The organism is Streptomyces sp. CB01881 (genome assembly GCF_002953255.1).
Lineage (GTDB): Bacteria > Actinomycetota > Actinomycetes > Streptomycetales > Streptomycetaceae > Kitasatospora.
Window position 1 is genome coordinate 1,295,645 of the sequence record NZ_CP026498.1, and the last position, 57,025, is coordinate 1,352,669.

At 74.6% G+C, this 57,025-nt stretch carries 50 protein-coding genes, 2 pseudogenes and 1 riboswitch; of the genes and pseudogenes, 30 read left to right on the forward strand and 22 right to left on the reverse strand.

Annotated features, from left to right (window positions below; all coding sequences use genetic code 11):
• A partial coding sequence (locus tag C2142_RS05665; RefSeq protein WP_148642209.1) for an IS1634 family transposase occupies window positions 1-1,372 on the forward strand: 1,372 nt, incomplete at its 5' end.
• A 202-nt stretch (window positions 1,373-1,574) separates the two neighbouring features.
• Complete coding sequence (locus tag C2142_RS05670) at window positions 1,575-2,501, forward strand: serine/threonine dehydratase (protein WP_241002396.1); 927 nt, start codon at window positions 1,575-1,577, stop codon at window positions 2,499-2,501.
• A gap of 123 nt (window positions 2,502-2,624) precedes the next feature.
• Here the strand turns inward: C2142_RS05670 and C2142_RS05675 are convergent, their stop codons facing one another.
• From C2142_RS05675 to C2142_RS05700, 6 genes and pseudogenes are all read right to left on the reverse strand, one after another.
• Window positions 2,625-3,365 (reverse strand): urease accessory protein UreD, encoded by a 741-nt coding sequence (locus C2142_RS05675; protein WP_148641370.1) that lies wholly within the window; start codon window positions 3,363-3,365, stop codon window positions 2,625-2,627.
• Window positions 3,366-3,451: 86 nt separating this feature from the next.
• Window positions 3,452-4,087, reverse strand: a pseudogene (gene ureG, locus C2142_RS05680) (urease accessory protein UreG); the annotation flags it as partial.
• A gap of 82 nt (window positions 4,088-4,169) precedes the next feature.
• Window positions 4,170-4,835, reverse strand: a complete 666-nt coding sequence (locus C2142_RS05685; protein WP_148641371.1) for an urease accessory UreF family protein — start codon at window positions 4,833-4,835, stop codon at window positions 4,170-4,172.
• The gene (locus C2142_RS05690) at window positions 4,835-6,571 is read right to left on the reverse strand and encodes an urease subunit alpha (protein WP_148641372.1); all 1,737 of its coding nucleotides are present in this window, start codon (window positions 6,569-6,571) and stop codon (window positions 4,835-4,837) included. Before C2142_RS05690 ends, C2142_RS05685 begins: the two co-directional genes overlap by 1 nt.
• Window positions 6,564-6,875, reverse strand: coding sequence for an urease subunit beta (locus C2142_RS05695; RefSeq protein WP_148641373.1), 312 nt, complete (start codon window positions 6,873-6,875; stop codon window positions 6,564-6,566). Before C2142_RS05695 ends, C2142_RS05690 begins: the two co-directional genes overlap by 8 nt.
• 14 nt (window positions 6,876-6,889) lie before the next feature.
• Window positions 6,890-7,192: an urease subunit gamma gene (locus C2142_RS05700; RefSeq protein WP_148641374.1), complete on the reverse strand. Its 303-nt coding sequence runs from the start codon at window positions 7,190-7,192 to the stop codon at window positions 6,890-6,892.
• A 389-nt stretch (window positions 7,193-7,581) separates the two neighbouring features.
• Between C2142_RS05700 and C2142_RS05705 the strand changes: the two genes are divergently transcribed.
• Window positions 7,582-9,240, forward strand: a complete 1,659-nt coding sequence (locus C2142_RS05705; protein WP_148641375.1) for an APC family permease — start codon at window positions 7,582-7,584, stop codon at window positions 9,238-9,240.
• Window positions 9,241-9,352: 112 nt separating this feature from the next.
• Here the strand turns inward: C2142_RS05705 and C2142_RS05710 are convergent, their stop codons facing one another.
• Entirely contained in the window at window positions 9,353-10,978 is a 1,626-nt protein-coding gene (locus C2142_RS05710; RefSeq protein ID WP_148641376.1) for an FAD-dependent monooxygenase, read from the reverse strand.
• Window positions 10,979-11,279: 301 nt separating this feature from the next.
• Between C2142_RS05710 and C2142_RS05715 the strand changes: the two genes are divergently transcribed.
• The 7 genes from C2142_RS05715 to C2142_RS05745 all read left to right on the forward strand — a co-directional run bounded on the left by C2142_RS05715 (window position 11,280) and on the right by C2142_RS05745 (window position 16,551).
• Window positions 11,280-12,446 (forward strand): SchA/CurD-like domain-containing protein, encoded by a 1,167-nt coding sequence (locus C2142_RS05715; RefSeq protein ID WP_148641377.1) that lies wholly within the window; start codon window positions 11,280-11,282, stop codon window positions 12,444-12,446.
• Window positions 12,447-12,521: 75 nt separating this feature from the next.
• Window positions 12,522-12,956 (forward strand): cupin domain-containing protein, encoded by a 435-nt coding sequence (locus C2142_RS05720; RefSeq protein WP_148641378.1) that lies wholly within the window; start codon window positions 12,522-12,524, stop codon window positions 12,954-12,956.
• Complete coding sequence (locus C2142_RS05725) at window positions 12,953-14,209, forward strand: beta-ketoacyl-[acyl-carrier-protein] synthase family protein (protein ID WP_148641379.1); 1,257 nt, start codon at window positions 12,953-12,955, stop codon at window positions 14,207-14,209. The genes C2142_RS05720 and C2142_RS05725 overlap by 4 nt, the downstream gene beginning before the upstream one ends.
• Before the next feature lie 5 nt (window positions 14,210-14,214).
• The gene (locus C2142_RS05730; protein WP_148641380.1) at window positions 14,215-15,456 is read left to right on the forward strand and encodes a beta-ketoacyl synthase N-terminal-like domain-containing protein; all 1,242 of its coding nucleotides are present in this window, start codon (window positions 14,215-14,217) and stop codon (window positions 15,454-15,456) included.
• A gap of 39 nt (window positions 15,457-15,495) precedes the next feature.
• Window positions 15,496-15,756 carry an acyl carrier protein gene (locus C2142_RS05735; RefSeq protein WP_148641381.1) on the forward strand — a complete coding sequence of 87 codons (261 nt, stop codon included), beginning with the start codon at window positions 15,496-15,498 and terminating at the stop codon, window positions 15,754-15,756.
• Between the two features lies 1 nt (window position 15,757).
• Window positions 15,758-16,213 (forward strand): SRPBCC family protein, encoded by a 456-nt coding sequence (locus C2142_RS05740; protein ID WP_148641382.1) that lies wholly within the window; start codon window positions 15,758-15,760, stop codon window positions 16,211-16,213.
• A gap of 5 nt (window positions 16,214-16,218) precedes the next feature.
• On the forward strand, window positions 16,219-16,551 hold the full coding sequence (locus tag C2142_RS05745; protein ID WP_148641383.1) for a TcmI family type II polyketide cyclase: 333 nt from the start codon (window positions 16,219-16,221) through the stop codon (window positions 16,549-16,551).
• Window positions 16,552-16,716: 165 nt separating this feature from the next.
• On the opposite strand, the gene C2142_RS05750 is transcribed toward C2142_RS05745, so the two are convergent.
• On the reverse strand, window positions 16,717-17,577 hold the full coding sequence (locus C2142_RS05750; RefSeq protein ID WP_148641384.1) for a hypothetical protein: 861 nt from the start codon (window positions 17,575-17,577) through the stop codon (window positions 16,717-16,719).
• A gap of 84 nt (window positions 17,578-17,661) precedes the next feature.
• Window positions 17,662-18,102 carry a PPOX class F420-dependent oxidoreductase gene (locus C2142_RS05755; RefSeq protein WP_148641385.1) on the reverse strand — a complete coding sequence of 147 codons (441 nt, stop codon included), beginning with the start codon at window positions 18,100-18,102 and terminating at the stop codon, window positions 17,662-17,664.
• A 269-nt stretch (window positions 18,103-18,371) separates the two neighbouring features.
• On the opposite strand from C2142_RS05755, the gene C2142_RS05760 reads away from it, so the two are divergent.
• Window positions 18,372-18,764 carry a hypothetical protein gene (locus C2142_RS05760; protein WP_148641386.1) on the forward strand — a complete coding sequence of 131 codons (393 nt, stop codon included), beginning with the start codon at window positions 18,372-18,374 and terminating at the stop codon, window positions 18,762-18,764.
• A gap of 242 nt (window positions 18,765-19,006) precedes the next feature.
• Window positions 19,007-19,657, forward strand: coding sequence for a class F sortase (locus C2142_RS05765; protein WP_241003117.1), 651 nt, complete (start codon window positions 19,007-19,009; stop codon window positions 19,655-19,657).
• Window positions 19,658-19,723: 66 nt separating this feature from the next.
• Here C2142_RS05765 and C2142_RS05770 read toward each other — a convergent pair whose 3' ends face one another.
• The 3 genes from C2142_RS05770 to C2142_RS05780 all read right to left on the reverse strand — a co-directional run bounded on the left by C2142_RS05770 (window position 19,724) and on the right by C2142_RS05780 (window position 22,465).
• Complete coding sequence (locus C2142_RS05770) at window positions 19,724-20,755, reverse strand: methyltransferase (protein WP_148641388.1); 1,032 nt, start codon at window positions 20,753-20,755, stop codon at window positions 19,724-19,726.
• A gap of 115 nt (window positions 20,756-20,870) precedes the next feature.
• Window positions 20,871-21,965 (reverse strand): right-handed parallel beta-helix repeat-containing protein, encoded by a 1,095-nt coding sequence (locus C2142_RS05775; protein ID WP_148641389.1) that lies wholly within the window; start codon window positions 21,963-21,965, stop codon window positions 20,871-20,873.
• 98 nt (window positions 21,966-22,063) lie between these two features.
• A complete protein-coding gene (locus C2142_RS05780; RefSeq protein WP_148641390.1) occupies window positions 22,064-22,465 on the reverse strand; it encodes a hypothetical protein in 402 nt (133 codons plus the stop codon).
• 191 nt (window positions 22,466-22,656) lie between these two features.
• Between C2142_RS05780 and C2142_RS05785 the strand changes: the two genes are divergently transcribed.
• Window positions 22,657-23,619 carry a deoxyribonuclease IV gene (locus C2142_RS05785; protein ID WP_148641391.1) on the forward strand — a complete coding sequence of 321 codons (963 nt, stop codon included), beginning with the start codon at window positions 22,657-22,659 and terminating at the stop codon, window positions 23,617-23,619.
• A gap of 22 nt (window positions 23,620-23,641) precedes the next feature.
• Here the strand turns inward: C2142_RS05785 and C2142_RS05790 are convergent.
• Window positions 23,642-24,504 (reverse strand): annotated as a pseudogene (locus C2142_RS05790) (chitosanase).
• Window positions 24,505-24,727: 223 nt separating this feature from the next.
• On the opposite strand from C2142_RS05790, the gene C2142_RS05800 reads away from it, so the two are divergent.
• Together C2142_RS05800 and sph are read left to right on the forward strand one after the other, a co-directional pair.
• Window positions 24,728-26,824 carry an MMPL family transporter gene (locus tag C2142_RS05800; RefSeq protein WP_148641394.1) on the forward strand — a complete coding sequence of 699 codons (2,097 nt, stop codon included), beginning with the start codon at window positions 24,728-24,730 and terminating at the stop codon, window positions 26,822-26,824.
• A 72-nt stretch (window positions 26,825-26,896) separates the two neighbouring features.
• The gene (sph, locus tag C2142_RS05805; RefSeq protein WP_148641395.1) at window positions 26,897-27,943 is read left to right on the forward strand and encodes a sphingomyelin phosphodiesterase; all 1,047 of its coding nucleotides are present in this window, start codon (window positions 26,897-26,899) and stop codon (window positions 27,941-27,943) included.
• 81 nt (window positions 27,944-28,024) lie between these two features.
• Here sph and C2142_RS05810 read toward each other — a convergent pair whose 3' ends face one another.
• The 3 genes from C2142_RS05810 to C2142_RS05820 all read right to left on the reverse strand — a co-directional run bounded on the left by C2142_RS05810 (window position 28,025) and on the right by C2142_RS05820 (window position 32,972).
• Entirely contained in the window at window positions 28,025-28,195 is a 171-nt protein-coding gene (locus C2142_RS05810) for a hypothetical protein (protein WP_153882757.1), read from the reverse strand.
• Between the two features lie 103 nt (window positions 28,196-28,298).
• Complete coding sequence (locus tag C2142_RS05815) at window positions 28,299-31,439, reverse strand: DEAD/DEAH box helicase (protein ID WP_148641396.1); 3,141 nt, start codon at window positions 31,437-31,439, stop codon at window positions 28,299-28,301.
• 645 nt (window positions 31,440-32,084) lie between these two features.
• Complete coding sequence (locus tag C2142_RS05820; RefSeq protein ID WP_148641397.1) at window positions 32,085-32,972, reverse strand: LysR family transcriptional regulator; 888 nt, start codon at window positions 32,970-32,972, stop codon at window positions 32,085-32,087.
• Window positions 32,973-33,115: 143 nt separating this feature from the next.
• Here C2142_RS05820 and C2142_RS05825 point away from each other — a divergent pair, with 143 nt between their 5' ends.
• From C2142_RS05825 to C2142_RS05835, 3 genes are all read left to right on the forward strand, one after another.
• Window positions 33,116-34,729, forward strand: coding sequence for an AMP-binding protein (locus tag C2142_RS05825; RefSeq protein ID WP_148641398.1), 1,614 nt, complete (start codon window positions 33,116-33,118; stop codon window positions 34,727-34,729).
• Window positions 34,730-34,892: 163 nt separating this feature from the next.
• On the forward strand, window positions 34,893-36,320 hold the full coding sequence (locus tag C2142_RS05830; RefSeq protein WP_148641399.1) for an MFS transporter: 1,428 nt from the start codon (window positions 34,893-34,895) through the stop codon (window positions 36,318-36,320).
• Between the two features lie 199 nt (window positions 36,321-36,519).
• Window positions 36,520-36,726 (forward strand): hypothetical protein, encoded by a 207-nt coding sequence (locus C2142_RS05835; protein WP_148641400.1) that lies wholly within the window; start codon window positions 36,520-36,522, stop codon window positions 36,724-36,726.
• 78 nt (window positions 36,727-36,804) lie between these two features.
• Here C2142_RS05835 and C2142_RS39365 read toward each other — a convergent pair whose 3' ends face one another.
• Window positions 36,805-38,721, reverse strand: a complete 1,917-nt coding sequence (locus C2142_RS39365) for a serine/threonine-protein kinase (protein ID WP_148641401.1) — start codon at window positions 38,719-38,721, stop codon at window positions 36,805-36,807.
• 730 nt (window positions 38,722-39,451) lie between these two features.
• Here C2142_RS39365 and C2142_RS05845 point away from each other — a divergent pair.
• Window positions 39,452-40,402, forward strand: a complete 951-nt coding sequence (locus C2142_RS05845) for a hypothetical protein (RefSeq protein ID WP_346766361.1) — start codon at window positions 39,452-39,454, stop codon at window positions 40,400-40,402.
• Window positions 40,403-40,949: 547 nt separating this feature from the next.
• On the opposite strand, the gene C2142_RS05850 is transcribed toward C2142_RS05845, so the two are convergent.
• A complete protein-coding gene (locus C2142_RS05850; RefSeq protein ID WP_148641403.1) occupies window positions 40,950-41,687 on the reverse strand; it encodes a VOC family protein in 738 nt (245 codons plus the stop codon).
• Between C2142_RS05850 and C2142_RS05855 the strand changes: the two genes are divergently transcribed.
• The 8 genes from C2142_RS05855 (at window position 41,686) to C2142_RS05890 (ending at window position 48,712) form a co-directional block, all read left to right on the forward strand.
• Entirely contained in the window at window positions 41,686-41,910 is a 225-nt protein-coding gene (locus C2142_RS05855; RefSeq protein ID WP_148641404.1) for a hypothetical protein, read from the forward strand. The genes C2142_RS05850 and C2142_RS05855 overlap by 2 nt on opposite strands.
• Before the next feature lie 254 nt (window positions 41,911-42,164).
• Window positions 42,165-42,356 (forward strand): DUF1508 domain-containing protein, encoded by a 192-nt coding sequence (locus C2142_RS05860; RefSeq protein WP_148641405.1) that lies wholly within the window; start codon window positions 42,165-42,167, stop codon window positions 42,354-42,356.
• A gap of 133 nt (window positions 42,357-42,489) precedes the next feature.
• Window positions 42,490-43,809 (forward strand): glycosyltransferase family 1 protein, encoded by a 1,320-nt coding sequence (locus C2142_RS05865; protein ID WP_148641406.1) that lies wholly within the window; start codon window positions 42,490-42,492, stop codon window positions 43,807-43,809.
• Complete coding sequence (locus C2142_RS05870; protein ID WP_148641407.1) at window positions 43,806-45,080, forward strand: glycosyltransferase; 1,275 nt, start codon at window positions 43,806-43,808, stop codon at window positions 45,078-45,080. The genes C2142_RS05865 and C2142_RS05870 overlap by 4 nt, the downstream gene beginning before the upstream one ends.
• 236 nt (window positions 45,081-45,316) lie before the next feature.
• Complete coding sequence (locus tag C2142_RS05875) at window positions 45,317-46,198, forward strand: SGNH/GDSL hydrolase family protein (RefSeq protein ID WP_148641408.1); 882 nt, start codon at window positions 45,317-45,319, stop codon at window positions 46,196-46,198.
• A gap of 59 nt (window positions 46,199-46,257) precedes the next feature.
• Entirely contained in the window at window positions 46,258-46,800 is a 543-nt protein-coding gene (locus C2142_RS05880; RefSeq protein WP_148641409.1) for an MOSC domain-containing protein, read from the forward strand.
• 110 nt (window positions 46,801-46,910) lie between these two features.
• Window positions 46,911-48,035, forward strand: a complete 1,125-nt coding sequence (locus C2142_RS05885; protein ID WP_162002415.1) for an NUDIX hydrolase — start codon at window positions 46,911-46,913, stop codon at window positions 48,033-48,035.
• A gap of 281 nt (window positions 48,036-48,316) precedes the next feature.
• Window positions 48,317-48,712, forward strand: a complete 396-nt coding sequence (locus tag C2142_RS05890) for a DUF6188 family protein (protein WP_148641411.1) — start codon at window positions 48,317-48,319, stop codon at window positions 48,710-48,712.
• A 189-nt stretch (window positions 48,713-48,901) separates the two neighbouring features.
• Here the strand turns inward: C2142_RS05890 and C2142_RS05895 are convergent, their stop codons facing one another.
• The 4 genes from C2142_RS05895 to C2142_RS05910 form a co-directional block, all read right to left on the reverse strand.
• Window positions 48,902-49,276: a hypothetical protein gene (locus tag C2142_RS05895; RefSeq protein WP_148641412.1), complete on the reverse strand. Its 375-nt coding sequence runs from the start codon at window positions 49,274-49,276 to the stop codon at window positions 48,902-48,904.
• A 93-nt stretch (window positions 49,277-49,369) separates the two neighbouring features.
• The gene (locus C2142_RS05900) at window positions 49,370-49,756 is read right to left on the reverse strand and encodes a roadblock/LC7 domain-containing protein (protein WP_346766362.1); all 387 of its coding nucleotides are present in this window, start codon (window positions 49,754-49,756) and stop codon (window positions 49,370-49,372) included.
• Window positions 49,757-49,838: 82 nt separating this feature from the next.
• On the reverse strand, window positions 49,839-51,062 hold the full coding sequence (locus tag C2142_RS41435; protein ID WP_148641414.1) for a hypothetical protein: 1,224 nt from the start codon (window positions 51,060-51,062) through the stop codon (window positions 49,839-49,841).
• Between the two features lie 118 nt (window positions 51,063-51,180).
• Window positions 51,181-51,564 carry a hypothetical protein gene (locus tag C2142_RS05910; RefSeq protein WP_148641415.1) on the reverse strand — a complete coding sequence of 128 codons (384 nt, stop codon included), beginning with the start codon at window positions 51,562-51,564 and terminating at the stop codon, window positions 51,181-51,183.
• 401 nt (window positions 51,565-51,965) lie between these two features.
• Window positions 51,966-52,120: riboswitch (cobalamin riboswitch) on the forward strand.
• A 276-nt stretch (window positions 52,121-52,396) separates the two neighbouring features.
• Between C2142_RS05910 and metE the strand changes: the two genes are divergently transcribed.
• From metE to C2142_RS05925, 3 genes are all read left to right on the forward strand, one after another.
• Entirely contained in the window at window positions 52,397-54,694 is a 2,298-nt protein-coding gene (gene metE, locus C2142_RS05915; protein ID WP_148642212.1) for a 5-methyltetrahydropteroyltriglutamate--homocysteine S-methyltransferase, read from the forward strand.
• Between the two features lie 551 nt (window positions 54,695-55,245).
• Window positions 55,246-56,661: a hypothetical protein gene (locus C2142_RS05920; protein WP_148641416.1), complete on the forward strand. Its 1,416-nt coding sequence runs from the start codon at window positions 55,246-55,248 to the stop codon at window positions 56,659-56,661.
• Window positions 56,662-56,670: 9 nt separating this feature from the next.
• Window positions 56,671-57,012 (forward strand): deoxyxylulose-5-phosphate synthase, encoded by a 342-nt coding sequence (locus tag C2142_RS05925; RefSeq protein ID WP_148641417.1) that lies wholly within the window; start codon window positions 56,671-56,673, stop codon window positions 57,010-57,012.
• The last annotated feature ends 13 nt before the right edge of the window (window positions 57,013-57,025 follow it).

A 57,025-nucleotide genomic window follows, 5' to 3' on the forward strand; every position in this document is an offset into this window, starting at 1 on the left:
GCCGGACCTGCTCAACGACGACAGGCTCGCCCGCGCTCTCGACGCGATCGCCCCGCATCTGGAGGAGATCACCGGCTCCGTCGGCGCGCAGGCCATCGCGGAATTCGGCATCGACACCGCCCAAATTCACTGGGACATGACGTCGATGTCCCTGTTCGGCGCCTACGAGGACCAGGAAGAGGGCTTTCCGCAGGTCAGGTACGGTCACCCCAAGGACCGGCGGGTGGATCTGAAGCAGATCCAGGCCGGCCTGGCCGTCACCCGCGACGGCGGGATCCCCCTCTTCCACCGGGTCTACGACGGCGGCGCGGGCGAGGTCGCGCAGGTCGTCGGCGCGATGAACGCCCTGCGGAAGACCGCCGAGCGCAAGGACTTCCTGCTCGTCGCGGACTCCAAACTCGTCTCCCACCCGAACATCACCGCACTGCTGGACGCGAAGGTCGACTTCATCGCCCCGCTCCCGGCCGCCCAGGTCAAGGCGGATGTCTACGCCGCCCTCGACCTTCACTCCGCCCGGCCGGTCGACTACGTCAACGACCGCGACCGCGAGCGGAACACCCCCGCCGACCAACGGGAGTCCTACCGGGTCCTGGAGGACGTCCACGTCATGACCGGGCCACGCAAGAGCGACCCGCAGCACCGGCTGCGCAGGATCCTGGTCCACTCCACCGGCAACGCCAAAGGCCAGCAGGCCGCCCGCGCCAAGCGCCTGGCCCGGGCCGCGGAAGACCTGGAGAAACTGCAGCGCTCGGCCGGCGGCCGCTTCTACAACACCGCGGCCAAGGTCGAGGCCCGCATCGGCGTGATCGCCAAAACCCGCCGGGTCGCGAGCTGCCTGCGCACCGGGGTCACCGTCGATTCCGACGGGCGCCCGTCCCTGGCCTGGCACTTCGATCAGGACATCCTGGACACCGAGGCCGCCGCCGACGGCTGGTACGCCCTGGTCACCCGGCTCACTCCCGAGCAGGCCGACGCCGCCGAGGTCCTCAAGCGCTACAAGGGCCAAGGCGTCGTCGAGCGTCGCTACAACGACTTCAAGGGCCCGCTCGCCGTCGCCCCGATCTTCCTGGAACACAACCGGCGCATCGCCGCCCTGATCACCGTCATCTGCCTGGCCCTACTCGTGTTCTGCCTGATCGAACGCCAGGTCCGCCAGGCCCTGGGCCCCGACCGGACCATGGGCGGCCTCTACCCCGACAACCGCAAGGTCCGCCCCACCGGCCGCATGATCCTCTACCACCTCGACAGCCTCATGCTCCGACCCGGCACCGCGACCAGCCCACCCGTCATCCTCATCAACCGAGGAGTCCAAGCACACCTGCTCGAACTCCTCGGCATCGACGAAACCCGACCCCGCTGGCTGGAAACCTAAGACCCCACCTGCGAAGTCACCGGCTAGCGGACGGGCGGCGGCAGGATCACGAGACGCATGGGGATCACGGTACCCGGTCCGGTCCACGCCGGTCCCGGGCCGGCCCGGTCGTGATCTTCACCTCCGCACCGCGAGCGCGTACCGTCGGCGGTGACGTGGCGGAGGCCGGCCTCCGCCCCCCGGCGCGGAGGAGACCAACGGCGTGGACCACCTGATGTACGACGACGTGAAGGCGGCCGGGGAACGGATCGCGGGGCGGGTGCGGCCGGTGGTGGTGGCGCCGGGGGACGAGCGCGGGCGGGTCTGGCTGGCACTGGAGCACCTCCAGCACACCGGCAGCTTCAAGGCGCGTGGCGCACAGAACTTCCTGCTCGCGCACGCTGCGGCGGGCACCCTGCCCGCCGCCGGGGTGACCATCGCCTCGGGCGGCAACGCGGGTCTGGCCTGCGCCTGGGCGGCCCGTGAACTCGGCGTGCGGGCCACGGTGTTCCTGCCGGAGACGGCCCCGCCGGTGAAGGTGGCGCGGCTGCGCTCGTACGGCGCCGAGGTGCGGCTGGCGGGCGGCGAGTACGCGGAGGCGCTGGCCGCCTGCGAGGAGTTCGCCGCGACGGGTGGCGCACTGGCCTCGCACGCCTACGACCACCCGCTGATCGCCGCCGGGGCCGGGACGGTCCTGGAGGAGATCCGGGAGCGTGTCCCCGGCCTGGACACGGTGGTGGTCTCGGTGGGCGGCGGCGGGCTGTTCGCGGGGGTGGCGGCCGCGGCACGCGAGCACGGCGTCCGGGTGGTGGCGGTGGAGCCGACCGGCAGCCGGGCGCTGAACGCGGCGGTGGCGGCGGGCCGCCCGGTGGACGTCCCGGTCGATTCGGTGGCATCGGACTCGCTGGGAGCCAGGCGGGCCACGGCACTTGCCCTGCACGCCGCCCAACAGGACGGCGTGCGGTCGGTGTTGGTGCCGGACACCGCTATCGTCCGTGCCCGGCAGGAGCTTTGGGACGACCGCCGGATCGCCGTCGAGCACGCCGCGGCCACCGCCCTCGCCGCGCTGGAGCAGACGGACGGCGAGCGGATCGCCGTCCTGCTCTGCGGCGCCAACACCGACCCGTCCGACCTGGTCGCGGGCCGGTAGCGGCTCAGCCGACCCCCTGCCGGTCCGGCACCAGGGCGAAGGAGCGGACCTCCGGGTCGGGCAGGTGCTCGGCCACGGCCCGGCCGGGTGATCACGGCACCGCCGGTACGCCACGCCCGCGCCCTACCCCAGCAGCCTGCGCAGGGCCAGCCCGTCCGGGGCGGCGGCGGTGAGCAGCAGGGCGTCCGGGCCGGGCAGGGTGAGCAGGGCGGCGTCGCCCGCGCCGGGCTGCCGCGGCGGCGGCTCCGGCGGCGGGTGGCCGACGGTGAGTCGCTGGCCGGTGGCGCGGTGGCCGCCGAGGACGGCGGGGCCGTCCCAGCCGGGGGCGCCGGGGCCGAGGTCGGTCTGCTGGTCGAGCAGGAGCCGGCCGGCCCGGCGGACGGTGAGCCGGGAGGTGAGCCGGCCGGGGGCGGCGCCGCGGGTCCAGTCGTGGTGGCGGCCGAGGATCTGCTCCTCCCGGTAGCGCAGCCGGGCGCCGGCGGCGAGGGTGATCCGGGTGTGCAGGACGAGGTGGCTGCCGCTCGCGGCGACGACCGGTTCGGGCCGCCAGTCGAGCCGGGCGCCCTTCCCCACTGTCAGGTCGATGTCGTAGCGGGCGGGCCCGGGGCCCGGGAGGCTGATGGTGGCGGCGGCGCTGGTGAGGGTGAGCGCGGCGCCGTCCGCGAGCTCGACGTCGAGCGCGAGGTGGTCGCCGCCGAGCGGTGCGGCCATCGAGCCGACGAGGACCACGTGGGCGGCGCCGTCGTCGTCCCGGGTGCGGCGGGGTGCGAGCGGGCCGGCCCCGGAGAGAACGGGCAGGACGGTGGTGCCCCGCCCGTCCGGCTCGGCGAGGATCCGGGCCCGCGAGACGAGCGCGGCCGTCACCGGGCCCCGTGCCGGCCGGCCCCGTCCGGGCCGGCCTCGCGCAGAGCCGTCCCGTGCAGGCCGGCCTCGCGCAGACCCGTCCCGCGCCAGGCCGTGAGCTTCTCCCGGACCCAGGCCGCGACCGGTGCCACGCCCTCGGCGGAGGTCAGCGAGCAGAAGACGGTGGGCAGTCCGCCGCGCTGGGCGGCGGCGTCGCGGGCCATCACCCCGAGGTCGGCGCCGACCAGCGGGGCCAGGTCGGTCTTGTTGATCACCAGCAGGTCGGAGGTGGAGACGCCCGGGCCGCCCTTGCGCGGGATCTTGTCGCCGCCGGACACGTCGATGACGAAGATCTGGTGGTCGACCAGTCCGCGGCTGAAGGTGGCGGTGAGATTGTCGCCGCCGGACTCCACCAGGACGAGGTCGAGCGGGCCGACGGCGTCCTCCAGGTCCTCGACGGCCTCCAGGTTGGCGGAGATGTCGTCGCGGATGGCGGTGTGCGGGCAGCAGCCGGTCTCGACCGCGGTGATCCGCTCGGGCGGCAGGACGGCGTTGCGGAGCAGGAACTCGGCGTCCTCGGTGGTGTAGATGTCGTTGGTGACGACGGCCAGCGACAGCTCCTCGCGCAGCAGGCGGCAGAGGGCGGCGACGGTGGCGGTCTTGCCGGAGCCGACCGGCCCGCCGAGGCCGATCCGCAGGGCGCGGCGGCGGCCGCCGGCGGCGTCGGTGCCGGTGGCGGCCATGGCGTCGGCGGCGGCCGTGGCCGTGGCCGTGGCCGCAGCGCCGTACGTGTGGCGGACGGGGGCGTCGACGGGGTCGACGTGGTCACGATGCAAAGAGGCGGACCTTCCAGGAGTGGTGCTCCTCGGCGTAGACGTCGAGCAGCGGGGCGGAGGCGGCGGGCAGCGCGTCCGGGTCGCCGCGCAGGGCCGCTTCGAGGGCGGCGGAGGCGACGGCGTCGAGCTGCGGCGCGAGGCGGGCGAGCGCGGCGGCGACCTCGTACGGGTCGAGGCCGAGCAGCCGGACGCAGGCCGTGGCCGGCCCGTTGACGCTCTCGTAGGCGGCGGCGGAGGCGGCCTGGGCGGGGGTGACCCCGGCGGCCAGGGCGGCGGTTCCGAGCACCACCGGCTGGTGCGCACCGCGCGGGAACGCCTCGGCGATCCGGTCGAGCCGGTGGTGCGGCCAGGCGGCGCGGGCGGCCCGGAGCAGCTGGCGGCCGAGCCGGCGGCTGGTGGCGCGCAGGGCGGGTGAGGGGGTGCGGGCCTCGGCGGCCGCGTCCAGGACGGCGGTGTCCTGTCCGGCGGCGGCCGAGGCGGCCAGGGCGGCGGCGACCAGGCCGGTGGTGTGCAGCCGTCCGGTGAGGAAGGCCGTCATGCTCGCAGTGTCGTGCACCCGCCCGGCCTTGACCGCCGCCTCGGCGCCGCCGGAGTGCGCGTGCCCGCCGGCGGGGAACCGCCCGTCAGCGAGCAGCAGCAGCGCGGCGAGGGTCATCAGAAGAGGAAGTACCGCTGGGCGAGCGGCAGTTCGACGGCCGGCTGGGAGGTGACGACCTCACCGTCGACGGTGACGGTGAAGGTGTCGGGGTCGACCCGGACGTCGGGGCGGGCGCTGTTGTTGACCATCTGCTCCTTGGTGACCCCGCGGGTGTTCCGGATCGCGGTGAACTCCTTGGCCACGCCGAGCCGTTCGGCCAGCCGCCCGGGCAGGCCGTCGTCGATCGCCGCCTGCGAGGTGAAGTTGAGCGAGTTGGCCGCCGCCGATCGCCCGATGGCGCCGAACATCGGCCGGGGCAGCACCGGTTGGGGCGTGGGGATGGACGCGTTGGCGTCGCCCACCTGCGCCCAGGCGATCTGGCCGCCCTTGACGACCAGGTCGGGCTTGGCCCCGAAGAAGGCGGGCGACCAGAGCACCAGGTCGGCGAGCTTGCCGGGTTCGACCGAGCCGATCTCGCCGTCCAGCCCCTGGGCGACGGCCGGGTTGATGGTGTACTTGGCGACGTAGCGCCGGGCCCGGTGGTTGTCGGCGCGGCCGTCGCCGGCCAGCGCACCGCGCCGGGCCTTCATCACGTGGGCGGTCTGCCAGGTGCGCAGCACCACCTCGCCGATCCGCCCCATGGCCTGGGAGTCGGAGCTGATGATGGAGATGGCGCCGAGGTCGTGCAGGACGTCCTCGGCGGCGATGGTGGAGGGCCGGATCCGGGACTCGGCGAAGGCGAGGTCCTCCGGCACGTGCGGGCTGAGGTGGTGACAGACCATCAGCATGTCGAGGTGTTCGTCGATGGTGTTGACGGTGTGCGGCCTGGTGGGGTTGGTGGAGCTGGGCAGCACGTTGGCCTCGCTCACCACGGTGATGATGTCGGGTGCGTGGCCGCCGCCGGCGCCCTCCGTGTGGTAGGCGTGGATGCCGCGCCCGGCGATCGCGGCGAGGGTGTCGCCGACGAACCCGGCCTCGTTCAGGGTGTCGGTGTGGATGGCGAGCTGGGCACCGGTCCGCTCGCAGACCCGCAGGCAGGCGTCGATCGCGGCCGGGGTGGCGCCCCAGTCCTCGTGGATCTTGAAGCCGAGCGCGCCGGCCCGCAGCTGGTCGTGCATCGACGTCTCGTTGACGGTGTTGCCCTTGCCGAGCAGGCCGATGTTGACGGGCAGGCCGTCCATCGCCGCGAAGAGCCGGCCGAGGTGCCACGCGCCGGGGGTGATCGTGGTGGCCTTCGTGCCCTCGGCGGGCCCGGTGCCGCCGCCGACGAGGGTGGTGACGCCGGAGGCCAGCGCCTCGTCCACCAGCTGCGGGCAGATGAAGTGGACGTGGGTGTCGACGCCGCCGGCGGTGACGATCCGCCCGTTGCCGGCGATCACCTCGGTCTCCGGGCCGATCACCAGGAGCGGGTGGACGCCGTCCATGGTCTCGGGGTTGCCGGCCTTGCCGAGGGCGGTGATCCGGCCGTCCCGGATGCCGATGTCGGCCTTGACGACGCCCCAGTGGTCGAGCACCACGGCGCCGGTGACGACGGTGTCCGGGGCCCCTTCGGCCCGGCTGGTGCGGGCCTGGCCCATGGACTCGCGGATCACCTTGCCGCCACCGAAGACGGCTTCGTCGCCGCCGCGACTGCGGTCCTCCTCGATCTCGACGAGCAGGTTGGTGTCGCCGAGCCGGATCCGGTCGCCGGTGGTCGGGCCGTACAGGTCGGCGTAGCGCTCGCGGGTGAGCCGGAGCGCGGGGCGGTCAGTCATCGAGGGCTCCCGCCGTCTCGCCGCGCAGGCCGGCCACCTCGCGCCGGCCGGCGATCGGGACCAGTTGGACCTCCGCCGGGATGCCCGGTTCGAAGCGGACGGCGGTGCCGGCCGGGATGTTGAGGCGCAGGCCGCGGGCGGCCGCACGGTCGAACCGGAGGCCGGGGTTGGTCTCGGCGAAGTGGTAGTGCGAGCCGACCTGGACGGGCCGGTCGGCGCCGTTGACCACGGTCAGCCGGGTCACCTCCATCCCGAGGTTGAGCCCGATCTCGCCTTCGCCGTGGATGACCTGACCCGGCGTCATCCCCTCGACGGCGCTCACTGGATCGGCCCGTGGACGGTGACGAGCTTGGTGCCGTCGGGGAAGGTCGCCTCGACCTGGACGTCCGGGATCATCTCGGGGATGCCCTCCATGACGTCGTCCCGGGTGAGCACGTGGCGGCCGGAGTCCATCAGCTCGGCGACGGTGCGGCCGTCGCGGGCGCCTTCGAGGACGTGCGAGGTGATCAGCGCGACCGCCTCGGGGTGGTTGAGCCGCAGACCGCGGGCCCGCCGGGAGCGGGCGACGTCGGCGGCCACGTGGATGAGCAGGCGCTCCTGCTCGTGGGGGGTGAGTTTCAACTGCGCGCACCTTCGAGGGAGTCAGAGCGCGCGGACACGACACTGTGCCGCGGTGGTGGCGAATACCGTAGCGGACGAACCACCCGGACGGCAGGCCACATCGCCGGGCCCGGACGGTATCACTATGCAGTCCACACCATTTCTATAACCCTACTTGCCGTCCAGATTGCCAGAGCTTGGACCGAAGCTCAATTCGCGCTCAAGTACTGAACCTACTCGTCAGTTACGTAACACATGTATGAACTGAATGCCCCCTACCAGGGAGGATGTCCGGCAAAGTAGGTAAACATTCAGTAATGAAATCTGTGCAGAGGCCTATGAATACGCCTACTGTGTGGCAACTCTCCGCGCTCCGACAGCCGGGGCCCCCACACACAGAGAGATTGCCAATGGTTTCCCTCAACCAGGTCTCCCCGCCCGGCACGGGCACCGACAACGGTGCCCCGGCCCACCGGTCTCTCCGCCGGGAAGTGGGCCTGATCGGCCTGCTCTGGGCCTCGGTCGGCTCGATCATCGGCTCCGGCTGGCTCTTCGGCGCCAAGAACGCCGTCATGGTCGCCGGCCCGGCCGCCCTCATCTCCTGGGGCATCGGCGCCGTCGCCATCGTGCTGCTCGCCCTGGTGCACGCCGAGCTCGGCGGGCTCTTCCCGGTCGCCGGCGGCACCGCCCGCTACCCGCACTACGCCTTCGGCGGCCTGGCCGGCATGTCCTTCGGCTGGTTCTCCTGGCTGCAGGCCGCGACGGTGGCACCGATCGAGGTCGAGGCCATGATCGGGTACGCGGGGCACTGGGAGTTCGCGAAGAGCTTCCTCAACGACAACGGCACCCTCACCACCAGCGGCTTCATCGTCGCGGTGCTGCTGATGGGCGTCTTCGTCGCGGTCAACTTCCTCGGTGTGCGGGTCCTGGCCCACACCAACTCGATCGCGACCTGGCTGAAGATCTTCGTCCCGCTGTTCACGATCTTCGTGCTCGCCGTGACCAACTTCCACGGCTCCAACTTCACCTCGCACGGCTTCGCCCCGTTCGGCATCAAGGGCGTGCTGGCGGCGATCAGCTCCAGCGGCATCATCTTCGCGCTGCTCGGCTTCGAGCAGGCCATCCAGATCTCCGGTGAGAGCCGCAACCCCAAGCGCGACATCCCCCGCGCGGTGCTCGGCTCGGTCGCCATCGGCACCCTGATCTACGTCCTGCTCCAGGTCGTCTTCATCGGCGCGCTGCCGCTCAGCTCCTTCGCCAACGGCTGGGACAAGCTGGACTTCCCCGGCATCGAGGGCCCGTTCGCCGGCCTGGCCACCGTGGTCGGCCTCGGCTGGCTCGCCTGGGTGCTGTACTTCGACGCCATCGTCTCCCCCGGCGGCACCGGCCTGATCTACACCACCTCCACCTCGCGCATCTCCTACGGCCTGAGCAAGAACGGCTACGCCCCGCAGAAGTTCGAGGAGCTCGACAAGCGCGGCGTGCCGTGGTTCGGCCTGGCCCTCTCCTTCATCACCGGCGTCATCTGCTTCCTCCCCTTCCCGAGCTGGCAGGAGCTGGTCGGCTTCATCACCTCCGCCAGCGTGCTGATGTACGCGGGCGCCCCGCTGGCCTTCGGCGCGCTGCGCCGCCGCCTGCCCACCCGTGAGCGCTCCTACCGCCTGCCCCTCGGCGGCGTGATCTCCCCGCTCGCCTTCGTGGTCGCCAGCCTGATCATCTACTGGGCCGGCTGGCACACCCTCTCCCGTCTGGGCATGGCGATCGTCCTGGGCTACGTGCTGCTCGGCAGCTACGCCGCCTACGCGATCCGCAAGGGCCTGCCGAACGCCCCGCGGCTGGACTGGCGCGCCGCCCAGTGGCTGCCGGTCTACCTGGTCGGCCTCGGCGTGATCTCCTGGCAGGGCGGGTTCGGCGACGGCACGGGCAACATCCCGATGTGGTGGGACATGGGCCTGGTCGCCGCGTTCGCGGTCGCCGTCTACTACTGGGCGATCCGGGTCGCGCTGCCGGCCGAGGCGATCGAGCAGAACATCGAGGACATCGAGGTGGTCGACGCGGGCGGCCACTGACGCCCCCGCCGCACACCAGGACGGGCCCGCCGGTTCACCCGGCGGGCCCGTCCCGTTTCCGTCCGTGGCCCGCCCGCCTCCCGGGGCGGTCGGGTCCGGTGCCGGGCCGGCGCTACAGCTTCAGCACCTCGCGCAGCGCCGCCGTCACGGCCGCCTCCGGGTCCGCCGCCGCGCCCTCGGAACGCCAGGCGACGAAGCCGTCCGGACGGACCAGCACCGCGCCGTCCGGCCGCACCCCGTGCAGCTCGGCGAAGTCGGTGCCGGGTTCCGGCGCCAGGTCGTCCTCCGCTCCCAGGCCGATCCGGTAGGCGTCCAGCGGGACGGCCAGCCGGTCGGCCGCCCGCCGGGCACCCTCGTGCCAGGCCAGCCCGTCCGGGCCGGTGAGCAGCACCATCGCCTGCTCGTACAGGTCGAGGGTGGAGAGCTTCACGCCCGCCCGCAGCAGCCACTGGTGCGGTGCCCGGCTGCCGGGCTCGCCGGCCGACTCGAACTTCTCCGGCACCACCGCGCCGGCCGGGTCCGCCCCGGCCACCGCGCCCGCCGGGTAGCGGTAGCCCAGCGCCACCGCCAGCACCCCGGCCTGCCGGCCCACGCCCGGCACCACCGCGTACCCGGGGTGGCTGTGCTCGGCCGAACGGGCCGAGGCGCGCTCGCTGGTCACCTCGGCAACCGGCCGGCGCTCCTGCCCGTACGTGTCCAGCAGCCCCGGCCCGGCCCAGCCGCCGAGCACCGCGGCCAGCTTCCAGGCCAGGTTGTGCGCGTCCTGGATGCCGGTGTTGGAGCCGAACGCGCCGGTCGGCGACATCTCGTGCGCGGAGTCCCCGGCCAGGAAGACCCGCCCGCCGGAGTAGCTCTCGGCCACCCGCTCGGCCGCGTGCCACGGCGCCTTCCCGGTGACCTCCACCTCCAGGTCGGGCATGCCGACCGCCGCCCGGATGTGCCGCATGCACCGCCCGTCGGTGAACGCCTCCAGCGGCTCGCCGTGCTCGGGGTGCCAGGGTGCGTGGAACACCCACTCCTCGTGGTTGTCCACCGGCAGCAGCGCGCCGTCGGCCTCCGGGTTGGTGAGGTAGCAGGCGATGAAGCGCCGGTCGCCCACCGCCTCCGCCAGCCGCTTGGCCCGGAAGGTGATGCTGACGTTGTGGAACAGCTCGCCCTTGCCGGTCTGGCCGATGCCCAGCCGCTCCCGGGACGGGCTGCGCGGGCCGTCCGCGGCCACGAGGTACTGCGCCCGGACGGTGCGCTCCTCACCGGTCTCCCGGCTGCGCAGCAGCGCGGTCACCCCCTCGGCGTCCTGCTCGAAGGAGAGCAGCTCGGTGCTGAAGCGCAGGTCGCCGCCGAGCTCGCGGGCGGACTTCAGCAGCACCGGCTCCAGGTCGTTCTGGCTGCACAGGCACCACGCGCTCGGGCTGAACCGGGCCAGCCGGCCACCCGGGTCGATCTCCCGGAACAGCCACTCCTGCTCCTCTCCGGTCAGCGAGGGGGTCTGGAGGATGCCGTGGTTGGCGGCGAGCACCGAGGCCGCCTCGCGGATCGCCGGCTCGATCCCGGCCACCCGGTACAGCTCCATCGTGCGGACGTTGTTGCCTCGGCCACGCGGGTGATGCGAGGTGTCGGCGTGCTTCTCGACGAGCAGGTGTCTGACACCCAGTCGGCCCAGGAAGAGTGAGGCCGACAGCCCGACCAGCGAGCCGCCGACGATCAGGACCGGCACCCGGTCGTCAACCTTCGGATTCATCAATTACTCCAGCCTGTACGGGAGTTCGCGGACCGGCTGCGGGGCTCGGCGCCGCCCTCGGCGGGGCGCGCACAGACGGCGGCCCCGTCTCTGCATCCCCCGCCCCGGGGGTGTTGTGCCGCCTCTTCGCTCGGATGGCCCGCAAATCTCGCGCCACCCGTGGGCTCCGCGCACGATCGACCTCAGGCCTGATGCCGACGCCCGGGCCGACCGCCACCGCACCGCCCTCCCCCGCCGGACCCCTGGCCGGACGCCGCCCCGCGCGGCCGGACGCGGGCGCCCCAGAAGCAGAAAGTGGATCATGACGACTCTGTCCGAACCGCAGGCGCAACAGCAGGCCGAGACCGACACGCGGCTGCGCGTGATGCTGATGCTGGAGATCAAGGACGGCGCCCAGCAGCGCTTCCTCGACGTGTACGAGAAGCTGCGCCACCAGGTGGCGTCCGTCCCCGGGCACGTCAGCGACCAGCTGTGCCAGTCGATCAACGACCCCCGGCAGTGGCTGATCACCAGCGAGTGGCAGGACCATGAGACCTTCCTGGAGTGGGTGGACAGCCCCGCGCACCGCGAGATGGTCAAGCCGATGCACGGCTGCGTGAGCGACACCTTCCGCTCGCTGCGCTACTCCATCCTCCGGGAGACCTCCGCGGCCGGCGCCACCGGCACCCGTGCCCCGGTCGAGGTGCCGCCCGGCCTGCCGCGCACCGCGCCGGCCGGGCACGTCGGCCCGCCGCAGGCCGCCCCCGGCCCGGACGGGGTGATCCGGCACGCACTGACCTTCACCGTCAAGCCCGGCAGCGAGCAGAAGGTGGCCCGCATCCTGTCCGGCTACGCCTCCCCCAAGGCCGAGGTGGACGAGAACACGCGCCTGCGCCGCACCTCGCTGTTCATGCACGGCAACCGGGTGGTCCGGGCCGTCGAGGTGACCGGCAGCCTCGGCGACGCGCTGCGCCACGTCGCCATGCAGCCCGAGGTCCGGGCCGTCGAGGAGGCGATCAACCCCTACCTGGAGGAGGCCCGCCAGTTGGGCGACCCGCAGGCCGCGCGCGCCTTCTTCGCCAAGGCCGCGCTGCCCGCCGAGCACCAGGCGATCGCCGGCTCCCCGGCCTCCGGGCGGCTGCACCGGCACGCCGTGCTCTACCCGGTCAAGCCGGGCAACGGGCAGGCCGTCGCCGCGCTGCTGGCCGAGTACGACAACCTCGCCACCGCGGACCCGACCGGCCCGGTCGCGACGGCCGTCGTCTTCCACCGGGAGGACGTCGTGGTCCGCCTGGTGGACCTGCGGGTGCCCGCCGAGGCCGACCCGGCGGCGGCCCTCGGCGTGGCCGGCGAGCGCGAGGCCACCGTCCTCGGCCGGCTGCTCGACCTCGGCGCCGACGGCGACCTGCGCACCGTCGCGGGGCTGAGCGCCGTCCTCGCCGCCCGCGCGATGAACCCGGTCACCGACCGCAGCTCGCAGGGGAACTGACGACACCCCGTTCCACACCGGCTCCAGAGCCCCCGGCCCCGAAGCCCGGACCCAACACACTCGGAGGAAGAAACCATGTCCACGCAGTACCCACGGATCGTGCACGTCGACGAGGCACCGGAGAACCGCCGGCGCGGCGGCGACCTGCGCGCCATGCTCACCCCCACCACCTGCGGCGCGACCAGCGGCTTCATGGGCCTGGCCATCGTCCAGCCCGGCGAGCGGATCGGCGAGCACTACCACCCGTACTCCGAGGAGTTCGTCTTCGTGGTCAGCGGCGACCTGGAGGTGGACCTGGACGGGGTCACCCGGGCGCTCAAGCCCGACCAGGGCCTGATGATCCCGCTCAACATGCGCCACCGGTTCCGCAACGTCGGCGACACCGAGGCCCGGATGGTCTTCCACCTCGGCCCGCTCGCCCCGCGCCCCGAGCTGGGCCACGTCGACACCGAGGAGACCGGGGAGGCCGGCACCTCCGGTCCCCCGGAACACGCCAAGGTCGCTTCGTGACACGGCGCGTCGCCGTCACCGGGATCGGCGTGGTCGCACCCGGCGGCGTGGGCGTTCCGGCCTTCTGGCGGCTGCTCACCTCCGGCCGGACGGCGACCCGGGGCATCACGCTCTTCGACCCCACCGGGTTCCGCTCCCGGATCGCCGCCGAGTGCGACTTCGACCCGGCGGCGCACGGACTGAGCCCCGAGGACGTCCAACGGGCCGACCGGTACGTGCAGTTCGCGATGGTGGCGGCGGACGAGGCGGTCGCCGACGCGGGCCTGGACCTCGCCGCCGAGGATCCCTGGCGGATCGGGGTCTCGCTCGGCACCGCCGTCGGCGGCACCACCCGGCTGGAGCACGACTACGCCCTGGTGAGCGCCGGCGGCGCCCGCTGGGACGTCGACCACCGGCGGGCCGAGCCGCAGCTGCACCGGGCCTTCGCGCCCTCCACCCTGGCCTCCACGGTCGCCGAGCGCACCGGCGCGCACGGCCCGGTGCAGACCGTCTCCACCGGCTGCACCTCCGGGCTGGACGCGATCGGCTACGCCTTCCAGGCGGTCGAGGAGGGACGCGCCGACATCTGCATCGCCGGCGCCTCCGACTCGCCGATCTCGCCGATCACCGTCGCCTGCTTCGACGCCATCAAGGCCACCAGCGAACGCAACGACGACCCGGAACACGCCTCCCGCCCCTTCGACGCCCACCGGGACGGCTTCGTGCTCGGCGAGGGCGGCGCCGTCCTGGTGCTGGAGGAGCTGGAGCACGCCCGCCGGCGCGGCGCGCGGATCTACGGCGAGATCGGCGGCTTCGCGACCTTCGGCAACGCCTACCACATGACCGGCCTCACCCAGGAGGGGCTGGAGATGTCCAGGGCGATCGACGAGGCGCTCGGCCACGCCCGGGTCGACCGCACCGACGTCGACTACGTCAACGCGCACGGCTCGGGCACCAAACAGAACGACCGGCACGAGACGGCGGCCGTCAAGCGCTCGCTCGGCGGGCACGCGTACGAGACGCCGATGAGCTCGATCAAGTCGATGGTCGGGCACTCGCTCGGCGCGATCGGCGCGATCGAGGTGGTCGCGTGCACCCTCGCGCTGGCCCACGGCGTGGTACCGCCGACCGCCAACTACGAGACTCCGGACCCGGAGTGCGACCTCGACTACGTGCCGCGCACCGCGCGCGAGCTGCCGCTCCGTCACATCCTGTCGGTCGGCAGCGGATTCGGCGGGTTCCAGTCCGCCGTCGTGCTCAACAGAACGGGGTGAGATCCATGACGTCACGTCAACAGGGCCGCCGGGCCGTGATCACCGGCCTCGGCGTGGTGGCGCCGAACGGCGTCGGTACCGACGCCTTCTGGAAGGCCACCAGGCAGGGCGTGAGCGTCCTCGACCGGATATCCCGCGAGGGCTGCGCCGACCTCCCGCTGCGCATCGCGGGCCAGGTACGGGACTTCGACCCGCAGTCCGTGATCGACAGCCGCTACCTGGTACAAACCGACCGCTTCACGCACTACGCGATGGCCGCCGCCGACCTTGCGGTGACGGACGCCGGCTACACCGCCGACCCCGAACAGCCGTACGCGGTGGGCGTGGTGACCGCAGCCGGCTCCGGCGGCGGTGAGTTCGGCCAGCGCGAGCTGCAGCAACTATGGGGTCAGGGACCACAGTTCGTCGGCCCCTACCAGTCCATCGCCTGGTTCTACGCGGCCAGCACCGGCCAGGTCTCGATCCGCGGCGGCTACAAGGGCCCCTGCGGTGTGGTCGCCAGCGACGAGGCCGGCGGCCTGGACGCCCTCGCGCACGCGGCCCGCACCATCGCGCGCGGGACCGACGCGGTGGTGGCCGGCGCCGCCGAGGCACCACTGGCGCCGTACTCGATGGTCTGCCAGCTCGGGTACCCCGAGCTCAGCCTCGCCGAGGAACCCGGCCGGGCCTACCTGCCGTTCTCCGCCGACGCCAACGGCTTCGCCCCCGCCGAGGGCGGTGCGATGCTGCTGCTGGAGGACGAACAGGCGGCCCGCCGGCGCGGGGCGGCCGTCCGGGCCCGCATCGCCGGACACGGCGCCACCTTCACCGGCGCCTCCCGCTGGGAGGACTCCCGGGAGGGGCTGGCCGCCGCGATCCGGATCGCGCTCGACCAGGCCCGGATCGCCGCGGAGGAGGTCGACGTGGTCTTCGCCGACGCCCTCGGCGTCCCGGCCGCCGACCGCGCCGAGGCGCTCGCCCTGGCCGACGCCCTCGGCCCGTACGCCGAGCGCGTCCCGGTGACCGCACCCAAGTCCGGTACCGGGCGGGCCTACTGCGGCGCACCGCTGCTCGACGCCGCGGCCGCCGTGCTCGCCATGGAGGACGGCGTCCTGCCGCCCACCCCCAACGTCACCGAGGTCTGCCACGACCTCGCCCTGGTGACCGGCCGCGCCCGCCCGGCCGAGCTGCGCACCGCACTGGTGCTCAGCCGCGGGCTGATGGGCTCCAACGCCGCGCTGGTCCTCCGGCGCGACGACCGGGCCTGACCGACAACCCCTGTTTGGCTCACCTAGAAGGGACTTCCCGTGAGCAACACCCTCAGCCACCCCGAACTGGCCGCACTGATCGAGGCCCGGGCCGGCGTCGCGATCGACCCGGTCGAGCTGGAGCGCCCCGGCGCCAGCTTCGACGAGTTCGGCGTGGACTCCCTCGGTCTGCTCGGCGTGGTCGGCGAACTGGAGAACCGGCACGGCGTGAAGGTCACCAACGGTGCGGAGTCGGCCAAGACCCCGGCCGAGTTCCTCGACCTGGTGAACTCCGCGTTCACCTCGAAGGCCGGTGCCTGAGATGCCCGGACACACGGACAACGAGATCGTCATCGCCGCGCCGCTCGACCTGGTCTGGGAGATCACCAACGACCTGGAGAACTGGCCGCAGCTGTTCAGCGAGTACGCCTCCGTCGAGGTGCTGGAGCGGGACGGCGACAGCGTGCGCTTCCGGCTCACCATGCACCCCGACGAGAACGGCCAGGTCTGGAGCTGGGTCTCCGAGCGCACCACCGACCGGGCCTCGCTCGCGGTGCGCGCCCGCCGGGTCGAGCCCGGGCCGTTCGAGTTCATGGACATCCGCTGGGAGTACGCGGAGGTCCCGGCCGGCACGAAGATGCGCTGGGTCCAGGACTTCGCGATGAAGCCCACCGCCCCGGTCGACGACGACGGCATGGTCAACCACATCAACCGCAACTCGCGCATCCAGATGCAGCTGATCCGCGAGAAGGTCGAGAAGCAGGCCGGGGAGGTGTGAGCCGGATGCACCGCGCACTGATCGTCGCCCGGATGAAGCCGGACGCGGCCCAGGGCATCGCCGACGTGTTCGCCGAGTCCGACCGCGGCGAACTGCCGCACCTGATCGGCGTCACCGGCCGCAGCCTCTTCCAGTTCGGCGACGTCTACCTGCACCTGATCGAGGCGGACCGCCCGCCGGGCCCGGCCGTCGCCCAGGTGGTCGGCCACCCGGAGTTCCGGGCGGTCAGCGACGCCCTCACCGCCTACGTCCAGGCGTACGACCCGGCCACCTGGCGGGGGCCCAAGGACGCCATGGCGCGCGAGTTCTACCGATGGGAGCGCAGCGGCCTCAACTGAGCCGCGAACCGCACGGTGCCCCGCAGGCAGGCCTGCGGGGCACCGGCGTGCGGGCGCACGCACCGTACGGGGCGTGGCACGGGGCCGGGCGCCCCGCGGCACGCCCCGGGCCGCTCGCCGGGCCGTCCCTCAGGACGCTCGCCGGGCCGTCCCGCAGACCGTTTCTCAGGCCGTGCCGAGGACCGCGTCCGGGGTCCGGCCCGTCTGGGCCTGCTCCACGCGCTGGACCAGCATCGCGGCGAGCCGCCGGGTCGCCGCGGGGTCGACCGGGCCGCCCTCGGTGGTCACCGTCGCCACGACCGTGCCGGAGCGCAGCACGACGGTGACGCCGTCCCGGCCGGCCAGCTGGCCCTGGAAGGCGCGGCTCTCGCTGCCCAGCGCGGCCAAATCGACCGTGTGGTACTTGCTCGCGTCGCCGTACGCCGCGTAGGCCTCCGTGAGCCGGTCCTTGGCCGCCGCCTTGCTCGGGAGGGTGTCGATCCCGAAGCGCGCGGTCACCTCGCCGGAGGAGAACCGGGCCGTCCCGCTGAGCGGCTTGCCGGTGCACGAACCGGCGCCGCTGCAGGTGGTGGCGTGGTCGGCGGTGTCCACCCGGCGCTTCTCCTCCTCCCAGCCGGTCATGGCCTTCTGGTCCGGCATCAGCTGGAGCAGGAGCCTGTCGTCGAGGATCAGCGTGTCGGAGTCCGCCCCGGCGGGCTGCGCGGTGCCGCCGCCGGCGGCACCCGCACCTCCGCCCTGCGACGGCGTGCCCGGAGCCCCGGGCGCGGGCGTGCCGGGCGTACCGGCCGCCGCGCCGGGTGCCGAGGCGGCCGCGGAGGTGGCGGACGCGGCACCGCCGGCCGGGCTCGCCCCGGCGCCCGCGGGCGCCGTCGTGGCTGCTCCGGCGGTCGCCCCCGCTGCCGGGCTCGCGCCGCCCGCCGCCCCGTCGTGGGAGGTCTTCGACCCCCCGGAGCCACAGGCCGCCAGCACGCCCAGCAGAACCCCCGTCGCCGCCACCGCCGCGACCTTCCGACCGACCGTGCCCATTCCCGCTCCCTCTCGTGTCAGTGGACCATCAAGATAGACGCGGCCGGCCGGACCGGGTTCCCCGGGGTGCCCTCGGGAGCCGGGCTACCCGTGGGCCCCCGGCGCGCCCGGCGGGAGGGCCTCGACGCCGACCACCCGGCTGATCCGGTCCGGTTCGACCAGGACCACCACCCGCCGCTCGCCGGGGATCCGCCACTCGTAGCGCTCCGCCCCGAGGTACACCGCGGCCAGCCGGTCCATGTTCCGGTCCGCCTCCTCCCCCTCGACGAACCGGACCGCCCGCCCCCGGATCTGCACCCGGTCGTACGGGTCGGCGGCGTCCGCGTGCGAGAGGCAGACCCGGGGGTCACGCCGCAGGTTGCGCTCCTTGACCCGGCCGACCGAGGTGTTGAACAACACCAGACCGCCCTGCCTCCCCACCCACATCGGGCTGACGTGCGGTGACCCGTCCGCGTTGACCGTGGCGACGTACCAGACGTGCCCCGCCTCGATCCGCGCCTGTACGTCCTTCGAGATCTCGACCATGCGTCATGCCTGCCCGCGTGCGCCGGGCTCCACGCCGCCGCCGGCCTCCCCGGGGCCCGGCCGGAACCGGATTCACCCGGATCGCCGGGGCACCCGGGTGAACACGTCCGCGAATCCACCCGAAGGGCCGCACGACCACCGCCGTCACTGCCATCCTCCGGTGGCAGCGGCCGTCACGGTGGTTGACGGTGGATCAGGCGCACCTCCGCGAGTCCCCTTGCCCGACAACGTGTCGGCTGTCGCGGCTCCGCGCCGGAAGGATCATCATCATGCGTTCTGCCCGCACACTGCTCGCCGGGGCCGTCGTGGCCGCTGCCGCCCTCACCGTCGCTGCCCCCGCCGCCTTCGCCGACGGCTCCGACAAGAACCTCACCTGGCAGGAGAAGCAGGACAAGGCCGCCAGCCCCGACGGCCAGAAGACCTGGGACGAGAAGCAGGACAAGGACTCCTCCTCCTCGGGCTCGTCGGGCTCGTCGGGCTACTCGGGCGAGGAGCAGAAGGCCGAGGAGAAGGCCCCGCACGGCGGCGTGCACACCGGCGGCGGCGGCCTGGCGCTGTCCGGCGGCGGCCTCGCCTCCGGCGCCGTCCTGCTGCTGGGCGGCCTCGGCGCGGGCGCCATCGCCCTGCGCAAGGGCCGCCGCTCCGCCGGCGCCGCGATCTGACCCGCGGCGCCGGCTCCGGCGCCGCAAGCCACGTCCCGTCGCCTCCCCGCCGTGGCCGCCGCTTCCCCGACGGCCACGGCGGGGGCGCGCGGGGCGATGCCCCACGGCACCGTTCCGGGGCGGCACCGCCGCCACCGCAGTGCTGCAGGTACGGCGGGGCTGCCGGTGTGTCGACGTGAAGGCCGAGGAGTGGAGTGATGGCCGGTCTGGTCCCTGGTACTTCCCGGCTGCTGCGCGCGGGTATGGGCGCGGCGGCGGCCGGTCTGCTGCTGATCTACAACTCGGTGGACGCCGCACCCTCCGCCGATCCCGCGCCCGGCCAGGCCGCTCCCCCGGCGGCCACCGCGAGCGCGTCACCCGGCCCGGCATCCGCCCCGGCCGCCCTGTCGCCGGCCAAGGCGGCTCCCGGGCCCGCCGCGCCCCCGCTGAAGCGGTCCAAGCCGACCCGGTTGCGGATCCCGCAGATCGCCGTGGACGCACCGTTCACCGAGCTGACGCTCAACCCGGCCGGGCAGCTCAACGCGCCGCCGCCGGACGACAAGAACCTGGTCGGCTGGTACCGCGACGGCGTCACCCCGGGTGAACGCGGCAGCGCCGTGGTGGCCGGGCACGTGGACACCAACAAGGGCCCGGCGGTGTTCCTGCTGCTCAGCCTGCTGCTGCCGGGAAACCGGGTCGAGGTGCAGCGGGCGGACGGCACGGTCGCCGTCTTCCTGGTGGACTCGGTGGAGACGTTCGCCAAGGACGCCTTCCCCGACCAGAAGGTCTACGGGAAGACGCCCGACGCCCAGCTGCGACTGATCACCTGCGGCGGCACGTACGACAGGAAGCGCAAGGACTACCTGGACAACGTGGTGGTCTTCGCGCACCTGGAGTCCTCGCGCAAGGCCTGAGCCGTACGACGGGACCGCCCGCACCGTGAACCGGTGCGGGCGGTCCCGTCGTGGGCGGGCCCGGGGTCAGCCCCGGACGGTGGCCTCGAAGGCGTGCAGGTACGGGTTGACCGGGCGGACCGCGGCGACCGCCAGGCCGGCCTCCTCCATCAGCCGCACCAGGCTCTGCTCGGAGTGCTTGGCGCCCCCGACGTTGAGCATCAGCATGAGGTCCATGGCGGTGGTGAAGCGCATCGACGGGCTGTCGTCGACCAGGTTCTCGACCACCACGACGCGGGCGCCCGGGCGGGCCGCGGCAACCACGTTGGCGAGGGTGCGACGGGTGCTCTCGTCGTCCCACTCCAGGATGTTCTTGATGATGTAGAGGTCGGCGCGGACCGGGATGTCCACCCGGCAGTCGCCGGGCACCAGCCGGGCCCGGGCGGCGTAGGCGCCGCCGTCACGCAGCCGCGGGTCCGCACCGGCGACCACCTTGGGCAGGTCGAGCAGGGTGCCGTGCAGCGCCGGGTGCTTCTCCAGCAGGCTGGCGAGCACGTGGCCCTGGCCACCGCCGATGTCGACCACCGAGTCGATCCCGGTCAGGTCGAGGTAGGCGGCGAAGTCGGCGGCCGACTGGCGGCTGGAAGTGGTCATCGCCTTGTCGAAGACCTTGGCCGAGTCGCCCGCGTCGCTGTGCAGGTAGTCGAAGAACTCCTTGCCGAACAGTTCCGGGAAGACGTTGCGGCCGGAGCGGACCGCCTCGTCCAGCTTCGGCCAGGCCTCCCAGGTCCACGGCTCGGTGCACCAGAGGGAGATGTAGCGCAGGCTGTTCGGGGCGTCCTCGCGCAGCAGGCGGGACATCTCGGTGTGCTCGAAGCGGTCGTCGCCGGTCTCCTGGAAGACGCCGTAGCAGGTGAGGGCGCGGAGCAGGCGGCGCAGCTGCTTGGGCTCGGTGTCGAGCGCGGCCGCGAGGTCGGTGACGGTGGTCGGGGTGTCGCCGAGCGCGTCGGCGACGCCGAGCCGGGCGGCCGCGCGGACGGCGGCGGCGCAGGCAGCGCCGAAGACGAGCTCCCGCAGGCGCATCGCGGGCTGCGGGGTGGTGGCGGGTGCGGTGGTCATGTGCCGTCTTTCTGCTGGTGGGAAGGGGCTGGGGTCCTCGGGGGCCGCAGGCCCCCTCAGGGCTGAGGGGGCCTGCGGCCGGGGCTCGCGGCCGGGGGCCTGCGGGCGCAGCGGTTCAGCAGTGGCCGGCGGGCGAGGAGACCGCGCAGTGGTTGCGGGCGAAAGCGTTGGTGGTGCCGGTGTCGGCGTCGACCAGGTCGGCCGGGCCGTTGCCGACCGCGTGGTTGCCGCTGATGGTGTTGCGGGCGTTGGGCGCGCCGACCAGGCTGCGGAAGAGCACGATGCCGCCGGACATCGGTGAGGCGCCGACGTTGTCGCGGACCTCGTTCCCCGTCACCGAGGTGTCCTCGGCGCCGGTGAGCAGGATTCCGGTGCCCTGGATGTAGTCGAGCCGCGGGTTGGGCGGGCAGTAGTTGTTGTTGGCGACGACGCTGTTGCGGGTGATGCTCAACGCGCCGGCCCGCGGCACGCCCTCGTCGCCGACGATGAAGACGCCGCCGCAGTTGCCGTGGATGTCGTTCGCCTCGATGCTCAGGTCGCGCAGGCGGCGCACGGTGACGCCGATCCGGTTCCCGGAGAGCTCGTTGCCGCTGACCACGGTGCCCTCGGTGTCGATGGCGCCGCCCTCGTTGACCACGCTGTTGGCGAGGAAGACGCCGGACTGGCCGTTGTGGGCCGACTCGTTGCCGACGATGACGGCGCGGGTCGACTTCTCCTGGCTGATGCCCTGCTGGCCGTTGTCGTGGACGTAGGTCGCGCGCACGGTCATGGCGGTGGTGGCGCTGGAGTTGATGCCGTTCTTGCTGAAGCCGGTGACGGCGAGGGCCTTGACGGTGATCCCGTCGAGCGGGTGGTCGTCGGTGCCGGCGACGCAGAGGCCGTGGCCCGCGGCGGCACAGACGGAGTCGCCGGCGGTGCCGTCGGCGGCGGTGCCGGGGGCGATCACGCTCTGCGGGCCGACGCCGCGCAGGGTGAGGCCGGGGGTGGTGATCCGGACGCTGCCGCGGTAGGTACCCGCGAGCAGCTGGACGGTGTCGCCGGGCCGGGCGGAGTCGACGGCCTGCTGAATCGATTCGCCCGGCTGGACGAGGTGAAGGGCGCCCGCGGCGTGGGCCGGGGGCGCGGCGGCGAGGGTGGTCAGGGCGGTGGTGAGGGCGGTCGTGGCGGCGGCGGTGGCCGCGGCGAGGTGGTGGACCCGTCGCGTGGGCATGAGTGGTGACCTGCTTTCTGACGCGCTCGCGGGGACGCCGGCGCGGTGACGCGGTGTGAGCGAGGGATGACAGCTGGTGGATGTCGGTCGCATCGACGCTATGGGCGCGCGGGTGGGCCCGCCACCAGGGCTGGGCTGCAGGACTGACGGGGCGTCGGCAAATGGCGGCGGCGGGGGCGCGCGGGGCGACCGGACGGGTGTGGGCGGGCGCGGACCCGCAGAGCGGCGGGGCGAGGACGGCAGGTCGGCGGGCATGCCTGCTCGGTGCGGTGCGCGGGCGCGACGCCGGGCACGTTCTCCGCGCCGTTGACGAAGCGCGGGTCGCCGAGCACGGCGCGGACGTCCTCGTAACGGGTGACGATCCAGACCGGGTCGACGCCGGGGACGGTGCCGCGGGCCGGCGGGGCGCGTTCGCGGATCCGGGAGAAGACGGCGAACGGGTCCTGCACGAGGTGCGCGGCGCGCAGGTCGACCGTCTCGACGGATTCGGCGGTGGTCACGGCTGCCTCCACTGGGTTGCCCACTGTCACGGACGGTGATGCTCCCGGCTCCGGCCGGTCCAGCGCCCGGGCCTCCGGTTCACTCAATCGATGACGGAGGACCGTTTCCCCGAAGGCCTCGTAGGTGCACGCACGCCGGGCGTGGGCGGCTGCGCGCCGGGGGCTCCGGGCCGCGTGGCATGCTCGGGGCCATGAACACCGCCGCCGTCCTGCCGCCCCCCGCCGCCGTCGCACCGGTCACCGCCGTCCGCAACCCGGTCGGGGCCCACGTGCCGGTGGCCGCCCGCGGGCTGGCCGGGACGGGGCTGGCGTACGCGCGGACCGTGGGCGCCGAGGCCGTCCAGGTGTTCGTGGCCAACCCGCGTGGCTGGGCCACTCCCCCGGGCAACCCGGCGCAGGACGAGGAGTTCCGCACCGCCTGCGCCGAGCGGGGCATCCCGGCGTACGTGCACGCGCCGTACCTGATCAACTTCGGCTCGGACACCGCGGCGACCCGCGAGCGCTCGGCCGTCTCGCTGCGCCACTCGCTGCTGCGCGGCCACGCGATCGGCGCACTGGGCGTGGTGCTGCACACCGGTTCGGCGGTCGGCACGGCCCCGGGCGGCGGCTCCCGGCGGGCCGAGGCGATGGCGCAGGTCCGCGCGGACCTCCGCCCGCTGCTGGACGAGCTGGACGCCCTGGGCGAGGACGCGCCCTGGCTGCTGCTGGAGCCGACGGCCGGTCAGGGCAGCTCGCTCTGTTCGCGGATGGAGGACCTGGCCGCGTACGTGGACGCGCTGGACGGCCACCCGAAGGTCGGGGTCTGCCTGGACACCTGCCACGCCTTCGCGGCCGGCCACGACCTGGCGGCGCCGGGCGGCGTCCGGGAGGCGCTGGACGCCCTGGTGGCAGCCGCCGGGCCGGGCCGACTGCGACTGATCCACGCCAACGACTCGGAGGACGAGGTCGGTGCCCGCAAGGACCGGCACGCCAACATCGGCGCGGGGCGGATCGGCGCGGAGCCGTTCCGCGAGCTGTTCGAGCACCCGGAGACGGCCGGGGTCCCGCTCGTGGTGGAGACCCCGGACCGCAGGCACGGCGGCGACGGGACCGGGCACGCGATCGACATCGCGCTGCTCAAGGAGCTGCGCGAGCGGGCCGCGGTGCCGGCCTGACGGGCGGCCCGGCCCCGGCGGTTCAGGAGACGGTGTAGCCGGAGCCGAAGGCCGTGACGGTGAACGGGCCGTCGAGGCCGTAGTTGCCCGTGCGGGCGATCCGCCGCAGGGCCTCGACCCGGTCGACGGACTTGCGCCACTCCTCGGCCGTGTCGGAGTCGGCCGGGTTGGTCAGGTCGTCGGCGCGGACGTCGAAGAAGGCGTCCAGCCAGGCCTGTTCGCCGGCCTGGGAGGCGGACCCGACCCGGGCGTTGGTCCGGGCGACCAGCGCGGGCAGGGCGTCGTACTCGGAGCCGTTGCCGTGCTGGATGGACGCGTCGAACAGCTCGGCCCGGGCCAGGGCGCTGGTGACGCCGGCCGCGTCGGCCTGGCGCATCGCGGGGTCGAAGTAGCGGCTGTCGACCTGCTCGTCCTGGACCCGCCGGAAGGCCGGGTCCTGCGCGGCGGCCTTCCAGGCCTCGACGTACTCGGCCTCGGGGAGTCCGCCGGTGTCCCCGCTGCCCGCGGAGGCCGGCCGCTCCAGCTCCGGCACGAAGCGGGCCAGGGGATTGTCCGGGACCAGCCCGGTGTAGGCGCGGACCACCTTCAGCGCGTCGCCGTCGTTGGTGGTGAAGCCCGCCCGGCGGCCGTCACGCCCCGGCCGTCGTGGATGTTCTCCGCGTACCCGTACTGGATCTCGGTGGTGCCGTTCTCGAAGACGCTGACCAGCTGGTCGGCGCGGCGGCGCTGATCCGGGCTCAGTCCGCCGTCGGCGGCGGACGAGGGGGTGATGCCCAGCCCGAGGGCGAGTGCCGCGGCGGCCGCCGCGACGGCCAGGACGGAGCGGCGGGAGGGTGCGGTGGGGCGGGAGGGTGCGGTGGGGCGGGAGGGTGCGGTGGGGCGCATGGGTCTCCTCCGGAGGTTTAGTTAGGAAACTTTCCTAATGCGAGGAGGAAGCTACGCCGCGGGCGGACCGCCGTCAACGCCCTGTCCAGCCGGCGGGACAGGGTTCGGACAGCGCTCGGGCTGCACTCGGGCTGCACTCGGGATGGATGCGCTCGGGCTGCCGGGTCGGCGGGGCGGTGGCAGGCTGGAACGAGTGATGTCTCAGCCCCCTGGGGGTTTGCTAATGAGCCCGACCCGGAGACTGGCCACACTCCCCTGCGGTCGCCGCAGCAAGTGGGTGGTGCTCGCGCTCTGGCTGGTGCTGCTGGTGGTGGCGGGACCGCTCGCCGGCAAGCTGACCAACGCCGAGGACAACCAGGCGTCCAGCTGGCTGCCCGGCAACGCCGAGTCCACCCAGGTGCTGGACGCGCAGCGCGCCTTCCAGCCGGTGGACACCGCGCAGGCCGTGGTGGTGTACCAACGCGACAGCGGGATCACCCTCGCCGACCGGGCCGAGGCCGCCCGGGACGCCACCGCCTTCGCGGGCGCGCCGCACGTGCTGGGGCCGGTGGTCGGCCCGGTGGTCTCCACGGACGGCAAGGCGATGCAGACCACCGTGCCGATCGACATCGGCACCGGCGGCTGGCAGGACCTGCGCCCGGCCGTGGACAGCCTGCGCGCCACCGCGGCAGCCGACAACCAGGGCATGGCCACGCACGTCACCGGCCCGGCCGGGATCGGCGCCGACCAGGCCGAGGCCTTCGCGGGCATCGACGGCACCCTGCTGGCCGCCACCATCAGCGTGGTGATCATCCTGCTGCTGCTCACCTACCGCAGCCCCGTCCTCTGGGCGCTGCCGCTGGTCTCGGCCGCCGGGGCCCTGATCGTCGCCCAGGCGGTCATCTACCTGCTGGCCCAGCACGCCGGACTGACCGTCAACGCGCAGAGCGCCGGCATCCTGATCGTGCTGGTGCTCGGCGCCGGCACCGACTACGCGCTGCTCCTGACCGCCCGCTACCGGGAGGAGCTGAGACGGCACGAGGACCGGCACGAGGCGATGGCCTTCGCCCTGCACCGGGCCGGCCCCGCAATCCTGGCCTCGTCGGCCACCGTGATCGCCTCGATGCTCTGCCTGCTGATCGCCGAGATGAACTCCACCAGCGGCCTCGGCCCGGTCTGCGCGATCGGCGTGCTGGTGGCGTTGATCGCGATGCTGACACTGCTGCCCGCCCTGCTGGTGATCGTCGGCCGCTGGGTGTTCTGGCCGGTCAAGCCCGCGTTCGGGACGCCGGAGCCGACCAGGACGGGCCGCTGGGCGCACGTCGGGACGTGGATCGGCCGCCGTCCGCGCAAGGTGTGGATCGGCACCGCACTAGCCCTGGCCGCCTGCTGCGTCGGGCTGGTCTCGCTCAACGCCACCGGTCTGAGCACGGCCGGCACCTTCACCGGCAAGCCGGACTCGGTGGTCGGCCAGGAGGTGCTGGAACAGCACTTCCCCGGCGGGACGGGCGCGCCGCTGACGGTGATCAGCACGGCGGGCGGGGCCGGGGCCGTCCGCGCGGCCGCGGCGGCGACGCCCGGCGTGGCCGGGACGTCCGAACCGGTGGTGCAGCAGGGCGAGGCGCTGTTCAAGGCCACCCTCGCCGACCCGCCGGACAGCCAGGCCGCCAAGGACACCGTGGACCGGGTGCGCGCGGCCGTCCACGCCGTCCCGGACGCCGATGCCAAGGTGGGCGGCTCCACGGCGGTGATCCTGGACGCCGGACGGGCCGCGACGCACGACAACCGGACGATCATCCCGCTGGTGCTCGGCGTGGTGCTGGTGATCCTGGCGATGCTGCTGCGGGCGGTCACCGCGCCGCTGGTGCTGATCGCCACGGTGGTGCTGTCGTACGCGGCGGCGCTCGGGATCAGCGCGTTCTTCTTCGAGCACGTCTTCCACTTCGAGGGCCAGGACAACTCGTTCCCGCTGTTCGTGTTCGTGTTCCTGGTCGCGCTCGGGATCGACTACAACATCTTCCTGATGACCCGGGTGCGGGAGGAGTCCGCGCACCACGGCACCCGGCACGGGGCGGTGGCCGGGCTGGCGGCGACCGGCGGGGTGATCACCTCGGCCGGGCTGATCCTCGCGAGCACCTTCGCGGTGCTCGGCACACTGCCGGTGGTGGGCTTCGCCGAGATCGGCTTCGCGGTGGCGCTGGGCGTCCTGCTGGACGCCCTGGTGGTGCGGTCGGTGCTGGTCACCGCACTCACCATGGACCTGGACCGGCACATGTGGTGGCCGTCCGAGTTGTCCAAGCAAGTCCACCGCCCGGAGAGCGAGTTGACCAGACAGCTTTAAGTTACCGTCGAGTTCACACGGTTCTCGTCCGCAGTCTTGCCGGGCGTGACCGGGACCGCGTTGACTGCGCTCATGCCAACTTTCACCACGCCTCGCCCCGGCACCCGGCTGGCCGCCGCCTGCACCGTCGCCGCCGCCCTGATCGCCCCGGTGGCCGCCGCTCCGACCGCCTCCGCGACCACCGCCGCGGTCACCGCTCCGGCTACCGGCGGAGTCACCGCTGCGGCGGCCGCGCCGGTCGCCACGGTTCCGGCACTGAACGTGCTGACGTACAACGTGTTCCTGATGAGCAAGAACCTGTACCCCAACTGGGGCCAGGACTACCGGGCCAAGGCCATCGCCGCGTCCGACGTCTTCCGGGGCCACGACGTGGTCGTGCTCCAGGAGGCCTTCGACAACGCCGCCTCCGACCTGCTCACCTCGCAGGCCTCCGCCGCGTACCCGTACCACACCCCGGTCGTCGGCCGGTCGACCGACGGCTGGGACGCCACCGGCGGCAGCTTCACCTCCGCCTCCCCGGAGGACGGCGGGGTGACGCTGCTCAGCAAGTGGCCGATCCTGCGCAAGGAGCAGTACGTCTTCAAGGACGCCTGCGGCAGCGACTACTGGTCGAACAAGGGCTTCGTCTACGCGGTGCTGGACGTCAACGGCGTGCGCACCCACGTGGTCGGCACCCACCTGCAGTCCACCGACACCGGGTGCTCCGCGGGCCAGCCCGCCGCCGTCCGGGCGGCGCAGCTCAAGGCGATGAAGGCGTTCATCGACGGCAAGAACATCCCGGCCGCCGAACCGGTCCTGCTGGCCGGCGACCTCAACATCGACTCGCACGGCAGCGAGTACCCCTCGCTGCTCGCCAACGCCAACGTCGCGCCGGCCACCACGCGCAACGGCTGGGCCGACTCCTTCGACACCGTCGACAACTCGATCGCCGCCTACCGGTACCCGGGCGAGCCCAAGGAGGACCTCGACTACGTCCTCTACCGTGCCGACCACGCGCAGCCGGCGAGCTACACCAACACGGTGGTGCGCTTCCACAGCTCGCCGTGGACGGTGAGCAGTTGGGGCAAGAGCTACACCTACACCGACCTGTCCGACCACTACCCGCTGTCGGCGGGCTGAGCGGGCGCACGCCTCGGCCGGCCGGGCGGACGGGCGCACGGCTACGCGGATGGTGCCTCGGCCTGTGCTTCGGCCGATGCCTCAGCCGGTGCCGGTGAAGCGGCGGTAGGCCGGTCCGAGGGCGGTCTCCAGGGACCGCCCTCGGACGGTGAGGCCGGACGGGCCCAGGCCGTCGAGGGCCGGGGCCGGTCCGGCCTCGTCGGCAGGGGGCGGTACGCGCCCCTGCCAGAAGGTGTCGAGGCACTCGGCCAACGGGCGGTCACCGGGTACGGGCCGGGGGGCGCGCCCGGACCCGGCGGCGCGTCCGGGCACCACGGGGGGCCCAGGCGTCGCGGGGGGCTCTGACATCACGGGGTCACTCTCCGATCGCGTCGGCCGACAGGGTGAGCAGCTCGCGCAGCCGATCGGCCGAGAGCTCGGCCAGCCACTGCTCGCCGCCGCCGATCACGGCGTCGGCCAGGCTGCGCTTCGCCGCGAGCAGACCGTCGATCCGCTCCTCGACGGTGCCGGCACAGACCAGCCGGCGCACCTGAACGTCGCGGCGCTGCCCGATCCGGTGCGCCCGGTCGGTGGCCTGGTCCTCCACGGCCGGGTTCCACCAGCGGTCGAGGTGGATCACCTGGTTCGCGGCGGACAGGTTGAGGCCGGTGCCGCCCGCGCGGAGCGACAGCAGGAAGACCTTCGGCCCGTCCGGCCGTTGGAACCGCTCCACCAGCTCGTCCCGGCGCCCCTTCGGCACACCACCGTGCAGGTAGGCGACCTCCTCCCGCAGTCTTCGGCCCAGGTAGGGCTGGAGCATGGTGCCGAACTCCGCGTACTGGGTGAAGACCAGTGCCCGGTCCCCCTCGGCCAGCGCCTCCTCCAGCAACTCCACCAGCCGCTCGACCTTGCCCGAACGGCCGGCCAACTCGGTACCGTCATGGAGGAGTTGGGCCGGGTGGTTGCAGACCTGCTTGAGCCGGCCGATCGCCGCCAGCACCGCGCCCTTGCGCTCCACCCCGCGGATGCCCGCCAGGCGTTGCAACAGGTCGGCGACCACCGCCCGGTACAGGCCCGCCTGTTCGGCGGTGAGGTTGCAGCGCACGGTGAACTCCTGCTTGGCGGGCAGGTCCTGGGAGATCAGCGGGTCGCCCTTGCTGCGGCGGAGCAGGAAGGGCCCGGCCAGCCGCCGCAGCCCGGCCGCCACCTCGGCGTTGCCGGACTGCTCGACCGGGATCGAGAACCGCTCCTTGAAGGACTCCGCACTGCCGAACAGCCCCGGATTGGCGAAGTCGAGGACGGCGTGCAGCTCGGCGAGGCGGTTCTCCACCGGCGTGCCGGTGAGCGCGATCCGGGGGCCGGACCGCAGTGAGCGGACCGCCCGGGACTGCCGGGCCGCCGGGTTCTTGATGTGCTGCGCCTCGTCGGCGACGATCCGCCGCCAGCGGACCCGGCGCAGCTCGGCGACGTCGCGCTGGACCAGCCCGTACGTGGTGATCACGAGATCGGCGGACGCGTCGGGCGCGGTGCGGTCCGCGCCGTGGTGGACGTGCACGCGCAGGCCGGGGGCGAACCGGGCGGCCTCCCGCTGCCAGTTGCCGACCAGCGACATCGGACAGACCAGCAGGGCCGGACCGGTCGCGCCGCGCTCCTGCTCCAGGGCGAGCAGGGCGAGGGTCTGGACGGTCTTGCCCAGGCCCATGTCGTCGGCCAGCACGGCACCCAGGCCGAGCCGGCCGAGGGCGTCCAGCCAGGCCAATCCCCGCCGCTGGTAGGGGCGGAGCGTCCCGGTGAAGCCGGCGGGCAGCTCGGGGACGCGGGAGGCGGGGCCGGGCCGGCCTGCCAGTAGGTCCCCGAGCGGACCGGCCGCGTGGACGGCGGTGACGGGCAGCCCGTCCACGGCCGCACGGTCGTCGACGGCCAGCCGGAGCAGCTCGGCCGGTGCCATCGTGCCGGTACCGTGCTCGGCCAGGAACCGCACGGCGACGGCGAGTTGGGCCTGGTCCACCTCGATCCAGCGGCCGCGCAGCCGGACCAGCCCACGCTGGGCCGCCGCCAGTTCGGCCAACTCCTCCTCGGTCAGGGTGAGTTCCCCGAGGGAGAGCTGCCACTGGAAGTCCAGCACGTCGTCCCGGTCGATGTGCGCGGTGCGCTCGACCGTGCCCGGCGCGGCGGCCGGGGCCGCACTGAGGGCGAGCCCGAGCCGGGGGCGCCGCTGCCACCAGGCCGGGAGCAGCACGCCGAAGCCGGCCCGGGCGAGGGCGGGCGCGGCCTCGCGCAGGAACCGCAGGGCGCCGTCGCGGTCGAGGTCGACGCCGGTGGGGCGGGCGCCCAACAGGGCGGTACCCAGCGGCGGGTGAACACGGGCGGCGCGCTCCAGCTCGGCGAGGTAGGCCGCCGCCGGGTCGGGGACGGTCCGGGCCAGGACGGCGTACCCCGCGTCCTCGGACCAGAGGTCGGCGGCGGGGACGACCACGGAGGGGCGGTCGACGGCCTGCACCAGCAGGTCGAGGCGCCAGACGTCGGCGGCCTTCCCGTCAGGGGTGTCCTGGCAGGCGTCCAGGCCGGAGGCGTCCAGGTCGGGCGCGAGTGGTTCGGTGAGCCGGAGATTGAGCCGGAGCGGACTGTCCGCGGGCCGGGCGCCCCGCCAGGCGGTGAGGCGTTCGGAGAGGTCCGCGGGCGGGGCCTGGCCGAGCAGGCCGTCGGCGGCGTGGAGGGCGGCCAACCAGGGCTCGGCGGGCGGTTCGAGGTCCGCGAGGGCGGCCCGGGCCTCGCGGTCGACCAGGGTCTCCAGCAGGCCGGTGACCAGGTCGGTGCCGGTGGGCCCGGCCGGGCCGGGGGAACCGGCAGCGGAGGAACTGGCAGCGGAGGAACCGGGTGCGGACGGCCGGTGCTCGGCGCGGCAGACGGGCGGGCACCCGGCCGCCAGCGCGGCCAGCTCACGGCGGGCCGGGGCGTCCGGGGCGGGCCGCCAACGCGCGTACCACTCCCCCGGCGCCTCCTCGCTCAGGGCCGGCAGCAGCAGCCCCCGCCCGACCAGCCGCCAGGCGAGGTCGTGCACGGCGGAGAGCCAGCGCAGCGAGGCGCCGTAGGCCAGCTCGACCGACCCGGCGCCGGGGAGTTCGACGGTCGCACCCGGCCAGTGCGGGTCGTACAGCGCACCCAGCAGCTGGGCCGCCTCCGCGGCGTCGAACAGCAGGGCCGGCACCCGCCACGGGCTCAGCGCGACCCCGCGCGGCGCACGGCCGACCGGCAGGTCCGGCGAGGGGGTCGGACGGTCGCCGAGGGTCGGCAGGAGAAGCCCGGTCCAGCGCTCGGCGCCCTGGCCGGCCAGCCAGTCGAGGCCCGGCCCGATCGCCCCGAGCAGCCGCGCGACCTCCCCCGCGGTACAGGCGTACGGATGCCCTCCGCCCTCCGCCCGGCGGGCCGCCGCCCGCCCGGTCCGGTACGCCTGCGCGTCCTCCGCCCAGAGCGCGAGGCGGCCGTCGGCTCGCCAGAGCGCGTGCAGGGCGTACATGGGCGGGCCTTCCGGAGGGACGGGGCGTGGCGGCGCTGCGGTGGCAGCGGCATTTCCACCCTAACCGCGGGGTCCGACAAGGCGGCGGGGGGCGAGGCGGCCGGCCGAGCGGGAGGGGGCGGGACGGGCGGGCCCGGCCGTGTCCCGCCATGGGTGGCGTGATCGGTGGGATACGCGATCGGTGCCGCCGCCGGACTCGGCGGCGGGTCGGTTCGCTGGTGGTGGAGCGTGTCGTCCTGGCAGCCGGCGACGGTCCGATGCGGGTGGCGTTCGAGCCCCTGGGCGGTCTGCACGGGGTGGCTGCGGGCGAGAATCCGGCTGAGGAGTTCCGGGGCCGCCGGCCGGGCGAGCGCGGCTCGGTCGACCACCGCTCGGACCGCGTCTCGTTCTGTCCCCCCGCCCTTCGGCAGGATGACCGCGTGGGACGCTGCCGGGGAAGAGACGGACCTCACCTCGGACTCCCCCTGCGCCGCAGGGCCGGCGAGAGGGCGGGACGGTGAGACGGTGAGACGGTGAGACGGTGAGCACGGACGCCTGACCGCACTCAGGCTCCGGCGGCCGTCCGATCCGGCGGAGGTCGGGCTTCGGCGGACCTCAACACCCGGCGGAGGTCAGGCCCCGGCGGCGCTCAGGACCCGGCGGAGGTCAGGACCCCGTGGCCGTCCGGCCGAAGTGGTGGACTGCGAAGGCGCCGAAGAGGCGGGCGGCGGCCGGGTGGTGGGCGGCGCCGTCGCGGACGAGGCGCAGTTCGCGGTGGCAGCCCGGCTCGGCGAGCCGCACCCAGCAGAGGGGCGCCCGGACTTCCGAGGCACGCGCCATCGCGGGCAGCAGGGCGACGCCCATGCCCGCGGCGACCAGGTTGACGACGGCGCCGGGCTCGTCCCCCTCGCAGACGATCACCGGCTCCACGCCGGCCTGTGCGAAGAGCCGCTCGGCGAGGACCCGCTGCCAGTGGCCGCGGCTCGGGGTGACGAACGGTTCACCGTCCAGTTCGGAGACCGGGACCTCGTCCCGGCCCGCCAGCCGGTGGCCTTCGGGCACCGCGAGCAGCACCTCCTCCAGCAGCAGCGGTTCGGACACCAGCCCAGGCCCCACGAGCGGCTGGGAGGCGACGCAGAGATCCACCTCCCGGGTGCGGAGCCGGCGCACCATCACGTCGACGGAGGACTGCCGCACCCTTATCTCGACCCCGGGGTGAGCGGCCCGGAAACGGGCCAGCAGGTCGGTGACGGTCAGCAGGGTCTCGGTGGCCAGCGTCACCCGACCTCCCCCCTGCGCGAGCTCGGCCAACTCACGCTTGCCGTCGTCCAGTTCACGCAGGGCGCGGTCGACGCGGCGGAGGAAGGCCGCGCCGTGGTCGTTGAGGTGTATCCGTCGGCCGCGGCGGTCGAAGAGCGGGACGCCGAGCTCCGCCTCCAGCCGGGCGATCGTCCGGCTCACCGACGGCTGGGCGACGCGCAACTCCTCGGCGGCGCGGCTGATGTGCCCGTGCCGGGCGACGACCTGGAAGCAGCGCAGAGCGAGCAGGTCCACCCCGTCATCCCCCCTCGGCCGGGCCGGTTCTGATAACCGGGCAGGCATGATCTCATACCGAATTCGGTCTTGGCGCCGATGAGCGGAGTTCGCCTAGCCTCCGGACAGGGCCATCCGCCAGGACCGTCGAAGGAGACGCCACCATGCCCGCCAACTCCACTCCACCGTTCGAAAGTTATGTCGACGGCATCCTCGCGGCCCTGCTCCGGCACCCCGAGCGGCCCGCGCTGGTCGGCGCCGACGGCCGCACCGTCACGGCCGGTGCGCTCCACGACGAGGTCCGCGCCACCGCCACCGGCCTGGCCGCTCACGGCGTCCGGCGCGGAGACAGCGTGGCGTTCCTCACCGGCGACCGGCCGGAGGCCGTCGTCGCACGCTATGCCGCGAACCTGCTCGGCGCCCGGGTGCTCTTCCTGGGTGCGGGCATGTCCGCGACGGTGCAGGCGGAGATCGTGGCGAGCGTGGACGCCACCGTGCTGCTGGTCGACCCGGCCTGTCAGGCCGCGGCCGGGGCGCTGCTCGCCCGGGTGCCGGTCCCGGCCGTGCTCACGCTCGGCACCCCACTGCCGGGTACGGCCGTGGACCCCGGCGCCGCCCCGGACGCCGGCCCCTCCGCGAACCCGGACGCCGGCCCCTCCGCGGACCCGGACGCCGACCCCGCCGCCGACGCCTCCGCGGACCGCGTGCGGCCCGAGGACGACTGGTGCCTGCGCTTCACCGGGGGAACCACCGGGACCCCGAAGGGCATCCCCCTGGCGCACGGCCCCTACCGGCAGCTCCTCGACCGGCTCGCCGGACGGCTCCGGGCCGACGCGCCGCCCCGCGCCCTGGCCTGCACCTCTCTCGCGCACATGGCCGGCATCCTCGCCGACGCGGCGCTGCTCGCCGGAGGCACCGTGGTGCTGCGGCCCGGCTTCGACCCGGGCGACGTCCTCGGCGCGCTGGAGCGGGAGCGCATCACCGACCTGTGGCTGCTGCCACCGATGCTGTACGAGCTGCTGGACCACCCGACCGCAGCCGGCACCGACCTCTCCGCGCTGCGGCGGCTCTTCTACGGGGGCACGGTCGCCTCCGCCGAACGGTTGCGGCAGGCCGCGGAGGCGTTCGGGCCGGTGCTGCACGGCTGGTACGGGCAGACCGAGGCCGGGAACATCGCCGAGGTCGGGCCGGACGGGCACACGGTGACCGGCCCGGGCGGGCGGATCACCGCGGGCCGGCCGGACCCCGGGGTCGAGATCGAGGTCCGGGACCCGGCCGGGGCCGTCCTGCCCGCCGGCGAGAACGGGGAGATCCACGTCCGCACCCCCATGGTGATGAGCGGCTACTGGCGCCGTCCGGACCTCACCGCGGAGGTGCTGCACGAGGGTTGGGTCCGCACCGGGGACGTCGGCCACCTCGACGCCGCAGGCTACCTCCACCTGGTCGACCGGCTGAAGGAGATGGTCATCATGGTGGGCGGGCACGTCTACCCGGCGGAGGTGGAACAGGCGCTGCTCACCCACCCCGCCGTCGCCCAGTGCTCCGCCTTCGGTGTCCAACGGGCTGATGGAAGCGAGGAGTTGCACGTCGCCGTGGTCCCGTCGGCCGTCGGCCCGCACCCGGACCGGCCGCTGGTCCGCGCCTGGGTCACCGACCGGCTGGGCGCGATGTACGCGCCGGCCACCGTCCACGTCCTGGACCGCCTGCCGCTCACCGACGCGGGCAAGCCCGACCGCAAGCTGCTCCGCACGACGCTCGGCGGCTCCGGAGGTCGGTAGGTCGGTAGGTCGGTAGGCCGGGCAGCCGCGGCGGCGGCGGTCGCAACGACGGCGGTCGCAACGACGGCGAGAGGTCTGTCGACATCAAGTATCTTGACGTCGAGATTTATCTCCGGCAGGCTGCTCCCCGAGCACCGCAACGGGGAAACGGGAGTGTCGGGCCATGGGAGAGAACGAGGGTGGGCTGCTGGCGCAGCTGCGCCGACCACCGGGCGGGCGGGACGGGCGGATCATGCTGCTCGCCCAGTTCCTGGACCGGGCCGGATCGGGGGTCTGGGCGGCGGCCTCGGTGCTGTACTTCACCTTCGTGACACGGTTGGACGCCCAACAGGTCGGCATCCTGCTGGGCGTCGCCGCCGTGGCGGGCATCGCCGGGTCGCCGCTGGCGGGGCAGCTCGCCGGACGGTTCACGGTTCGGGGACTGCTGATCTGGAGTCACCTGCTGCGGCTGGGTGCGATGGTGCTGCTGCTGCTCTGCGACGGCTTCGCCGCCCTGCTGCCCGTCATCGCCCTCGTCTGCCTGGCCGAACGCGCCGCCAAGATGCTGGAGATGCTCTTCGCCACGCGGGCGACGGGCGAGCGGCGCTCGACCTACCAGGCGCTCACCCGCAGCGCCGCCAACGCGGGCGTCGCGCTGGGCGCCGGGGTCGCGGCGATCGGTCTGGCCGTGGGGACGGAGAACGCCTACCGGGCGCTGGTCCTGGCCAACGCGCTCTCGTACACGGTGACCGCGGCCCTGGTGTGGCGCACCCGGGAGCCGAACGGCGGCTGGCGGGTGGCGGCGCAGGCCTGCGCCGCACCGGACACCGCCGCCGACACCGCTGTGGAGGGGCCGGCACCCAGCCCCTGGCGGGACGGCGGCTACCTGCGCTTCGTCCTGCTCGACATCCCGATGTGCCTGGACGACTCGCTGCTCAACGTCGGCCTGCCGCTCTGGCTGGTGAACCACACCTCGGCGCCGCACGCCTTCGTCCCGGCCTTCCTGGTCGTCAACACCGCGCTGGTCGTCCTGCTCCAACTGCGGGTGTCGGCGCGGGCCGAGGGGCCGCACCGGGCGGCGGCCGCAGTGACCCTGTACGGGGTGGCGATGCTCGCGACCTGCGGGGTCCTGGCGTTCGGCACCGGGGGCGGGGCCTGGAGCGCTTCGATCGCCCTGCTGGTCACGGCGGTCCTGGTGACTGCCGCCGAGCTGGTGCGGTCGGTGACCTCCTGGGAGCTGGCCGTCTCGCTCGCGCCCGACCGGGCCCGGGCGTCCTACCTGGGCGTGGCCGGCATGGCCCAGTCCATCCAGAAGTCCGCCGGACCGCTGCTGCTGACCGGCGTGGTGATGACGGCCGGCCCCGTCGGCTGGCTCGGGCTCGGGGCGGCGACCGCCGGGCTCTCCGTCGTCCAGCGCCGGACCTGCGAACGGCGGCTGGCGGCCATGCGGCCGGCCGGCGAGGTGACGACGCCAGCCCCCGCGCCGGCCGGTGAGGTGACGCCCGGTCCTACCGGTGAGCCGACGCCGGGTCCGGCCGGTGAGGCGGCTGGCGAACCGGCGGACGGAGCGACACCGGGGCCGGCGGCCCGCTCCGCGTCGGGCCGCTGCTGAGGCGGCCGCCCGGACGGTTCACCCGACCTGATTGTCTCCGTCACCCGTTCGCACCTCTCCGGTGGCAAACGGCCAAATCCACACGTTCGCATGCCAACGTTTGCAGGGCGTCCCCCACCGAACGCCTCTTTGCCCGCCCGGGTCGGCCGTCCGGCCGCAGGGGCCGGCCGAAGAGCTGTGAACACCTGGAAGGCATGAGATGCCTGTTCGTGGAACGCTCTGCAAGTTCGCCGTCACCGCGGTCCTGACGGCTGCGGCCGCGGTCGCCGTGCCCACCACGGCGGTGGCGCACAGCGAGGCCCCGCAGCCCTCTTCGGCCTCCGGCCTCGCCACGGGCGCGGCCTCGGTCGGCCTCTTCGGCCCGAAGATCAGCTGGCTGGAGGCGTTCAGCCGGAGCAACGGCTGACCTGCCGTTCCGCCGCCACCCGGACGCCCCGACCGCACCGAGCGGCCGGGGCGTCCGGCGTTCCGCTCCGTACCGGTGTCAGGGGAGCTTGCCGAGGGCCTTGGTCATCAGGGCCTCGGCCTGCCCTGCGGGTGGGAAGGGCCGCGACTCCGTCGCGAAGAACTCGACGAGGTACCCGCCCTTGGCGGTGGTGACCTTGTCCACGACGGCGGGTGCGTAGGTGATGCCGTTCTCAGTACAGGTGTAGGTCTCACGACGGGCCACCACGTCGCCGCCGATCGCCGGAGCCGGCAGGGGCTTGACGGTCACCTCACAGCTCTGGGGATCGCCGCTGAACTTGATCTTCGCGGTGAACGACGGGCACCCGCTCAACTGGTCCCGGACGGCCTGCATCGTCCGGGCGATCTCGGCGGCGTCGGCCTCCTTGAGCTGCTCGTTGAACGAGTACCGCTCCGACGCACCGGCGGCCGACTTGTAGAAGAACTCCGCGGTGTCGTCCTGCGTGTGCTTCCAGCGGGTTTCCCGGTTGCGCGCCTCGCAGGGCCAGGTACCCCCGACGGGACGTCCGTAGCCCATGTCCCCCGCGCCGGAGTTCTCGTAGTACCCGGACGGCATGTCGCTCTTGTGGAGCAGCTTCGCCCGGATCGTGTTGGTCTCGGAGAAGTAGGGCACGGCGAAGGCCACCCCCAGTGCGGCGGCCCCCGCGAGGAGCGACGCGGTGATCACCGGCCACGTCCGCCGCCGCGGCCGCCCCGCCGGGTCCGCCGGGTCCGCCGGGTCCGCCGGGTCCGCCGGGTCCGCCGGGTCCGCGACGGACACCTCGGGCACGGTGACGTGCGGTGCGGGCACTGCGGCGGGCAGGGTCGGCCCGGTGACAGGCGGTACCGGCAGGGTCGGCCCGGTGACGGACTGCGCGGGAACGGTGGGCCCGGCGTACGCGTCGATGACGCCCGGAGCCCCGGCGCCGTCCGCCGCTGGTACGGGGGCGGGGGCCACCGGCTGTGGGGCCGGGGCCACCGGCCCGGTCACGAAGGCGGCGGGTGCGGGGGCGGCGGGTACGAAAGCAGCGGGTCCGGGAGCGGGAGCAGCGGGTCCGGGTGCGCCGACCGCCGGGACCGCCGGGACCGCCGGCCCGGGAACGGGCGCGACGGCCGCCCGGCCCAGCAGCGCGGCGGCCTCGTGGAAAGGGAGCCTGCGCAGCGGGTCCTTCGCCATCAGGCCCTCGATCACGGGCGCGAGCGCCCCCGCGCGCCGCGGAGGCGGCGCCTCGTCCGAGACGACGGCCAGCAGCGAGGCGGTCGGGGTGGCGCGCTGGAACGGGGACAGGCCCTCGACCGCCTGGTACAGCGAGACGCCGAGCGAGAAGAGGTCCCCGGCCGGCCCGTCGTCCTGGCCCTGGATCCGCTCGGGCGCCATGTACTCGATCGACCCGATGACGGCGCCGGTCGCGGTGAGCGCGGTGTCCTCGTGCCGCAGGGCGATGCCGAAGTCGGTGAGCAGCACCTGGCCGTCGTCGGCCAGCATGATGTTGGCCGGCTTCACGTCCCGGTGGACGATGCCCGCCGCGTGCGCCGCGCCCAGCGCCGACAACACCGCGGCACCGATCCGGGCCACCGTCTCCGGCGCCAGCGGTCCGCCCGCCGCCAGCCGGTCCGCGAGCGAGCCCCCGGTGATCAGCTGCATCACCGTCCACGGCACGCCGTCCGCCACGAGCACGTCGTGCACCGCGACGACGTGCGGGTGGTCCCGCAGCCGGGCGGCGCTGCGGGCCTCCCGCTGCGCCCGGACCAGCCTCTCCTCGGCCTGGGCCGGACTCATCGAAGGGGCCAGCCAGACCTGCTTCACAGCGACGTCGACGTGCAGGGCGGTGTCGGTCGCCTGCCAGACCTGCCCGAACCCGCCGGCCCCCAGACGCCGGACCAGCCGGTATCGCCCGGCGATGACCAGCCCCTCGTACGCCCCTTCGCCCGCCACCCCGTCGCCCACGGCTGCCACCGCATACCCCCTCGTCGACCGGCGTCATGATAGCGACCGGCCGTCACTCCCCGGCCACGAAGGCCATGTTCACACCACCGGTGCCCGATTGAGCGGCGACATCGGTCAGCCGCCGCCACGGCCGGTCGTCGATCGACGTGGCTGCCGGCTGGGCGGTTCGAGCCGCCCGGCATCGAGTATCCGAGGCCACCACTCGTGGCGGGTGAAGTGAACGAGCGTCACGGTCACCGCTGGAACCGACCAACCGGATCGTTGATCCGCTGCTGCCGTTCGCCCACCCGGTCGACGACCTGCACCGCTGTCACCACAACCGCGGCTGACCGAAGTCGCCATCGGCCAGACCGCCTTCACCGTGCGCGCGGACCGGATGGCCTCTCGCTGCCGCGCCACCCGGGCCGGCCCGGCGCTCAGCTGACGAGGTGACGAGGTGACGAGGTGACGAGGTGACCAGGTGACCGAGTGACCAGCTCAATCCGACAGGCAACGCCGGAGGCACCGGCGAGCGTTCAGTGACCCGGCGCGGCTCCCGGCTCCCGGCTCCCGGAGGCTGCGACCGGGACGTCGAGGCCCGCTCTGCCCTTCGGTGAGGCGTTCTGCGTCGTCCGAAAACCCCTTGCTCCCCGGTCCGCCCGCTTGGTGGGATGCAGGGGCTTCGACGGCGGGAGGGGACAGCTTGGCGGTGTTCGGGTGTGCGGGTTGCGGTGCGGTCCTGACGGCGGCGGTGTCGGAGGTGGCGTTGCCGATCCACCTGGCCGACACCCACTGGGAGACGCTGCACCCGCCCTTGCTGGAGGCCGGGTCGTACGCCGTCGACCCCGCGTCGTACGGGCCGCCGTGGTGGCAGTGGGACGAGGTCGAGGCGCACGAGGCGGCGGAGCGAGGGCGCTTCGCACCGTTCGGCGCGCTGTCCGACGGACCGTCGGACACCGTTCTCCTCGCGCCTGGCGACATGCGCGGCACCAGGCTGATCCTCGAACGGGCCGGGGGCTACTGCAGGGGGATCGACGGGAGGGACGGGCCGAACCTTGCCTGCCTGGGCTGCGATCTGCCGGTCGGGACGAGGATGGACGACTGCGGGTACTGGCAGGTCGTCCGGCTCGTCCCGCAGGCGGTCGTGCGGCTGCCCGGCCCGCCGGAGCGGCCGGTCATGGACTGGGCGGAGCTGCTGGCCGCCGGCGCGCTGTGGCACCGGCTCAGCGAGTACCGGGACATACCGGCGGGCGTGGCTCTCGCCCAGGTGGTGCTGGCCTCCGGGGGCGCGCCGGTCGAGGTGGCACCCGGGCCGGTCGCGGAGCTCCTCGGCCGGGCACTCGGCGCGCTGCTTCCCGCCGGGGAGAGCGCGAAGCGGCTCGACCTGGCGGGACCGGGGCTCGGCGAGCCGGCCGCTGACCTGGTGCTGGTGCCGGTCCATCCGCAGACCGGAGACATGTGGCAGCCGCAGGCCGGGGCGGTGCCGGTACCCATGGATGCCACGCTCTGGGCCGAGCTCGCCTTCCCGCCGCACCGGACCCGGCTGCCGGTCGTCGGCGGGCTGCCGGCAGGCGTGGAGCGGGACGACCCGCTGCCGCCGCACCCGTGGTACCCGTTCCAGCCATCCAGTGAGGCGTTCCGGTACACGCTCGCGCGGATTCCCGCCGTCAGGGAACCGTGGCTGCGGGCGATCTACGACCGAGGATGCTGACCCGGCAGAGGTGGTGCGGACCCAGACGTCGGGTGCGACGTGACCGGAATGGACGGTGAGTCCGATCCCCGGCAGGATCGCGGCGACGAGGAACACGCCGTAGTGGTAACCGACCTGGTACGCGGTGTCAGAGCCGCCACCAACGTCGCCGGAGAGCAGCGTGCGCAGTCCCAGCAGGCTGAGAAGGCCGACCAGGACGAAGAGGGTGACCGCGGCCCCGCTCGTGCCCCCGGGCTCGGGCGGCATCGACAGCAGTTCCCGCGGCGGGGGCGGTCGAGGGGCCGGTCGCAGTCCGACAGGGCTTTCCGCACGGCGACGGTTTCATCCGCTGCGGCGCGCGTTGGGCAGGTACGTGGCTTCCAGCCGCGCGGGAGCGCCGGCGGGGGCTCCTCCGGCTCCACCCCCGCCGGATCCGGCCCCGCCGGATCCAGCCAGTGGCCTTACTGGCATCCAAAGACGCGGGGACACCGTCCCCGCCTCCGGCGGTATGCGCCGACGCCACGCGGTCTGCGCCGCCGACCCGAACCGGCCGGAGCCGTTGCTCAGGTCAGCGAGGGCTGAGGAGGCAGAACTCATTGCCCTCCGGGTCGGCCAGAACCGTCCAGGAGATGGCGGACTGGTCGATACCGGGGTCGGTGGCGCCCAGGGCGCGCAGCCGGGCCTCCTCGGCTGCCGGGTCGTCGCCGCGGTAGGGGCTGATGTCCAGGTGGACGCGGTTCCACCCGCTCTTGGTGTCGGGGGTGCGGACGAACTCCAGGTAGGGGCCGACGCCTTGGGCGGAGCGCATGGTCGCGTGGTCGTCGGCGACCTCGTGCACCGTCCAGTCCATCGCCTCGCCCCAGAACCGGGCCATCGCCCGCGGGTCGGTGCAGTCGACCACCACCGCGGCGATCGGCCCGGTGTCCCGGTAGATCTCCCGGGGCTCCAGGACGCAGAACTCGTTGCCCTCCGGGTCGGCCATGACCGTCCAGGGGACGTCGCCCTGACCCACGTCGGCGAGCGTCGCGCCGAGATCCTTCAGGCGCGCAACCAACTCCGCCTGGTGGCCGGTCGAGGTGGTGGCCAGATCAAGGTGCACCCGGTTCTTCACCGTCTTGGGTTCCGGGCGGGCGACGATGTCGATGCAGACGGCCACGGGGTCGGGGTAGGCGAAGCCGATCGGTTCGAGGTTGGTCACGCCGGGGCCCTCGCTGTCGACACCCCAACCGAGTGCCTCCGCCCAGAACCGGCCGAGCACGGAATCGTCCTGGGCCTTCATATTGATCTGCACAAGTCGTGTTGCCATGCAGCAGATCCTAGAAGTCACCGCGGCCCGGGTCGCGCAAATCGAGATGGCGTTCGATGAGATCAAGAACCACCTCGGCGTCTCCGGCCCGCTCCGCTCCCGGACCGCCGACGGCATCCGCCAGGAGATCTGGGCCTTCCTGGCCGTCCACCACGCCCTGCGGAAGGTGATGCACACCGCCGCCACCAGCGGCCCGGCCGTCGATCCCGACCGCGTCTCCTAGCTGGCCGCTGTCCGGGTCATCCGCCGTACCGTCGTCGCCCAGGTCGCCACCCGCGCGCCGTCGAAGGCTCTCTGGCCCCCTGCCGCCACGTCCCCGGAATGTCCCCACCGGTGCCGTCCGCTCTGGCTTCCGTCCCGGACGCCGGTGACCCGTTTGGCGGAGACACTCGAATGCCTCATCTGGCAAGCGGTAAACAGTATTTGGTCCTACGTTGCCGTTCGAGGGGGTTACCCGACCGAGAGGTGAAGGACCTGATGGCTGGCAAGTTCGAGCTGTACACCGACGAGACCGGCATGCACCGGTTCCGGCTCAAGGCGAGCAACGGCTCCGTCGTGGTCACCGGAGACCCGCAGGAGAGCCGGGACGACTGCATCAAGAGCATCGAGTCGATCCGCAAGCTCGCGCCCTACGCGGAGCTCAAGGAATCGGCTGCCGGTCCGGCCTGAGCGGTCGGGCGCCCGCCGCCGACGGCGGGGTGAGGGCGGAACGCGGGTCGGCGGCACAAATCGCCGACCCGCGTTCGTTTGTACGACAGATCCCTTTGGCCGCGTGCACGCCGGACCCGGACACAACTCAGGCATGCGCGTCGCCATCGTCACCGAATCCTTCCCTCCCGAGGTCAACGGAGTCGCCCACAGCGTGCTGCGGACGGCCGAGCACCTGGTCCGCCGGGGCCACCAGCCACTCGTCATCACCCCGGCCCCCGCGCGAGGCGCCGACTGCCCTCCGCACACCTTCGGGGCCGGACCGGCCGCAGCCGAACTGCCGGTCGTCCGCATCCCCTCCGTCCCGCTGCCCGGGTACCCGCAGGTGCGGATCGCCCTGCCCGGCCGGCAGCTCACCGCCGCCGTCGCCGGGCACCGGCCCGACCTGGTCCACCTGGCCAGCCCGTTCGTGCTCGGCGCACGCGGCATGCAGGCCGCCGCACGGCTCGGCGTCCCCGCCGTCGCCGTCTACCAGACCGACCTCGCCGGCTACGCGCACGCCTACCGGGCCGGGTGCCGGCTCGGCGAGGCCGCCGCCTGGCACCGCATCCGCACCATCCACCGGGCCGCCGCCCGCACCCTCGCGCCGTCCACCCCGGCGGCGCAGGACCTCACCGCGCACGGCGTGCCCAGGGTCCGGCTCTGGCCGCGCGGGGTCGACTCGGTCCGCTTCCACCCGCGCCACCGCGACGAGGCGCTGCACCGGACGCTCGCCCCCGGCGGGGAGGTGCTGGTCGGGTACGTCGGCCGGCTCGCGCCCGAGAAGCGGGTCGACCTGCTGGCCGCCGCCTCGGCGCTGCCCGGGGTACGGGTCGTCGTCATCGGGGACGGGCCGTCCGCCGCCGGGCTCAGGGCCGCGATGCCCGGCGCGGTCTTCCTCGGCCGCCGGACCGGTGACGAGCTCGCCCGCTGCTTCGCCACCCTGGACGTGTTCGTGCACACCGGTCCGCTGGAGACCTTCTGCCAGACCATCCAGGAGGCGATGGCCAGCGGCGTCCCGGTGATCGGCCCGGCCGTCGGCGGGCCGCTCGACCTCGTCGCCCACCACCGGACCGGCCTGCTGGTCCCGCCCCGGGACGGCGCCGCCGTCGCCCGGGCGGTCGGGACCCTGGCCGCCGACGCCGCCCTGCGGGCCCGTTACGGGAACGCCGGGCGGGCGGAGGTGACCGCCCGTACCTGGGAGGCGGTCGGGGACCTGCTGCTGCGGCACTACGCGGAGGTGCTGGCGGAGCACCGGGAGGTCGCTCCGGCGGCGGCCGCCGAGGCCGCGCCGCCTGTACCGGCCGCACCGCCCGCGGTGCCTGTAACGGCTGTACCGCCCGCACCGCCTGTACCGCCCGCACCGCCCGCGGCGCCTGCCCCGGCCGTACCGGCCACGCCGGCCTCCCCGGTGGTGGAGGAGCTGACGGCATGACCGGACACGGAGGCCCGCTGCGGATCGTCCGGGTGGCGAACTTCGTCACCCCCGTCTCCGGCGGACTGCGCACGGCGCTGCGCCACCTCGGGGCCGGCTACCGGGCCGCCGGGCACCTCCCGGTACTCGTGGTGCCAGGCGAGCGACGTACCGAGGAGGAGACCGAGCAGGGCCTGGTCGTCACCCTGCCCGGGCCCGTCCTGCCCGGCAGCGGCGGCTACCGGCTGCTCACCGACCGGCGGGCCGTCACCCACGAGCTCACCCGGCTCGCGCCCGACCGGCTGGAGGTGTCCGACCGCACCACCCTGCGCTGGACCGGCGGGTGGGCGCGGCGGCACGGCGTCCGCTCGGTCATGGTGTCGCACGAGAGCGCCGCCGGGCTGCTCCGCACCTGGGGCCTGCCAGCCCCGCTCGCCGGGGCCGCCGCCGACCGGCTCAACGGCCTGACGGCGCGGGCGTACGACACCGTGGTCTGCACGACCGACTGGGCGGCGGCGGAGTTCCGCCGCCTGGGCGTGCGCAACCTGGCGCGCGCACCGCTCGGTGTGGACCTCACCGGGATGCGGCCCCCGACGGACGCGGAGCGGACGGCGGAACGGTCCCGGTACGCGGAGCCGGGGCAGGTGCTCCTGGTGCTCTGCTCGCGGCTCTCCACCGAGAAGCACCCCGAGCGGGCGCTCGACGCGCTCGCCGTGCTGCGCGCGCGCCGGGTCCCGGCCGTCCTCGTGGTGGCGGGCACCGGACCGCTCCGCCCGCGGCTCGCCGCCCGGGCCGCCCGGCTCCGGCTGCCCGTGCACTTCCTCGGGCACGTCGGCGGGCGCGACGCACTGGCCCGGCTGCTCGGCTGCGCCGACGTGGTGCTCGCCCCGGGACCGGTCGAGACCTTCGGGCTCGCCGCGATGGAGGCGCTCGCCTGCGGCACGCCGGTGGCGGTCAGCCGCTCCTCGGCGCTCCCCGGGCTGGTCGGGCCGGCAGGCGTGGCCGCCGCGGACACCGGCGCGGGCTTCGCGGAGGCCGTCGCCACGCTGCTCGCCCGCCCCGAGGCGGCCCGGCGCCGTGCGGCGCGCGCCCAGGCGGAACAGTACGGCTGGCCCACCGCCGTCACCGCTTTCCTGGCCGCCCACGGCGCGAGGGCACACGGCACGGGGACGGACGACGCGGAGACGGACGGCACGGGGACGGACGGCAGGCGGGCCTTCGGCGCCGGAGGGGACACCGCCTCGACGTCCCGGGCGGGCGAGGCGTCCCGGGCAAGCGAGGCGGGCCGGTAGCGCGTGGGAAGTCGGACGGGCCGACTTCTGTTCCGGGTGCCCCGGGGGTCGCTGCCCGGCGAGGCGAGGCAGGACCGGAGTGGGCGTCGGACCCGCCGACTTCCCACTCCGGCGGTGAGGGACGCGGAGTCAGGAGGCAGGCAGTGAGCACGGTGGCGGTCGGGGACAGGGACAGGGACAGGGACGGGGACGGTGCGGCGGTTCCGGGCGGGGACCGGGGGCCGGGAGGGCGACGGGTGGCCGGGCCGGTCCGGTTCGTGGCGCTCGGGGACTCGCTCACGGAGGGGGTCGGCGACCCGGTGGCCGACGGGTGGCGGGGCTGGGCCGCGGTGCTCGCGCGGTCGCTGGCGCCGGCCGGGGCCGGCGTCGAGTTCACCAACCTGGCGCGCAGCGGCGCCCTCAGCGCCGATCTGACGGCGGGGCAACTGCCCGTCGCCCTGGCGCTGCGTCCGGCGGTGGCCGCCGTGGTCATCGGTGGCAACGACACCCTGCGGGCCGGGTTCGACGTCGGCCGCACCGCGCGCGAGCTGGACGCCACCCTCGGTGGGCTGTCCCGCGGCGGCGCGCTGGTGCTCACCGCTTGCCTGCCCGACCCGGGCACGCTGCTGCGGCTGCCGCAGCCGTTCGCCCGTCCGCTGGCCCGCCGGATGCGCGCGGTGAACACGGTGGTGCACGCGCTCTCGGCCCGTCACCGGACCGTCCACCTGCACCTCGCCGAGCTGCCGTGGATGGCGCGGCGGCAGCTGCTGAGCGTGGACCGGCTCCACCCGAGTGCCGAGGGACACCACCTGATCGCCCGTGGCTTCCACGACCTGCTCGCCGCCGCCGGCCGCCCGCTCGGCCCGGCCCCCGCCGCCGAACCGGCCGAGCCGCCGCCGGGCACGCTGGCGGACCTGTGGTGGATGGCGACCCGGGGCACCCGCTGGGTCGCCGACCGCAGCACCGATCTGCTCCCCGGCCTGCTCGCACTGGCCGCCGTCGAGGGTTTCGCCCGGCTCCGCGGGGCCACCGGCCGCCAGGACGAGCAGATGGTTCGCGCGGCGGCCGCGGCCCTCGCCTCGCTCGGCCCGGCCGGGGCGGGGGATCCGTCGGCCGGCCGCCGGAAGCTACCCTCCTGACGGGCAGGGTCACAATCAGAGGCGTTGCGATCAGCGCCGCGTACAGAGGGGGCCGCCGAATGAGCGGATCGGTCACGGCAGTCAGCAGCAACGGCGAGTACTCGTTCACCAAGCCCAACCGGGCCGCCATCACCCTGCTCGCCGGGCTCGGTGTGGAGGGGGACGTCCATGCCGGGGTCACGGTCAGGCACCGCTCGCGGGTCGCGCAGGACCCGACCCAGCCCAACCTGCGGCAGGTCCACCTCATCCACGAGGAGCTCTTCGCGGAGGTGGGCGCGGCCGGCTTCGGCGTACGGCCGGGCGAGCTCGGCGAGAACGTCACCACCCGGGGCGTCGACCTGCTCGGCCTGCCCGTCGGGGCGCTGCTGCGGATCGGCGGCGAGGCGGTCGTCGAGGTCACCGGCCTGCGCAATCCGTGCGCCCAGATCGACAACTTCCGGGACGGGCTGCTGAAGCAGGTCGTCGGCCGGGACGAGGCCGGGAACGTCGTCCGCAAGGCCGGCATCATGGGCGTCGTCCGGACCGGCGGCGTGGTCCGGCCCGGCGACGCGATCGCCGTGGAGCTTCCGGAAGGGCCGCACCGGCCCCTCGAACGGGTCTGACGGCAGGTTCGCCCCGCAGGACGGCGGGGAACCGTCGGGGTGGGCGGGGATGTCCTGCCAGGCGGGCGGGCGGGGGTCGTCCACCCGGTTCGACGGAGGGACTTGCCGTGGTGACGTCGGAGCCTGCGGGCGGCCTGGACGGTCGTGCGGGACGCGAGTTGCTGGCCGCCGCCGGAGTGCTGTTCCCGGACGCGCAGGGCCGGGTGCTGATCGTCCGGCTGCCGTACGACCGGAGGCATCCGCTGGCGGTCTCCGGCGGCGGATGGGAGCCGCGGGACCTCTCCCCGCGCCGGACGGCCGTGCGGGAGATCGAGGAGGAGCTGGGGTTCACCCCCAGGCTCGGGCCGTTGGCCTGCATCGACTGGACGCTCGACGACTACCGGCCGCCGGTCGCCGCGCACCTCTACTGGGGCGATCCGCTCACCCCCCGGGAACTGGCCGCGTTCACGCCGGACCCGGCGGAGGTCGGCGGCTGGGCGTGGCTGACACCGGAGCAGGCGGGCCACGCCCTGCCGCCGCGGCTCTCCCGCCGGGTGAGTGCCTGCCTGCGGGCGCCGCGGGACGCCGGGCCGCTCGAACTCGAGGACGGCATGCCCGCCGGACACACCCTCGACCACCTGGCGGCCGGGCCGCCGCCCGCGTACACCCGGCTGGCCGGGGTCACGCTGACCGGTACGCCCGGTCTGCCCCCGGCGGAGCCCGCCGCTCCCCCGCTGGACCGGGAGACGTTCATCGCCACCCGCCCACGGATCCGGGCCAAGGCGCGGACGCTGTTCACCGACGCGGACGGGCGGGTGCTGCTGGTGCGGCTGCGCCCGTGGCCGGGCCCGGGCGGCGAGGAGCCGTACTGGGTGCTGCCCGGCGGCGGCATCGAGGCGGACCGCGAGCTGCCCCGGGCCGCGGCCCGGCGCGAGGTCCGTGAGGAGCTGGGCTGGGAGTGCGAACCGGGCCGGCTGCTGGCCCTCGACTGGCTGCCCGGACGGGACGCGGACCGGGCGAGCGACCGGGACACCGCCGTCCTGGTGTACGTCTTCGACGGCGGGACGGTGACGGAGGAACAGCTCGCCTCGATCGCACTGGCCGAGGACGAGCTGGTCGAGTGGCGGCTCTGCGACCCGGCCCGGGCCCGGGCGCTGCTGTCCGGCTCCTCCTGGGCCCGGACGGCGGCCGCCCTCGCCACCCGCGCCCGGGCGGGCGGGCCGGCCGAACTGGTCGGCGGGCGGCCTGCGGACTGACGGCGGACTGACGGAGGCGGCTGGCGGCGGGCGGCCGGACCACGGTCAGCCGTCGCGTGTGCCTGGAGGCGGACGGGCCTGCAGGCGCACGCGACGGCTGACCGGCGCGCGCAGTGCCGCGCGCGCCGACGGCGGGTGAGCGGAGGCGGGCCGACGGCGGGTGAGCGGAGGCGGGCCGACGGCGGGTGAGCGGAGGCGGGCCGACGGCGGGTGAGCGGAGGCGGGCCGACGGACCGCCGGACCACCGGACCAGAACGGTGTTCCTGGTCCACACTGGGCCCATGCAGAACGCGCTCGGGAAGGTACTGGCCGGCCGCCGGGTGGCGGCGGTCGGCGGCGGCGGCCGGCTCGACATCACGCTCGACGGGCCGGTGACCGTCCGGGTGGCGCACGAGTTCGTGATCGCGACGCCCACCGAGGTGGACCACTTCTTCCCCGCCCTGACCCTCCGCCCGTCCGGCGCGCTGCTCGGCCTGGTGGGCCGGACGCTCGGCGCCGCCCGGGTGACCATGGCGGGCGGGCTGGAGCTGGCCTTCGACGGTGACGCCGTGCTGTCCGTGCCGCCGCACGCGCAGGTCGCGCCCTGGAGCGTCGTCACGCCCGAGGGCACCGTCTGCGCAGGGCTGGCGGGCGGCGAGGTGGCGTGGGCGGAGGAGCCGGCGACGCCCAGCGGGTGAGCCGGGCAGTCCCGGGTCGGTCCGGGCAGTCCCGATTCGGTCCGGGCAGTCCCCAGTCAGCCCGGGCCGGACCGGCCGACGCCACCGGCCGCCCGGCCCACGCCACCGGCTGTCCGGCAGGCCCCCGCGCCGCACGACGCGGGGGCCTGCCGCCGGACGGACGGCCGGGCGGCAGTACCGCCCGACGCGTCAGACCTCCAGCTCGTTCTCGATCTTCGTCAGCTGGTGCCGGGCCATCGCCAGGTTGGCGCGGCCCTTGTCCAGCGCGAGGTAGAGGAACAGGCCCTTGCCCCCGCGGCCGGTGAGCGGACGGATCAGGTGGTACTGGCTGCTGAGGGTGATGAGGATGTCCTCGATGCCGTCCTGCAGCCCGAGCATGTCCATCGTGCGCATCTTGGCCCGGACCACGTCGGTGTTCCCGGCCGCGGCGACGTTGAGGTCGAACCCCCCGGGGCCGTCGAGGGTGGCGAGGGCCATGCCGCTGTTGTAGTCGACGAGGGCGGCTCCGAGGGCACCCTCGATCGCGGTCATGGTCTGCTTGAGTGCGCCGGCTGCGTCTGTCATGTCGGTTTCTCCAGTTCGTTCGGAAGATCGGAAGGGTGGGAAGGGTCGGAAGGTTCGGTCGGGTCAGGTGGGGCCGGAAGGTGCGGGAAGCGCCTACGGAGGGTCCTTGGGGGTCAGCGAGTCGTTGATCAGGGCCGCGATCCGCCGGGCGGAGCGGCGGGCCTCCAGGTGCAGCCGGCCGACGTTCACGTCCGGGTGCGCCAGCAGGGTGAGCACACAGCTGCCGCCCGCCGCATAGGTGCCGATGTACCCGTACTCGCCGCGCACCAGCGACTCCCGGAACTCGCCCTGCCCGGTGGTGTCCGCGAGCCGCTGGGCCAGGCTCAGCGAGGCGGCGGTCATCGCGGCCAGACCGGAGGGCTCGGCCCCGTGGGTGTCGTGCGCGACCAGCAGGCCGTCCACGCTGGCCACCAGACCGCCCGCGAGGTGCGGGACCCGGTGCCTGAGGGCACGCACTTCGGCCAGCAGCTCGGTCTCCAAGGCGATCAGTTGTCTCCTTCCGACACGCTGCTTGAGCGCCCGCCTCATGACCGTGAGAGCGGGGTCGCGGGCGGAGAGTTGTTCAAAGTCGGGCCTCCAGAAGGGTTCGGACCCGGATCAGCAGCGCGATGTCCGGGTCGGGGACGGTCGGCGGGCGGGCCGCCGCCGGGCCCGGCGGGTGGGCCGGGGCCGACGGGTGGACCGCGAGCGGGCGGTGGCGGGCGGAGCGGATGGCGCTCACCGGGAGCAACCCCGCCAGGGCCGCGCCGGGGACGCGGCGGAGCAGCCCGGGCGGGGGCCCGGGCGGGGGCGCCGGCGGCGGTCCGGACTGGGTCCCGGGGGGCGCTTCGGTCCGCACCCCGGGCTCCGGTCCGGCCTGCGCCGCGGACCGCGACCCGGCGGCGTGCCGCGGGGCGTCACGGCCCGGCGTGGCCAGCAGCCCGGCGGCGGCGAGGCGGCGGACGTCGGCCGTGGTGGCGAACCCCGAACGGCCGAGCAGCCGCGCCAGCTCCGCCGGGGTTCTTCGGCCGTCGGCGTGGTCGAGCAGTTCGCGCTGACGCCGGCTGGGCGGGCACGGCCGGCCCGGCCGGTTGCCCGGGGCCGCGCACCGCTCCTGGCCTCCGGACGGGCGGACGGAACCGACCGCACCGGCCGGACGGACCGGACGCGGCGGGCCGACCTCCCCGATCCGGCCGACCTCGGCGATCCGGCCCGCCTCGGCGGTCCGGCCGGTCCGGCCCAGCGGGCGGACCGGTTCGGTGTCGAGTTGCGGCCAGGGCCAGATCCGGTCGAGCAGCCGGTGCCGGCGCTCCACCTCCCGGCGCAGCCGCGGAGCGCTGACCGCCGCGACCGGGCCGAGCCAGTGCCGTGCGCCCGGCTCGAAGGACCACGGGCCCGCCGAGGCCCCGGCGCCGTCGAGCACGAAGAACGCGGCGTCGTAGAGGGCGCCGAGCTGGCAGAGCTCCAACTCCCCCCGAGTGAAGAGCCGTTGTTCGACCAGGGCGCCGCCGACCCGGCCGTGCGGGCCGTAGGTGCGGACGGCCTCCTGCCAGGCCTGCCGGGTGATCCTGCCACAGCCGGTGAGCAGCATGGCCAGGTCGGGCGCGCGGTCGGACTCGGCGTGCACCACCAGGCCGTCGGCGAGGTGCAGCGTGCCCGTGGGGCCGCGCAGGGCGCCGGTCGCGCGCTCGTCGGCCAGCCGCTCGACGGCGGCGAAGGCCTCACCGGTGGTGAGCGGCGCGCCGGTGGCGAGGGCGTGGCCGGGGGCCATGACGTGACCGGGCACGATGGCGTCGACGTCGTTCACGCCGGCCGCCCGGTGACCGCCGGGGCGTCGGCGGCCCGGCCCGCTGGCCGAAACACGGCGCCCCGGGCCGACGATGCGCCGCGCCGGCCCGCCATCGCGTTCGCCGTCCGAACGCCGGTCATCCGAGCACCAGTTCCTCGGCGAGGGCCTGCAGGCGGTAGCGGGCCGAGGCGAGGTTGCCCTCGGTCCGGTCGAGCCACAGGTGCAGGACGAGTGGGCTGTCGAAGACGGTGTCAATGAAGCAGATCAGGTGGTAACTGCGGCCCGCAGTGAGGATGATGTCCTGCAGAGGCGCCCGGCTGTCCTCCGCCACGGTGAAGGTTTCACTCTCAAAAGCCGTACGTACCAAGTCGGTTGCCTCCGCGGCCGTGGTCTCGTGGTCGCCGGTGGGGCTGACGCCGGCGCTGCCGAGGGCGAGTCCGCTGCTCCAGTCGATGAGGCTGGCCGCACGGGCACCGGCGATCGCCATGGCCGCGGACAGGCATTCGTCGATACCCGGCACTCGGGCTCCTTCGGACGGATTGGGGCAGCCGGGCACGCTGGGCCGACGCCGACCGGACCGCCACGGGCAGTGGCGGGTTCGACACGGAAGGCTACTGGCGGATTCCGTATGACGAACATTCCAATGGCATATTCACACCACAGGGGTCTGATTTCGGCCAAGCTATGACGTCGCGTCAGATCGAGGCGGCGGTCGAACCTGCTGGCCGGAGCCGACGCGGCGGGCCGCCGAGATCCGGCCCACCGGCCCACCTGGACCGGGACCTTGGCCGATTGTCGGCCACGCCGGAGGGTTTCGGCCACGGACTGCGATAAGACCGATCCGTGTACCGCGCCCGGCCGTTGCGGCTAGGGTGGGCGGCGCAGCTGGTTCGCACCCGTCCGCCAGGCGGGGTGCGTCGCAAGAGGGAATCCGGTGCGAATCCGGAACTGCCCCGCAGCGGTGAGTGGGAACGAAAGCCGTCACCCAGCACTGGACGTCGAGCGTCCGGGAAGCGACGGCCGGTAGGAGCCGGACGGCCCTCAGGGGCCCGGTGTGCCCGCGAGTCCGAAGACCTGCCACTGCCCGTGCGCCGGACCGGCGCGCGGCCACTCACCGGGACCGCGCGGGACGGTCGGCGGCGGCAGGAGCCGGACGGACGGCGCACGCGCGCCGCGGCCGACCGGCCCGCCTTCGCGCACGTCCGCCCGTACGGGCCCACGGACTCGCGAAGGAGAGTCCCGTGCCCAGCACCACCCAGGCGCCCGCGCCCGGCACCGCCCCAACGCCCCTTCCGGGCACCGCCCCGACGCCATTTGCGGGCAACGCCCCCGTCCACCGTCCCGCCGCCACCGTGCACGGCTACCCCCGGCAGGGCCCGGGCCGCGAGCTCAAGCGGGCGGTCGAGCAGCACTGGGCCGGCCGCACCGGCGCCACCGAACTGCTCGCCACCGCAGCCGGGTTGCGGCGCCAGGTCTGGCGCACCCTGGCCGCCGCCGGGCTGGACGAGGTCCCCGGCAACCACTTCTCGCTCTACGACCACGTGCTCGACGCCGCCTGGATGGTCGGAGCGATCCCGCCCCGGCACGCGGCCGCGGCTCCCCCGTTCGCCGAACCGGGAAGCCCCGAGCACCACTTGGCCGTCTACTTCGCGATGGCGCGCGGCACCGCGGAGGTCGCGCCACTGGAGATGACCAAGTGGTTCGACACCAACTACCACTACCTGGTACCCGAGCTCGGCCCCGGTACCGTCTTCCGCGCCGACCCCGGCAAGCCGCTCACCGAGTTCGCCGAGGCCCGGCTGCTCGGCCTGACCACCCGCCCGGTGCTGCTCGGCCCGGTCAGCCTGCTGCTGCTCGCCAAGCCCGCCGCCGACGCCGGCCCCGGCTTCGAGCCGCTCACCCTGCTGGACCGGCTGCTGCCCGTCTACGCCGAGATCCTGGCCGCACTGCACGCCGTCGGCGCCGAGTGGGTCCAGCTGGACGAGCCCGTGCTGGCCCAGGACCAGCCGCCGGCCGTGCTCAACGCCACCGCCCGCGCCTACCGGGACCTCACCGCCGCCACCGACCGGCCCCGACTGCTGGTCGCCTCGTACTTCGGCGAACTCGGCGACGCCCTGCCGGTGCTGGCCCGCTCCCGGGTGGAGGGGCTGGCGCTGGACTTCACCGGCCCGGCCGCCGCCAACCTGCCCGCCCTGGCCTCGCTCGGCGGGCTGCCCGGGAAGCGGCTGGTCGCGGGCGTGGTCGACGGCCGCAACGTCTGGGCCGCCGATCTCGAAAAGGCCCTCGCCACCCTGGCCACCCTGCTCGGGCTCGCCGACCGGGTCGACGTGGCGCCGTCCTGCTCGCTGCTGCACGTCCCGCTCGACACCGCCGCCGAACGCGACCTCGACCCCCAGGTGCTGCGGTGGCTCGCCTTCGCCCGGCAGAAGGTGGACGAGACGGTCGTCCTGGCCCGCGCCCTGCGCGAGGGCACCGAGGCGGTCGCCCCGCAGCTGGCCGCCAACCGGGCCGCCCGGGCCTCGCGCGCCGGCTCCGCGCTCACCCGCGACCCGGCCGTCCGGGCCCGGGCCGCCGGCGTCACCCCGGCCGACACCCGGCGGGCCGCCCGGTACGCCGAACGCGCCGAGGCGCAGCGGGCCCGGCTGGCGCTGCCTCCGTTGCCGACCACGACCATCGGCTCGTTCCCGCAGACCGACGCGCTCCGCGCCGCCCGGGCGGACCTGCGCGCCGGGCGCCTGGACGCCGCCGGCTACCGCGAGCGGATCACCGCCGAGGTGCGGGAGGTGATCTCCTTCCAGGAGAAGGCCGGCCTGGACGTCCTCGTCCACGGCGAGCCCGAACGCAACGACATGGTCCAGTACTTCGCCGAGCAGCTGACCGGCTTCCTGGCCACCCGGCACGGCTGGGTCCAGTCGTACGGCACCCGGTACGTCCGTCCGCCGGTGCTGGCGGGGGACGTCGCCCGGCCGGCGCCGATGACCGTGGACTGGTACCGCAGCGCCGCCGCGCTGACCGACCGTCCGGTGAAGGGCATGCTCACCGGGCCGGTCACCATGCTGGCCTGGTCGTTCGTCCGCGACGACCAGCCGCTCGCCGACACCGCCCGGCAGGTGGCGCTGGCGCTGCGCGACGAGGTCGCCGACCTGGAGGCGGCCGGGGCGGCCGTGGTCCAGGTGGACGAGCCGGCCCTGCGGGAGACGCTGCCGCTGCGGCGGGCCGGCCACGCGGACTACCTGGCCTGGGCGACCGAGGCGTTCCGGCTGGCCACCTCGGGCGTCCGGGCGGACACCCAGGTGCACACCCACATGTGCTACGCCGAGTTCGGCGACATCCTGCGCGCGATCGAGGAGTTGGACGCCGACGTGATCTCGCTGGAGGCGGCCCGCTCCGGGATGGCCGTCACCGCCGAACTGTCCGCCGCCGGCTACCCGCTGGCGGTCGGCCCGGGCGTCTACGACATCCACGCGCCCCGCGTGCCCGGCACCGCCGAGACGGTCGCGCTGCTGCGGAAGGCGCTGCGCCACCTGCCCGCCGAGCGGCTCTGGGTGAACCCGGACTGCGGCCTCAAGACCCGCGCCTGGGCGGAGGTCCGGCCGGCCCTCGAACACCTGGTGGCGGCGGCCCGGGAGGTCCGCGCGACGCTCCGGTAAACGCCGAAGGGGCCGTTCCCAGTGCGAACGGCCCCTTCGGGGTAGAGCGCCAGGCCCGGGTCGAACGGACTCTTCCTACTGAAAGTAGGACGTGCTCCAGTAGCACCTCTGACGCCTGTCCGAGAGGACGTTCCCTCTCGACGGGATGAACAGTAGCAGGACATCACGCCTGCTCAGAAATCGGATGGACGACGAAGGGCGAGGTCAGGACGGCAGCGCCCGACGGCCCTCGGTACCCGCCGGGACCTCGCCGAGGTGTTCCGCCCGCGCGCCCTCGGCCGCACCCGGGTCACCCGCGAGACCCGGGCAGCCGGAGGACGTCGACGACTGCTTCGAGGCGGTCCTCGCGGGCCGGCTGACGGCCCGCCCGGTCCTCGACCTCCGCTGCTCCCGATGGCGGGCGGCCCCGTCCGGCCCGGTCTCGGTCCCGGTCCCGATCCCGTTCCCGGTCACGGCCCTGGCCCGGTACCGCTGCTGGGCGAAGTCCCGGGACGGACGCGGACCGGCGGAATCCGCGCCCCCGGCGGTCGGGCGTCCGCCAGGATGCCCCCATGGACTCCCTCCTGTACGGACTCGCCGCCCATCCGGCCCTGCCCGCCCACCTGGTCGACCGGCTGATCGCGGACGCCGACGCCGATGCCGAGGTGGCCTGGCGCCTGGCCGACCGGGCCGACCTGAGCCGCGACCAGGTGCGCGCCCTGGCCGCACGCTCCCGGCAGGCCTCCATCCACCTCGCGTACGGAGGTCTGCTGCGCGCCGAGGACGTGGACCCCGCGCTGCGGCCGGAGGCAGCGCTCGCGCTGCTGGACGAGGGGCGCGGGGACGTGTCGTGGGCGCCGCGGCTGGCAGGCGACCCGGTGGTCGCGCGGCGGGTCGGGCTGGCCGGGTGCCGAGGGCTGCCGGCCGCGGTGGAGGAGGTCCTGGCGGCCGACCGGGAGCCGGAGGTCGTCGCGGAGCTCGCGCTCTGGACCGCCTCGCCCGCCCTGCTGACCCGGCTCGCCGTCCACCCGGACGCCGCGGTCCGCCGGGCGGCCGCCACCAACGAGGCCACGCCCCCGGAGCTGCTGGCCGCCCTGCTCGACGACGACCCCGGGATCCGGCAGGCGGCCGTCTGCAACCCGGCCACGCCCGGGGAGGCCGCCGCCCGGTACGCGGACGACCCGTCGCCGGTGCTGCGCCAGGCGCTCGCCGAGCGGCCCGACCTGCCGGCCGCCGTCTACGAGCGGTTCGCCGCGGACCCCGTCCCGTGGGTGCGCGGCAACCTCGCCGAGAACGCCGCCATCGGGGAGCCCCTGATCCGGCGCCTGGCCGGGGACGACACCTACGACGTCCGCCGGCGCCTCGCGCACCACCCGCACGTCCCGCTCGACGTCCTCGCCCGCCTCGCGGCCGCCACCCGGATCGGCCCGACCCTGCTGCCCCGGATCGCCACCGCCACGGCGGACGAGGTCCCACGCCTCGCCGGCTCCCCCGTACCCGCGCTGCGGATGCTGCTGGCCCGCCGCCGCGACCTGCCCGACGCCGTGCGCGACGCGCTGGCGGACGACCGCGACGCCAAGGTCGCCGCGTCGATCGCCCCTCACCCGGGCCTGTCCGAACGCCGGCTGGGCGCACTCCTCGACCGGTTCGGCACCCGGGTCGCCGCGGCCGTCGCCGCCAACCCCGGCACGCCGGCCGCCCTCCTCGAACGGCTCGCCGCGCAGCAACCCCCCGCCGGGAAGGCCCTGCGGGCCGTCGCCCGCCACCCGCACGCCACCGCCGCCGCCCTCCTCCGCTGCCTCGCCGACCCCAAGGCCCGCCCCCTCGCCGCCGCCCACCCGGCGCTGCCCGCCGACGTGCTGACGGGCCTGCTCGGCGGCGACGACCCGCAGACCGTCGAGGCCGCGGCCGCCAACCCGTCCCTGCCGGCCGGGCAGGTGGAGAGCCTGCTCGGAAAAGCCGTCGAACGCCGCCGGTCACGGTCGTAGGCTCGCCGGGTGGCCCACACCAAGACCTCCTTCGTCTGCCTGCCCTGCCGCGCCTCGTACAAGCAGCAGTACGGCGACGTCCACGCCGGCGCCCGCGAACGCCCCTGCCCGCGCTGCACGCGGCCGCTGGTCCACGCGGGCTCCGCCTTCGCCGCGCCCCGCCGCCGCGACACCGCCGCGTGGCGGACCCTCGCCGTGCTGCTGCACGCCGGCGTCCGCTTCCACAAGTGCCGCTGCGGCGGCCCGCACTTCCGCCCCCGCACCCCCGGCGAGGTCCGTGAGCGGATGGCCCACGCCCGCCGGACGGGCGAGTCCTTCGCCGCGTCCCTGGTCCGCCGCGAGCTCCCGTAGGGACGGGCCGGGA

Coding starts and splice junctions, on each gene's coding strand:
- C2142_RS05685 (WP_148641371.1), bottom strand. CDS start 4,835: ATGACCCTCGCCGCGCTGCTGCTGCTCGCTGACGGGCGGTTCCCCGCC.
- C2142_RS05690 (WP_148641372.1), bottom strand. CDS start 6,571: ATGACTGACCGCCCCGCGCTCCGGCTCACCCGCGAGCGCTACGCCGAC.
- C2142_RS05695 (WP_148641373.1), bottom strand. CDS start 6,875: ATGACGCCGGGTCAGGTCATCCACGGCGAAGGCGAGATCGGGCTCAAC.
- C2142_RS05705 (WP_148641375.1), top strand. CDS start 7,582: ATGGTTTCCCTCAACCAGGTCTCCCCGCCCGGCACGGGCACCGACAAC.
- C2142_RS05710 (WP_148641376.1), bottom strand. CDS start 10,978: ATGAATCCGAAGGTTGACGACCGGGTGCCGGTCCTGATCGTCGGCGGC.
- C2142_RS05715 (WP_148641377.1), top strand. CDS start 11,280: ATGACGACTCTGTCCGAACCGCAGGCGCAACAGCAGGCCGAGACCGAC.
- C2142_RS05720 (WP_148641378.1), top strand. CDS start 12,522: ATGTCCACGCAGTACCCACGGATCGTGCACGTCGACGAGGCACCGGAG.
- C2142_RS05730 (WP_148641380.1), top strand. CDS start 14,215: ATGACGTCACGTCAACAGGGCCGCCGGGCCGTGATCACCGGCCTCGGC.
- C2142_RS05740 (WP_148641382.1), top strand. CDS start 15,758: ATGCCCGGACACACGGACAACGAGATCGTCATCGCCGCGCCGCTCGAC.
- C2142_RS05745 (WP_148641383.1), top strand. CDS start 16,219: ATGCACCGCGCACTGATCGTCGCCCGGATGAAGCCGGACGCGGCCCAG.
- C2142_RS05750 (WP_148641384.1), bottom strand. CDS start 17,577: ATGGGCACGGTCGGTCGGAAGGTCGCGGCGGTGGCGGCGACGGGGGTT.
- C2142_RS05755 (WP_148641385.1), bottom strand. CDS start 18,102: ATGGTCGAGATCTCGAAGGACGTACAGGCGCGGATCGAGGCGGGGCAC.
- C2142_RS05760 (WP_148641386.1), top strand. CDS start 18,372: ATGCGTTCTGCCCGCACACTGCTCGCCGGGGCCGTCGTGGCCGCTGCC.
- C2142_RS05765 (WP_241003117.1), top strand. CDS start 19,007: ATGGGCGCGGCGGCGGCCGGTCTGCTGCTGATCTACAACTCGGTGGAC.
- C2142_RS05770 (WP_148641388.1), bottom strand. CDS start 20,755: ATGACCACCGCACCCGCCACCACCCCGCAGCCCGCGATGCGCCTGCGG.
- C2142_RS05775 (WP_148641389.1), bottom strand. CDS start 21,965: ATGCCCACGCGACGGGTCCACCACCTCGCCGCGGCCACCGCCGCCGCC.
- C2142_RS05785 (WP_148641391.1), top strand. CDS start 22,657: ATGAACACCGCCGCCGTCCTGCCGCCCCCCGCCGCCGTCGCACCGGTC.
- C2142_RS05800 (WP_148641394.1), top strand. CDS start 24,728: ATGAGCCCGACCCGGAGACTGGCCACACTCCCCTGCGGTCGCCGCAGC.
- sph (WP_148641395.1), top strand. CDS start 26,897: ATGCCAACTTTCACCACGCCTCGCCCCGGCACCCGGCTGGCCGCCGCC.
- C2142_RS05815 (WP_148641396.1), bottom strand. CDS start 31,439: ATGTACGCCCTGCACGCGCTCTGGCGAGCCGACGGCCGCCTCGCGCTC.
- C2142_RS05825 (WP_148641398.1), top strand. CDS start 33,116: ATGCCCGCCAACTCCACTCCACCGTTCGAAAGTTATGTCGACGGCATC.
- C2142_RS05830 (WP_148641399.1), top strand. CDS start 34,893: ATGGGAGAGAACGAGGGTGGGCTGCTGGCGCAGCTGCGCCGACCACCG.
- C2142_RS05835 (WP_148641400.1), top strand. CDS start 36,520: ATGCCTGTTCGTGGAACGCTCTGCAAGTTCGCCGTCACCGCGGTCCTG.
- C2142_RS05855 (WP_148641404.1), top strand. CDS start 41,686: ATGCAGCAGATCCTAGAAGTCACCGCGGCCCGGGTCGCGCAAATCGAG.
- C2142_RS05850 (WP_148641403.1), bottom strand. CDS start 41,687: ATGGCAACACGACTTGTGCAGATCAATATGAAGGCCCAGGACGATTCC.
- C2142_RS05860 (WP_148641405.1), top strand. CDS start 42,165: ATGGCTGGCAAGTTCGAGCTGTACACCGACGAGACCGGCATGCACCGG.
- C2142_RS05865 (WP_148641406.1), top strand. CDS start 42,490: ATGCGCGTCGCCATCGTCACCGAATCCTTCCCTCCCGAGGTCAACGGA.
- C2142_RS05870 (WP_148641407.1), top strand. CDS start 43,806: ATGACCGGACACGGAGGCCCGCTGCGGATCGTCCGGGTGGCGAACTTC.
- C2142_RS05880 (WP_148641409.1), top strand. CDS start 46,258: ATGAGCGGATCGGTCACGGCAGTCAGCAGCAACGGCGAGTACTCGTTC.
- C2142_RS05890 (WP_148641411.1), top strand. CDS start 48,317: ATGCAGAACGCGCTCGGGAAGGTACTGGCCGGCCGCCGGGTGGCGGCG.
- C2142_RS05895 (WP_148641412.1), bottom strand. CDS start 49,276: ATGACAGACGCAGCCGGCGCACTCAAGCAGACCATGACCGCGATCGAG.
- C2142_RS05920 (WP_148641416.1), top strand. CDS start 55,246: ATGGACTCCCTCCTGTACGGACTCGCCGCCCATCCGGCCCTGCCCGCC.